Here is a 55,822-nt window from a genome sequence, read left to right on the forward strand (position 1 = left end):
GCGACCTGGGCGGTCCGTCCCCGCAGGAACATGTCCTGGGCGTCGGCGCCCCGGCCGCGGGGACACAGCCGGACGCGGCTGCCGCCGCCGAGGGGCACACCGCCCACCAGTACCGAGTCGGTGGTGGGCGACAGCCCGTCGTCGGCACCCTCCTGCCACCAGGCGGCCCGCGCCGCGAAGCCGTCCGCTCCGGCAGGTCCGGCGGGCGCGGCAGCAGTGGGGAGCCCGGCGGGGGCGGCGGACCCGGCCGGTGCGGCGGGGGCCAGTGAGCGGATGGCGCCGTGCAGCCGGGCGAACACCTCCCGCGGCATGGAGTCGACGCGGTCCAGGATCGCGGCCGCGCGCGGGTCCGTGGCCCGGGCCTCGCGCTTCTCCTCGTCGGTCAGGAGCATCGTGCGCAGGGTGAGGATCTCGTCGATCTCCCCGGCGTCGTGCAGGTCGCCGGGGCTCTCCGGGGCCACCTGCGGCCGGTCGGGGAGGATGATCGGCGAGGACAGCACCGCCGGCGCGGGCGCCGACCCGCCCACGGCGCCGGGCTCAGGGGCATCACCGCCGAGGACGGGGAAGGTGAAGTCGTTGCGGCAGCCGCGGGCGTAGGGCTCGAGGTCCGCCGGCGGGTCGATCAGCGAGACGAACTCGACGCCGTCGCCGCCGACGAGGGTGTGCGTGGCGATCAGGGCGTGCCGCAGTGCCTCGTCCCGGACGGCCCCGCGGCCCGGCGACCGGCCCATGTTCTCGGTGCGCACCCGCAGCCGGCAGACGTCCGCGGTGAGCCGCTCGGCCTCCACGGTGGTGGCCGCCCTGACCTCCTCGCGGCGCCGGGTCAGCCGTCCGACCCCCGAGGGCAGCGGCTCGTCGCGGACCTCCGCGGGCGCTCCCGCCGGGAACGTGCGGGCGCCGCGCAGCAGTTCCTCCAGCGGCACGACCAGGCCGGCCTCCCGGGGCACCGCCTCGTCGAACGTGAGATGCGTGGTGCCGTCGTCCGTCCGCAGCGACTCCACCGCGTGATGGGCGCCGCCCGGTCCGGCCGCCTCCACCTGCTTGTGCTGCATCTGCAGGTAGCGCACCCGGACGTGGACGACCGCGTCCGGCCGCAGGACGCGCAGCAGGCACTCGGTGTGCTGGTACCAGGAGTCGGCGGAACCGGACACGCCGGGGACCACGGGACCGTCCGCCTCCGCCGCGTCCCGGGGCAGCAGCACGCCGAACTGCCAGCGGACACGGTTCTTCGGGGAGGACCGGCGGTAGGGGTAGAGCAGGTACCCCTCGTAGAGGACGGCGTCGGCGACGCCGCTCAACTGCTCGAAGGAACGGGCCGGCAGGCCGGCCGGCGGCCCTTCCGCCACGGCGGCGCACACCGCGCCGCGCTCGTCGCACCCGTCCGACATTCCGCCTCCTCACCGTGGCTGTGCGGGCCATCCCTTCCACCACGCTCACACCCCGTACGCCTCCCGGCCCCCGGAGGCGTACCGGCATTGAGCCGATCGGGCGACGGACAGCGGCGTACAGGGGACGGGCGGCGGCGGACGGAGGGCAGGCACAGGCGTGCGGAGGGCGGCGCGGCGGGCCGTCACGATCCCCCACAGGCCCACAGGCCCACAGGCCCACAGGCCCACAGGCCCACAGGCCCACAGGCCCACAGGCCCACAGGCCCACAGGCCCACAGGCCCACAGGCCCGACAGGCCAGGCACTCGGCGTGCGGGCGCTCGCCCCCGCCGCCCGCGCCTGCGCCGCCGACCGGTCCTCCGGGCCACCCCCGCCCCACCCACCGGCTGACCCGGCCCGTTCGCTACGCTCGGACCCGTGCGGCAGGTGGACATCGTTCAGCTCCTCGTCTCGCCGGTGCACCGCTTCGCGGGCCGCCCCGGCGACGGCGTGCCCGAGCTGCCGGGCGAGGAGTCGGTGACGACGCTCAGCGTGCGCGAGGGCCTGGGCATCGTCGGCGACCGGTACTTCAACCGGCCCGCCCACCGCGAGGCCTCGGTCACCCTGATGGCGGCCGAGCGGCTGCCCGCGGGGGCGGAACCGGACCTGCGGCGCACCCGGCGCAACGTCCTGCTGCGCGGGGTCGACATCGACACCTACATCGGCACGACCGTCTTCCTCGACTCCGGCACCGGACCCGTGCTGCTCGCGGTCCGCCGCGCCGCCCGGCCCTGCGCGTGGATGGACACCACCCTCGGCCCCGGTGCCCAGCGGGCCCTGCGCGCCGGCGGCGGAGTCCGCTGCCGTCCGCTGTCCGACGGCACCCTCACCGTGGGCCCCGCCTGGTTCGGCGAACACGCGGAGTCCGGCCGGGAGTAGCGCGGACGCAAGCACCCTGGCCGGGCGGCGATGCGCCGCCCCGGGATCACGCCGTGCGCGCCGGCCGGTACGTCAGGGACACCAGCCCCGGGTCCCGGCCGGGGCCGGCACTCACCGGCTCCCAGGCCTGGCCGCGCGCGCCGGGCCGGTGGAAGGGGACGCCGTCGGTGAAGACGGGCACCACGGTCAGCGTCAGCTCGTCGACGAGGCCGGCGTCGCACAGGGTCTGCCCGAAGCGGCCGTGCCCGTAGACGATCAGGTCGCGCCCGGGGGTCCGTTTCAGCTCGGCCACGGCCTGGGCGGGGTCCTCCGCGACCACCGTCGTGTTGGTCCACGCCGCCTCGCCGAGGGTGGCGGAGAAGACGTACTTGCGCATCGTGTTGAGGTGGTCCGCGTAGGGGCCGGACGCGGCCGGCCACTGGCGGGAGAAGATCTCGTAGGTCCGCCGGCCCATCAGCAGCGCGTCGCAGCCGCGCAGGACGTCGAGGGAGTGGGCCGCGCTGCCGGCCCCGAAGTAGGGTCCGGCCCAGGCCAGGGGCTCTCCGATGACTCCGTTGAGGGACACCAGGGCGCTCTGCAGAAGACGTCGGGGGCTGTCGTCGATCGGGTTCATGTCCGGTGGACTCCCGCCGGGGCGCAAACGCATCGGTGATCCGGCCGATGCATTCGGCCCGGCCCGCGAGTCAGTACCGGTGACCTCACCACCGGAAAGGACGCCCCCATGACCGCACCCGCCGCCACCGGCACGCCACCCGCCCCCGGCCGGGTCCTGGCACTGACCGCGGTGGCCGGACTCATCGTCGCGCTCGACCAGCTCGTCGTCGCGACGGCCCTGGACACCATCCGGCACGACCTCGGCGCCTCCCTCTCCGACCTGGAGTGGACCGTCAACGCCTTCGGGCTCGCCTTCGCCGCCCTGCTCGTCCCGGCGGCCGAGTTCGGCGACCGCATCGGCCGCAAGCGCGCCTACCTGACGGGCCTGGTGCTGTTCGCCCTCGCGTCGGCCGCCTGCGCGCTCGCCCCGGACGCCGGCCTGCTCGTCACCGCCCGGGCGGTCCAGGGGGCCGCGGCCGCCCTGCTGTCACCCGCCGCGCTGGCACTGCTCACCGAGGCCACCCCGCCCGCGCGCCGCGGCGCCGTCATGGGCGTCTACGCGGCCGTCATGGGGCTCGCCGTGGTCGGCGGCCCGCTGATCGGCGGCGCGGTCGCCCAGGGCATCGCCTGGCAGTGGATCTTCTGGATCAACGTGCCGGTCATCGCCGTCGTCGTGCCCGTCGCCCGGTCCGTGCTCACGGAAACCCGGGGCCGGCCCGCCGCCCCCGACCTGCCCGGCATCCTGCTCTCGGCGGTCGCCATGTCCGCCCTGGTGTGGGCGCTGGTGCGGTCCGGGACCGCCGGCTGGGCGAGTCCCGAGGTGCTGGGCGCCCTGACGGCCGGCGCGCTGGCCCTCGCGGGCTTCGCGGTGCGGCAGGCGACCGCCGCGCACCCCATGCTGCCGACCCGGCTGCTGCGCCGGCCGGCCTTCGCCGCGGGCAACCTGTCGACCCTGATGCTGACGGCCTCCCTGTTCGGCACCGTCTTCTTCCTGGCCCAGTACCTCCAGGTCGCCCTCGGCTTCTCCCCGCTCGGCGCGGGCCTGCGGTTCCTGCCCTGGACGGCGACCCTGTTCTTCGTCGCCCCGGTCGCCGGCCGGCTGCAGAACCGCCTCGGCGCCCGCGCCCTGATCTCCACCGGGCTGCTCCTCCAGGGCGCCGGACTGCTGTGGGTCGGCGTCAACGCCCACCAGCACCAGGGCTACGCCCACTCCGTGGCCGCGCTGGTCCTGGCCGGCGCCGGCACGTCGATGGCCATGCCCGCCCAGCAGACCGCGGTCATGACCGCCGTACCGCCCGCCCTGATGGGCAAGGCGGCGGGCACCTTCAACACCGTCCGCCAGCTCGGCGGGGCCCTCGGCATCGCCGTCATGGCGGCCGTCTTCGGCGCGGCCGGCGGCGACCACACGCCCGCCGGCTTCGCCGACGGCTTCTCGGCCGCCGTCGCCGTCGCCGCCGCGCTGGCCTTCGCCGGCTCCGCCTGCGGGCTGCTCGCCCCGGGCCGCACCCGCCCCGGCGCCGCCGGCACCGCGTCCGACGGCGCCGCCGGGCCCGTACCGGAGGAACTCCGTGCCCACTGACGACTTCGCCGCCCTGGCCGCCGCCCACCGCCAGGAACTGCTCGCCCACTGCTACCGGATGCTCGGCTCGGTCCACGACGCCGAGGACCTGGTCCAGGAGACGCTGCTGCGCGGCTGGCGCGGCTACGACCGCTTCGACGGCCGCTCCTCGCTGCGCACCTGGCTGTACCGGATCGCCACCAACGCCTGCCTGTCCGCGCTCGGCAGCACCCACCGCAGGGTGCTGCCCTCCGGCCTCGGCACGGCCGCCGACGACACCCGCGCCGCGGACCTGCCCCGCACCGACGGCGTCTCCTGGCTCACCCCGCTGCCCACGGCCGGGCCGCCCCGGGACGCCCAGGACCCCTCGGAGATCACCGTGCTGCGCGCCAGCACCCGGCTGGCACTGGTGGCCGCCTTCCAGCGGCTGCCCGCCCGCCAGCGCGCCGCGCTGCTCCTCGTCGACGTGGTCGGCTTCCGCATCGCCGAGGCCGCCGAGTTCCTCGGCGTCTCCGTCGACGCCTGCCGCAGCCTGCTGCAGCGCGCCCGGACCGCGCTGGCCGACGACCCGCCCGCCGAGGACGCCGTCACCCCCGGTCCGGCCCCGGACGAGGAGGTGCTGCGGCGCTACCTGGCCGCCTTCGAGAGCGCCGACACCCGGCGCCTCGCCGAGCTGCTGCGCGACGGCGTCACCTACGAGATGCCGCCCGTCACCGCCTGGTTCCGGGGCCGCGCCGCCGTGCACGACCACTGGACGCGCCGCGTCTTCCGCCGCCCCCTGCGCGCCCTGCCGCTGTGGGCCAACGGCTGCCCGGCGCTGGCCACCTACGTCCAGGGCCCCGAGGGCACCTTCCACGCGCACGCCATCGAGGTCCTGGAGACCGAGGGCGGCCTGATCTCCCGCATCGTCGTCTTCCTGGAACCCGGCCTGTTCCCCCGCTTCGGCGTGCCGCGCGCCCTCCCGGCGGCGGCCGCATGAGCGCGTCCCACCCGCTGCGGCTGCTCGACCGGGCCTGCGACGCGGTGCTCACCAGTCTCGACGGCGCCGCTCTCGCCGACCCGGCCTCGCCCACCCCCTGCACCGCCTGGGACCTCGCCACGCTGGTGCGCCACCTCGCCGACTCCACCGCCGCCACCCGCCAGGCACTCACCGGCACACCCCCGGAACGCCTCCCGGCACCCGGCTGCGCGGCGGCCCGGCACGAACTGGACCGGCTGCGGGCCGCGGCGGCGGGCGCGTCCCCGGGGGCCGCCCGGGTGCACTGGGCGGCCCTTCTGGGAAGCTACGAACTGACCCTGCACGCCTGGGACGTGAACCAGTCCACCGGCTGCCCCGCCCCCCTGCCTCCGACCCTGGTGGAGGCGCTGCTCGCCGCCGCCCCGCTCGTCGTCGACGGCGTGGACCGCACCGGCCTGTTCGCCGCCCCCCTCCCGCCCGCCCGGCCCGACCACCCCACCGACCGGCTCCTCGCCCTCTTCGGCCGGCGGGCCCTCCCCGCCGGGAACGCCCCGCCGCCCACCGGTCCCGGACAGAAAGCCCCGCAGCGATGGACATAGTCACCGAGAGCGAGTGCGAGACGGCCGACGGCCGCCGGCTCCACGTCTACGACACCGGCACCGGCCGCGGGCCGGTCCGCCTCACCGTGATGTGGCACCACGGCACCCCCAACCTGGGCGCCCCGCCCCGGCCCCTGCTGCCCGCCGCCGCCCGGCTCGGCATCCGCTTCGTGTCGTACGACCGCCCCGGCTACGGCGGTTCGACAGCGCTGCCGGGCCGGCGGGTCGGGTCCGCGGCCGCCGACGCGGCCCGGGTCGCGGACGCGCTCGGCGTCGGCCGCTTCGCGGTGCTCGGCCACTCCGGCGGCGGACCGCACGCCCTGGCCTGCGCCGCGCTGCTGCCCGACCGGGTGCCCGGCGCGGTGAGCATGGCCGGACCGGCGCCGTACCGCGCCGACGGGCTCGACTGGTTCGCCGGGATGAACGACTCCGGGCGGGCCTCCCTGGCCGCGGCGGCCGCGGGACGGGAGGCGAAGGCCCGCCACGAGGCCGGGGCGGTCTACGACCCGGAGATGTTCACCGAGGCCGACCACGCCGCCCTCGCCGGGGAGTGGTCCTGGTTCGAGGAGGTCGTCGCCCCCGCGGTGGCGGCCGGTCCCGGCGCACTGATCGACGACGACCTGGCCTACGTGGACGACTGGGACTTCGACCCCGGCACGATCAGCGGCGCGCTGCTGTTCCTGCACGGCGGCCGGGACCGGGTCGTCCCCGCCTCCCACGGCCGCTGGCTCGCCGGCCACTGCCCCGCGTCCCGGCTGTGGCTGCGCCCCGACGACGGCCACCTCTCCGTGCTGAACGGCGCGGCCGCCGCCCTGGAGTGGCTGGCCGAGCGGTGCGGCACGTGAGCGCCGCCGGGCCCGCCGGGGAGGGGCGCGCTCAGCCGGGGAAGCGGCCCGAGGAACGCAGCTGCCAGCGCCGCTCGGCGTAGGCGAGGTCGTCGCGCCACAGACGGCCGGCCGCGGCCCGTACCAGCGGCCGCAGCAGGGGCGCGGCCCGCCGGGCGGCGGCGAAACCCCGGCGGTCCGACGCGGCGACCACGGCCTCGACGACCGCCGTGCGCGGCCGCCCCCGCTCGTCCGGGCCGAGCGGGGTGGCGTGCGTCTCGACGACGGACCCCTGCCCCTCGCCCTCGGTGATCCGCATGACGACCGTACGCGGCCCGGGCGCGGTGAAGACGGCCCGCACCGGCACGACCAGCCGCCCCGCCACCTTGAAGGAGACGTCCACGACGAAGCCGTCCCCGTCCTCACCGGCCTCACCGCCGCCGGGCTCCGCGTCGCCCGGCGGGGTGCCGACGACCGTGAGGTCGACGAACGAGTACGGGTGGAACCAGGCCCCGTGCCAGGGGTCCAGCCGGTTGGCCACCACGTCCTCCGGCTCGCAGGTCCCGGTGCCGACGTACACGGCCGACAGGGCGCCCGCCGCCTCCGGCCGCCGGGGCACCGGGGGCGCCTCGAGCGGTGTCTCGCCGCCGGCGTCGTCGAGCCGCACCCACACCAGCACGCCGTCGTCGTGGACCGGCAGCGGCTGCCAGCCGGCGAACGGGCTGCCGTCCAGGGCCAGTCCGTGCCAGTGGCACACCAGGGTGCCGCAGCGCACCGGGCTGTCCGCCAGCGGCGCGCCCAGGTGCGGGCAGCTGCCGGGCCCGGCCACCGGGCGCCCGTCGGCGCCGCGCCAGACGACCACCTCGCGCCCCGCCACGGTCCGGGCCAGCGGGCGGTCGCCGCGCAGCCCGTGCGAGGCGCCCACGACGTACCAGTTGCCGGTCGGGCGGGCCTGGGCCTGCTTCAGCGCCCCGGCGATCACGGCCGGCCTGGCCTCGCGCCAGGTGGGCCGCTGACGGTCCCAGGCGACGGGGCGCCTGCGCAGGGACAGCGGCAGGCGTCCGCGCCTGCCCGGCGGGGTGGGGTTCACGCGACCTCCTCGTGGACGGTGCGGTCCGCCGTCGCCGCGGCGGCGGACGTGAGCGGGCCGGCGGCCACGGCCCGGCCCCGGCCGTCGGCCCGGGCCCGCAGCCGCGCCGCGACCAGGCGGGCGAGCCCGTCCGCGGCGACCGCGGCACGCCGCCGGCGCGGCACCACCGCCCGGCGGCGCAGCACCGCGTAACCGTCCCGGGCGACGGCGTCCAGGATGCCGCCGTAGAGCACGAACGCGGTACGGATGCACGGCCGCGACACCGGGTCGAGCATGGCCAGACCCGGCGCCGCCTCCCGGTACACCCCGCGGGTCAGCGCCTCGAACGCGCGCAGCGCGGCGGTGATCCGCCGGTCCGGCCGGCCGGTGTCCCGGCTCCAGCGCAGCAGCGCCCGGTCGACGCCGTGCGCGGCGAGCAGGTCGGCGGGCAGGTACACGCGGCCCCGGTCGAGGTCCTCGCCGACGTCCCGCAGGAAGTTGCTGAGCTGGAAGGCCACCCCGAGCGCGGCCGCGTGCGGGGCGGCCTCCTGCCGGGGCACCACGGTCCCCAGCACCGGCAGCATCTGCAACCCGATCACCGCGGCGGAGCCGTGCATGTAGCCGCGCAGGTCCGCGTAGGTGGGGTAGTCCGTGACCACCAGGTCGGCGCTCATCGCCGCCATGAAGTCGTGGAAGTGCTCGTGCGGGATGGCGTAACGGCGCGCGGTGTCGGCGACGGCCCGCACCACCGGCTCGTCGCTGTGCCCGTCGCGCAGGCCGCGCTCCAGGCTCTGCCGCAGCCCGGCCAGCGCCGCGACGCGCCGGCCGGTGCGCACGGCGGGGTCGAGGGAGTCGACGATGTCGTCGGCCCAGCGCGCGAAGCCGTACAGGGCGTGCACCGCGGGCCTGCGGGCGACGGGCAGCAGCCGGGTGGCGAGGAAGTACGTCTTGCCGTGGCGGGCGTTGAGCGTCCGGCAGCGCCGGTAGGCGGCGCGCAGCAGCGGATCGCCGATCCCGGCCGCGTCGAGTTCGCGGTCGGTCATACGGTGCTCTCCTCGGTCCGGGCCGTCCGCACCCGCGAGCGCCCGCGCACGGCGCCGGGGACGCCGGTGACGCGGGCCGCGGCCAGCTTCCCCGACAGCAGCACCGTGGGCACGCCGACGCCCGGGGTGGTGCCGCAGCCGGCGAGTACGGCGTTCTCGGTGCCGCGCACCAGGTTGCGCGGCCGGAACGGGCCGGTCTGGGCGAAGGTGTGCGCCGCCGAGAACGGTGTCCCGGCGGCGTGCCCCTGGGCCTCCCAGCCGGCCGGGGTGACCAGGCACTCCGCGTCGATGGCGTCCTCGATGCCGGTCAGGCCGCGCTGCTCCAGGGTCCGCAGCAGGGCGGCGCGGTAGCCGGGTGCGAGGTCGCCCCATTCGCGCGTGCCGGGGCCGATGTCGGTGTTGGGGCAGGGGGCGAGGATGTAGTGCAGGTGGCGGCCGGGCGGCGCGAGGCCGGGGTCGGTGGCGGTGGGGCGGGTGATGAGCAGCGAGGGGTCCGTCATGAGCTGTCCGGTCCTGGTGAGTTCGTCGAAGGTGCCGTGCCAGGCCGCCCCGAAGGAGATGGTGTGGTGGCCCAGCTGGGGCCAGGTGCGGTCGGTGCCCGCGTGCAGCACGACCGCGGAGGGGGAGTGGCGCAGCCGCAGCGGGCGCCGCGGGGAGCGGCCGAGGAGGCGGTAGGCGGCGGGAAGGTCGGGGGTGAGCACGACGGCGTCGCAGGGGATGCGGTCCCGGTCGGTGACGACCGCGGTGATCCGGTCGCCGGAGCGCTCCAGCCGGGCCACGGTCTGCCCGAACCGCAGGTCGGCGCCCGCGTCGGCGGCGGCGTCGGCCATGGCCCGGGGCAGTGCGTGCATGCCGCCCCGGGGGAAGTACACGCCCGCGACGGTGTCCATGTAGGCGATGACGGCGTACGCGGCCAGCGCCCGGGCCGGGGGCACGCCCGCGTACAGGGCCTGGAAGGAGAAGACGCGGCGCAGCCGTTCGTCGCGCAGGAAGCGGCCGATGCGGGGGTCGAGCCGGCCGAACCCGCCGAGCGCGGCCAGCCGGGCCAGGTCGCCGGTGAGCAGGCCCAGCGGCGAGTCGAAGTTGGCGTCGATGAACCGCCGCAGCTGGACCCGGTAGAGCCGTTCCAGCCAGTCGCGCAGCCGCCGGTAGCCGGCCGCCTCGGCGGCGCCGGCGAACCGCTCCACCTCGGCGGCCATCGCCTCGGCGTCCGTGTGCACGTCGAGGGCGCTGCCGTCGGCGAAGCGGGCGTGGTAGGCCGGATGCAGCCCGATCAGCTCGACGCGCCGGTACAGGCTGTCGCCGACGGCGGCGAAGGCCTCGTCGGCGAGGTCGGGCATGGTCAGCACGGTGGGACCGGTGTCGACGCGGTACCCGCCGAGGTCGAGGCGTCCGGCGCGGCCGCCGGGCAGCGCGTCGCGCTCCACGACGGTGACGCGGCGTCCGGCGCCCAGCAGGTGCAGCGCGGCCGACAGCCCGGACAGCCCCGCCCCCACGACGACGACGTGGTCGGTACGGCCGGGCAGGGTACGGGTCATCGGCGGCTCTCCTGGGCGTGCGGGGGCTGCGGGGCGAGCGGGTCGTCGAGCGGGTCGTCGAGCAGGTCCAGCGGGTCCAGCGGGTCCAGCGCGGACGGTGTCACCGGGATGCCCGGCGCCGCCGCGGTGCCGGCGCGGCCGTCCGGACGCGCCGCCCCCGCCCCGGCCACCGGCCCCGCCGCGCCCGCCACCCGGACCAGCAGCTCGCGCAGCCGGGCCGCGGCCCCGTCGCCGAGCGAGGCGCTGTCGAAGTGGCGCAGGCCCTGGGCCACCAGCCGGCCGATCCGGGCCTCGACCGCGGCCCGGGCGCCGGTGCGCACCAGTACGTCCCGGACCTCGTCCAGGGCCTCGGGCGACAGGCCGACGTCACCGAGCGAGCGATCCAGCACGGCCAGGGCCGCCTGGTCCCCGGCCGCCTCCGCCCGGGTCCGGGCGAGCGTCGTCAGAAAGGTCGGCGTGCCCTCGCGGATGTCGCCGCCGGCGGGCTTGCCCGTCTGCCGGGCGTCGGCGAACACGTCGTTGAGGTCGTCGCGGAGCTGGAAGGCCACGCCGACGCGGCGCCCGGCCGCGCACAGCGCCCGTGTCGTGGCGTCGTCCGCGCCCGCCAGGGCCGCGCCGAGCGCGAGCGGCCGTTCCACGGAGTACAGGGCGCTCTTGAGGCAGGCCGAGCGCAGCGCCCGGGGCAGGGAGCGCGAGGCGGTGAGCTGCCCGTGCAGGTCCAGGTACTGCCCGGCCACCATCTCGGTGCGCATGTCGCTCCACAGGCGCCGCACCACCGGCGCGGTGTGCGCGGGCGGCACGGTCTCGGCCACCAGGTCGTCCGCCCAGGCCAGGGCCAGGTCACCGGCCAGGATCGCCGCCGCGTCCCCGAAGCGCCGGGCCCGTCCGGGCCCGGCGACCGGGGCGTACTGCGCCCGGACGTCCGCGTGCAGGGCGGGCCGTCCGCGGCGCAGCGGGGAGCGGTCCATGACGTCGTCGTGGACGAGGGCGCAGGTCTGCACGAGTTCCAGCGCCGCCGCCATCCGCAGCGCGGGGCCGGCCGCCGCGCCGCCGCCACCGCAGGCGCGCATCGCCCACCACAGCAGCTGCGGCCGTACCCGCTTGCCGCCGTGCTGCGTGCAGCGCGCCACCCGCAGGGCCACGTCCCGGGCGAACAGCGGGTCGGCCGCCCCGGCCCGCTCCAGCCGCTCGGCCAGCACCTCGTCCAGCACCCGGCCCACGGCCGCCGAGACGTCCCGGTCGGCGGCCGCGGTGACGTCCGGGTCGACGGCCCGCTCGCCGCCGGGCGTCTCCGGGGGCGCGCCGCTGTGCACCTCCGGGTGGGCGGCGGCGGGTGGTTCGGCGCGTACGCCGTCCGGACGCAGCCGGACGGGGGATCCTGACAGGCGGACCAGACGCGCGACGGGCGGCGGTCCGGCCGCCTGGTGATCCGTCGCCTGGGTGGGGCGCATCCCGGTTCCTCTCGTCGTGATCGCAGATCGCTCTGTTGACACGGTGCTTCGGCCCGCACGGCGTTCATGGATGCGGCAGTCGCCACGAGCCCGGCGAACGGGGTTGACTGCGCCTCGGTTCCGCAGCCGTCGCACGACCTTCCTTCCACGGCCCCGCACCCGGCGACCGGCGCCCCGGCGCATTCGGGTGACGTGCATCCGATCGGGCACACGGGCGGGAAGATCGGCCGAGTCCACCAGGGTCCGGCCCCGGCACCGGAAGGCCGGGCGAAGACTGGGCGGGAGGAAGGGCGGAGGAAGGGAGTGGTCGTGCGGGAGACGGACGTCGCGGTCCTCGGCGCGGGCGCCGCCGGCCTGTCGCTGGCGCACCGCCTGTCAGGACCCGTGCCCGGCGCGCACACTCCGGCGGTGGTGCTGGTCGACGCGCCGCCGGGCCCGCTGCGGCCGCCGAGCCGCACCTGGTGCTTCTGGGAGGCCGGCCGGGGCCGCTTCGAGGCCGCGGTCACGGCCCGCTGGCGCCACCTGCGGGTACGCCCCCCGGCGGGCGCGCCCGTCCTCGGGGACATTGCCCCCCTGCGGTACAAGATGATCCGGTCGGACGACTTCGAGGACCTCGTCGCCCGGGACCTGGCGCACAGCCCGAACGTGCGCCGCCTGGAGGCCACCGCCGAGACGGTCGAGGACGTGCCCGGCGGCGCCCTGGTCCGGCTGCGCGACCCGGCGGGCGCCACCGGGGTGCTGCGCGCCCGCTGGGTGTTCGACTCCCGTCCGGGCGGTCTGCCGGCCGCCCGCACCACGCTCCTGCAACACTTCCGCGGCTGGTTCGTCCGCACCGACCGGCCCGCCTTCGAACCGGGCACCGCGGAGCTGATGGACTTCCGCACCCCGCAGCCCGCCGACGGGCTCTCCTTCGGCTACGTGCTCCCCACCGGCCCGCGCACCGCCCTGGTGGAGTACACCGAGTTCTCCCTCCGCGTCCTCACCGCGAGCGGCTACGAGGCGGCCCTGCGGCACTACACCGGGGACGTGCTGCGGCTCGGCGCGCTCCGGGTGCTGGCCACCGAGACCGGCGTCATCCCGATGACGGACGCCCCGATGCCCCGGCAGGCCGGGCCGTCCGTGTTCCGCATCGGCGCCGCCGGGGGCGCCACCCGCCCCTCCACCGGCTACACGTTCGCCGGCCTGCAACGCCAGACCGAGGCCGTCGCCGCCGCGCTGCGCGGGGGCCGCCACCCGCTGCCGCCGCCCGCCCACTCGGCCCGCTCACGGGCCATGGACGCCGTACTGCTGCGCGCCCTCGGCAGCGGCCGGGTCGACGGACCCGCGCTGTTCTGCGGGCTGTTCGGCCGGCTGCCGATGAACCAGGTGCTGCGCTTCCTCGACGGCGACACCCGGCTGCACGAGGACCTCGCGATCGGGCTGCGCACGCCGGTCGGACCGATGCTCCGCTCGGCACTGGAACTGCCCGCCCTGCCCCGCCGCCCCTTCGACCACCCCTGACCCGGCCGCCCCTGACCCCGACCGCCCTGCCCGACCGCCCCGCCCCGCCCTGGAGACCGCATGACACTGCTGCGCGACGAGGAACTCGCCGCCGCGTTCGATCACGCCGCCCGCAGCTACGACACGCTCGTGGCCGCCAACCCCGGCTACCACGCCCATCTGCGGCGCTCGGTGCGCCGCCTCGGTCTGCCCGGACACGGCGCCGCGCTGCGCGTGCTGGACCTGGGCTGCGGCACCGGCGCCTCGACCGCCGCCCTGCGCTCGGTGCTGCCCGGCGCGGAGATCACGGCCGTGGACGCCTCCGCCGGGATGCTGCGGCGGGCCGGCGGCAAGCCCTGGGCGGACGGGGTGACCTTCGTGCACGCGCCCGCCGAGGGGCTGCGGGACGCGGGGGTGAGGGGGCCGTTCGACGCGGTGTTCGCCGCCTACCTCTTCCGCAACGTGGCCGACCCCGACGCCGTGCTCGGCGCGGTACGGGAGCTGCTGGCGCCCGGGGGACGGCTCGGCGTGCACGAGTACACCCTCAGCGGCCGGGCCGTCGACCGGGCGGTGTGGACGCTGGTGTGCCGGGGCATCGTCCAGCCCGCCGCCACGGTCGCCGGCGACGCCGGCCTCTACCGCCACCTGTGGCGCAGCGTGCTCGACTTCGACACCGCCGGCCGGTTCGCGGACCGGCTGCGCGCCGCCGGGTTCGACGGCGTCCGGGCGCTGCCGCTGCCCGGCTGGCAGACGGGCATCACGCACACCTTCGTCGCCCGGCGCGGCGCCGCACCGGCGGAGGCCGGGCGATGACCGCCCCCGGACGCCGCCCCGACGCCGGCCGGCACGGCCGGGACCGGCGCGCGCACCGCCTGCCGCCGCCCCCGGGCACCCGGCGGATCGCCGGGCCCCCGCCGACGACGGCGGTCGTCGGCGGCGGCATCGCCGGGCTGGCCGCCGCGACCGCGCTGGCCGAACGGGGCGTGGCCGTGACGCTGTACGAGCGCCTGCCGTTCCTCGGCGGCCGCGTCGGCGGCTGGCCGGTCGGCCTCGCGGACGGCTCCACGGCCACCATGAGCCGCGGCTTCCACGCCTTCTTCCGCCAGTACTACAACCTGCGGGGCCTGCTGCGCCGCACCGATCCGCGCCTGGAGCGCCTGACCGGCCTGCCGGACTACCCGCTCCAGCACAGCGACGGGCTGCGGGACGGCTTCCGCCGCGTGCCGCGCACCCCGCCGTGGAGCGCGCTCGGCTTCGTCGCGCTCAGCCCGTCCTTCGGCCTGCGGGACCTGGCCGCCATGAACCCGCGCGCCGCCCTGCCCCTGCTGGACGTCCGGGTCCCCGACGTCTACGACGCCCTCGACGCGGTCAGCGCCGACGACTTCCTGGACGCCGTGCGCTTCCCGCGCGCCGCCCGCCACCTCGCCTTCGAGGTGTTCTCCCGGAGCTTCTTCGCCGACCCCCGGCAGCTGTCGGCCGCCGAGATGGTGCTGATGTTCCACATCTACTTCCTCGGCTCCGCCGAGGGGCTGCTGTTCGACGTGCCCCGCGGCCCCTTCCCGGCCGCCCTGTGGGACCCGCTGGCCGGGTACCTGCGGCGACACGGCGCCGACCTCCGCACCGGCACGGCCGTCGAGCACGTCGCCCGCACCCCGGACGGCGGCTACGAGGTCGCCGCCGGCGGCCGGGTCAGCCGCCACGACACCGTCGTCCTCGCCCTCGACGCCGGCGGTCTGCGCGCCCTCGCCGGCCGCTGCGACCGGCTCGGCGACACACAATGGCGGGAGCGGCTCGGACGGCTGCGCACCGCCCCGCCCTTCCTGGTCAGCCGCCTGTGGCTGGACCGGCCGGTGGCTCCCGGCCGCCCCGGCTTCCTGGGCACCAGCGGCTACGGCGGCCTGGACAACATCAGCGTCCTGGAGCGCTACGAGGACGAGGCCGCCCGGTGGGCGGCGCGCACCGGCGGGTCCGTCGTCGAACTGCACGCCTACGCGGTGCCCCCGGACGCCTCCCGCGACCTCGAGCAGAAGCGGCTGACCGAGACCTTGGGCCGGGTCTGGCCCGAGACGCGGGACGCGCTGGTCGTGGACGCCCAGCACGTGTGGCGGGAGGACTGCCCGCTGTTCCCGGTGGGCGGCTACGCCGACCGGCCCGCCGTACGCACCCCCGAGCCCGGTCTGGTCGTGGCCGGGGACCACGTGCGCACCGGTCTGCCGGTGGCCCTGATGGAACGCGCGGCGACGAGCGGATTCCTCGCCGCGAACGCCCTGCTGGAACGGTGGGGGGTACGGGGGCAGACGCTGTGGACCGTGCCCGGCCGGGGCCGCACGGCGGCGCTGCGCGCGCTGGCCCGGTGGGGGAGCGCCTGACCCGGGCCCCGGCCCCCGCGGCCGCCGCAGCGCACGGTGCCGGTGGCCGGGCGGGGGAGTCCGGCGTTGGTAGCGTCGAGACGCGACCCCGTGCCCGCTGCCCGCCCGGCACGCCGTGCCGTACGACCGAGGGAGTCTGGATGTCCACGATCCGCCGGGCCGTGATCCCCGCCGCCGGGCTCGGCTCCCGGCTGCTGCCCCTGACGAAGGCGATCCCGAAGGAGATGCTGCCGGTCGGTGACAAGCCGGTCGTCGAGCACACCGTGCGCGAGCTGGTGGACTCCGGCATCACCGACATTACCATCGTCGTCTCCGGCGGCAAGTCCCTCATCCAGGACCACTTCCGCCCCAACCCCGCCCTCGTGGCCCAGCTGCGCGAGGACGGCAAGACCGGCTACGCGGACGCGGTCGAGGAAGTCGCCGAGCTGGCCCGCCGGGGCCACATCACCTACCTCGACCAGCAGGGCCCGTACGGCAACGGCACCCCGGTGCTGAACGCCGCCCGCTCCTTCGGCGACGAACCGGTGCTGGTGCTCTGGCCGGACGACGTCTTCGTCGCCCGCGTGCCCCGCGCCCAGCAGCTGATCCGCGCCTACGAGCAGACCGGCTGCCCGGTGCTGGCCCTGCTGCCGATGGAACCGGCCGACTCCCGGCGCTACGGCGTGCCGGTCGTCCGGGAGGACCTCGGCGAGGGCCTGCTGCGGATCACCGGCCTGGTCGAGAAGCCCGACCCGGCCGACGCCCCCTCCGCCTACGCGGCCATCGGCGGCTACGTCGTCACCCCGGGCATCGTCGGCGAACTGCGCGAGCTGACCCGCCGCTGGTACGAGCACCGGACCGGCGAGATCTACCTGACCGACGCCATCAACGCCTATGCCGCCTCCCGCGCGGTGTACGGGCAGGTCATCCGGGGCCGCTGGTACGACACCGGCAACCCGGCCTCCTACCTCGTCGCCCAGATGGCCTCGGCCCTGGCGCACCCCGAGTACGGCCCCCTGCTGCGCGACCTCGTCGGCGGACTCGGCACCGGCCCGGACGCCGCCTGCGACTCCCCGGCCACGGAAACGAGTTGACTTGGAGTGCGCTCCAGTACGTAGCGTCGTGGACGGACGCGAAACCGAGCACAGGAGGCAGCGGCATGACCGACATCCCCACCCGGCACCTCGGCGCACTGGAGGTCTCGGCACAGGGCCTGGGATGCATGGGCATGAGTCACGGCTACGGCGACTCGGACGACGCGCAGTCCGTCGCGACCCTGCACCACGCCCTCGACCTCGGCGTGACCCTTCTGGACACCTCCGACTTCTACGGCTTCGGCCACAACGAGGAGCTGATCGGCCGGGCCGTCGCCGGACGCCGCGACGAGGTCGTGCTGGCCACGAAGTTCGGCTTCGCCAACCGGCTCGGCGAGCCCACCCTGATCCGCGGCGACGCGGCCTACGTACGGCAGGCGTGCGAGGCGTCGCTGCGCCGGCTCGGGGTCGACCACATCGACCTGTACTACCAGCACCGGGTCGATCCGCGGGTGCCGATCGAGGAGACCGTCGGCGCCATGGCCGAGCTGGTGCGGGCCGGGAAGGTCCGCCACCTGGGCCTGTCCGAGGCCGGGGCGCAGACCATCCGGCGGGCGCACGCCGTGCACCCGATCGCCGCGCTGCAGAGCGAGTGGTCGCTGTGGACCCGTGACCTGGAGGCGGAGATCGCCCCGGTCTGCCGGGAACTCGGGATCGGCCTGGTGCCCTTCTCGCCTCTGGGACGCGGTTTCCTGACCGGCCGTTACAGCTCGGTCGACGGGCTCGCCGAGACCGACCTGCGGCGCAACCAGCCCCGGTTCGCCGACGGCAACCTCGAGCGCAACCTGGCGATCGTCGCCAGGCTGACCGAACTGGCCGAGGCCAAGGGCGTCACCGCCGGGCAGCTCGCCCTGGCCTGGGTGCAGCACCGCGGCGACGACGTCGTGCCGATCCCCGGCACCCGGCGCACGCGGTACCTGGAGGAGAACCTCGCGGCGCTGACCGTGGAGCTGTCCGCCGAGGACCTGGCCGCCATCGAGGCCGCCGCCCCGCCGGAGCGGATCGCGGGCACCCGGTACGACGCGGCCAACCTGGCCTTCGTGGGCCGCTGACCCCGCCGCCGCCGCACAGCCCCGCCGCCACCGCGCGGTCCCGGTGTTCCGGACGGGTCCGGGACACCGGGCGCCGGCGTCACTTCCGGTAGCCGAGGATCGTCATCATGCCGGACTCGGAGTGGTACTGGTTGTGGCAGTGGAGCATCCACAGCCCGGGGTTGTCGGCGTCGAAGTCGATGACGACCTTGCGGTGCGGCAGGACGATGGTCGTGTCCTTGCGGGCCCCCACCGCGTCGAGGCCGGCCAGGGCGAAGGTGTGCCCGTGCAGATGCACCGGATGCCACATCCCGGTCGCGTTGATCAGGGTGATCCGCACCCGTTCGCCCTGGTGGACGGGGTGGCGGCGGGTGACGGAGTACGGCTGGTGGTCGAAGGCCCAGTTGTACTTCCGCATCCCGCCGGTCAGCCTGATCCGCAGTTCGCGGTCGATCTTCCGCTCGCCGAGCGCCACCTCGTCCTTCGGCGGGATGCGCCGGGCCGGGACGACCTTGCCCTCCAGCTCCTCGGGGTGGACGTCCGGCTTCGGCGCCGAACCGCCGCCGGTGCGCAGCAGGGCGAGCGCCCGGCCCTTCTTGCCCTCGGCGTAGGCGACGAACGGGAAGACGCCGTCCTTGGCGGTGACCAGCACGTCGTAGCGCTCGGCCATGCCCAGCAGCAGCGCGTCGGTCTCGGTGTGCTCGACGGGATAGCCGTCGGTGTGCGTCACCGTCATGGTGTGATCGCCCAGGGCCACCCGGAACGCGGTCTCGGACGCCGCGTTGATGATGCGCAGCCGGATGCGGTCGCCGGGGCGGGCCCGGAACACCGACGGGGCGTTCGCCCTGCGGCCGTTGACCAGGTAGTCCGGGTAGTCGACGCTGCCGGCCTCGCCGTGCAGCATCTCGCTGTGCGCGTCGTGCAGCACCCGGGACGGTCCGCGCGGGGTGGCGGCCGGGGAGTGCGAGCCCGTGCCCGGGTGGCCGGTGTGGCCGGTGTGCTTCTCCGGGCCCGCCATCGCCATGGGCATGGCGCCGCCGCGCAGTTCGGAGAGCACCGCGTCCGGGGTGCTGCCGCCGACGCCGTCCAGCCAGTCGTCCAGGACGAGGACCCACTCCTTGTCGTAGGACAGCGGTTCCTTGGGATCCTCGACGATCAGCGGCGCGTACAGGCCGCGGTCGAGCTGCATCCCGAAGTGCGAGTGCAGCAGGTACGTCCCCGGGTGCGCCACGTGGAAGCGGTAGCGGAACTGCTCGCCCGGCTGGACCGGCTTCTGCGTCAGGTCCGGTACGCCGTCCATGTCGCAGCGCATGCGCACGCCGTGCGAGTGCAGCGTGGTGGCCGCCGGCAGGTGGTTGCGCAGCGTGAGGTCGAGGGTGTCCCCGACGCTGACCCGGGCCTCCTTGCCGAGGTGCATCTCGCGGTAGAGCCAGGTCCTGACGGTCCGCCCGCCGAGGTCGAGCCGGGTCTCGGCCGCGGTGAACGTGTACCTGCGCGCAGGTCCCGACCCGCGTTTGCGTTCGGCGGCGAGCACCTCGGGGTCGGAGGGGTTCACATAGCCGCCGGGCCCCTCGGGGACGAAGACCCCACCGCGGCCGACGGCCCCGGAACCCGCGTGCGGGCCCGAGCCCGTGGGCGAACCGGACCCGGAGCAGGCAGCCAGGGCTCCGAGGCCGGCGGCCGCGATCGAGGCGCTGAGCAAGGTGCGCCGCTTAGGTGTGTGCATGATTAGATCACACATGATTTGCGGCGATATATCCGATAACTGACCCGGCGCGTCGGGGATACGGGACCCGCTCCCGGCCCGGCTCAGGCGGCCTGCTGCGAGGCGGCGGCCTCCGGACGCAGGTCGGCCAGGGTCAGCGGGTGCGCGGGGGCTTCGGCGAGGATCACGCGGCGCTCCACGCGCGGACCGGGGCCGACCCGCAGCAGCTCGCCTGGTTGCATCAGCAGCCAGCGCGGGTTGTCGTCCATGCGTTCGCTGGCGACGACCACCGAAGGATGTTCGGCCAGGGCCTCGGAGTGCACGCGCATGCGGCCGTGGCTGCCGCTGTGGTCCAGGTGCCGGGTGCCGTGGTGACCGCCGACCGGACGCTCCAGCACGTACAGCTCGTGCGTCCCCGGATAGCGCAGCGCCCACAGCCCGTCCGGCGTGATCAGCAGCAGGTTGAGCGCGTAGACGGGCAGGTTGCGTGCCACCCAGCGGGCGGCGTGCTCGATACCGGCGGCGAGGTCACCGCCGTGCCGTCGCGTCTCCCGGGTGACGAGGGCGAAGAACCGCTCGGAGTCGGTGTCGCCCCGGACCAGCGACCGGTCCTCGCCGAGGTGGTCCTCCAGGCGCCCGAGGTCCTCGATGACACCGTTGTGCGCGAAGATCCGGCCCTCCTGTTCGAACGGATGGGTGTTGCGGGTCTCCAGGCCGCCCGTGGAGGCGTACCGGATGTGCGCCAGGAAGGTCGCCGACTGCACCCGCCGCGCTTCCTCCGCGAAGGCCCGGTCCTCGTAGGCCGCGATCGGCGCCTTGTGCACCTCGGGCGTGCCGTCGGCACCGAAGTACGCCAGCCCCGTGCCGTCGGGATCACGGTGGCTCTGACTGCTGAGACTGTCCGGCGCGTCCAGCAGCCAGAACGTGGCGTGGGTGCGCTGCGGTGCGCTGATCAGGCCGAAGAGACGACACATCGGCTTCCTCCTGGTGTGCGGCGGCTCGGGTGCGGCGGGGGCGGAACGCCGGACGGGACTGCGGACCCGCTTCCGGGGTACCCAAAAAAGCCAGCCGTGAGACCGGCGGCCATGCCGTTCCGGCACGTCAGAGCGAAGGAGCGGGCCATGGGAGCCGACCGGGCACAGATACGCAGCCGGCGGAGCGAGCAGTTGCGCGCGGCCGCCGCCGAGGTGTTCGGCTGGGACGAGCTGCGCCCCGAGCAGCTCGCCGCCATGGAGTGGGTGCTGGAGGGGCGGGACGCCCTGGTCGTCATGCCCACCGGGTCCGGCAAGTCGGCCGTCTACCAGGTGCCCGGGCTGCTGCTGTCCGGCCCGGTCGTGGTCGTCTCGCCGCTGCTGGCCCTCCAGCGGGACCAGATCGCCGGGCTGCCCGAGGGTGACCGCGCGCCGGGCGCCGTGGCCGTGAACTCCGACCTCACCGCGGCGCAGACGGAGGCCGCCTGGGAGGCGGTGGGCGACGGCAGCGTCCGGTTCGTCTACCTGTCGCCGGAGCAACTGGCCAAGGACGAGGTCGTGCAGCGGCTGAAGGACGCGGGCCCGGCCCTGTTCGTGGTGGACGAGGCGCAGTGCGTGTCCTCCTGGGGCCACGACTTCCGCCCCGACTACCTGCGGCTGGACCAGGCGGCGCGCGCCGTCGGCCGGCCGCCCGTGCTCGCGCTGACGGCGACCGCCGCGCCGCCGGTGCGGCAGGACATCGTCGAGCGGCTCGGCATGGACCGCTCCCGCCAGCTCGTGGCCGGCTTCGACCGGCCCAACATCCGGCTGGAGGTGCGCCGCCACCTGGACGACGCCGAACGGCGGCCCGCCGTGATCGAGCAGGCGGCCGCGGGGCCGAAGCCCGGCATCGTCTACGCGGCGACCCGCAAGGACAGCGAGTACTACGCCGGGGAGCTGGCCGCGCTCGGGCTGACCGCGGAGGCGTACCACGCGGGCCTGCGCGCGGGCGAACGCCGGCGCATCCACGACGCGTTCCTGGCCGGCGAGACGGACGTGGTGGTGGCGACCTCGGCCTTCGGCATGGGCATCGACAAGGAGGACGTGCGGTTCGTCCTGCACGCCGCGATGCCGGGGTCACTGGACGCCTACTACCAGGAGGTCGGCCGCTCGGGCCGGGACGGGCAGCCGGCCCTCGCCGTGCTGCACTACCGGCCGGAGGACACCGGCATGCAGGCCTTCTTCAGCAGCCGCACGCCCAACCGGGAGACCGTCGAGCAGGTGGTCGGGGCCCTGTCCGCCGAGGGCGGCGCTCCGGTCGGTCCGGACGGGCTGCGACGCGCCACCGGGCTGACCCGCAAGCGGATCACGGCGGTGGTGAACCTGCTGGAGGAGGCCGGCGCGGTCGTCACGGACGCCTCCGGCGCGATACGGCCCGAGCCGGGCATCGCCCCCGCGGACGCCCTGGACCGCGCCATGGAGACCGCCGAGGCGCACGAACGCATGGAGCGCTCCCGGATCGACATGGCCAGGGCGTACGCCGAGACGACCGGCTGCCGGCGGCGCTTCCTGCTCGGCTACTTCGGCGAGGAGTACGACGCGCCGTGCGACGGCTGCGACATCTGCGACGCGCGGGAGGGCGAGGACGCCGACCAGGCACCCGGCGCGGAGCGCCCGGTCCATCCCGCGGTCCACGCCTATCCGGTCGGGGCCGGGGTGCGGCACGAACAGTGGGGCGACGGCTCGGTGCTGAGCGAGGACGGCGACCGCATCACGGTCCTGTTCGAGGAGGTCGGCTACCGCACGCTCTCCCTGGAGGCCCTGTCCCGCCACGACGACCTGCTCACCGTGGTCAGCGGGCCGGGAGCCGACCACCGGCCGAGCTGAGCAAAGCTGCGCGGGTGTCCATCCCGCTTGTCAAACTCCACCGCCCTGGGCCCCGCCTCCGTCACGGAAGCGGGGCCCAGTGCCGTCGCGGCCCCGGTCAGGCGCCGACGTAGGCCGCGAGGTGCTGGCCGGTGAGCGTGGAGCGGGCGGCGACGAGGTCGGCCGGGGTGCCTTCGAAGACGATCCGGCCGCCGTCGTGCCCGGCGCCGGGGCCGAGGTCGATGATCCAGTCCGCGTGGGCCATCACGGCCTGGTGGTGTTCGACGACGATCACCGACTTCCCGGCGTCCACGAGGCGGTCGAGCAGCCCGAGCAACTGCTCCACGTCCGCGAGGTGCAGGCCGGCGGTCGGCTCGTCGAGGACGTAGACACCGCCCTTGTCGGCCATGTGGGTGGCCAGCTTCAGCCGCTGCCGCTCACCGCCGGACAGCGTGGTGAGCGGTTGGCCGAGGGTGAGGTAGCCGAGCCCGACGTCGCTGAGCCGGGTGAGGATCCGGTGGGCGGCCGGCGTACGCGCCTCCCCGGAGCCGAAGAACTCCTCGGCCTCGGCGACGGGCATCGCCAGCACCTCGCTGATGTCGCGGCCGCCGAAGCGGTAGCCGAGGACGGAGGAGTCGAACCGCTTGCCGTCGCACTCCTCACAGGTCGTGGCCACCCCGGCCATGATCGCCAGGTCGGTGTAGATGACACCGGCGCCCTTGCAGGTGGGGCAGGCGCCCTCGGAGTTGGCGCTGAACAGCGCCGGCTTCACGCCGTTGGCCTTGGCGAACGCCTTGCGGATCGGGTCCAGCAGCCCGGTGTACGTCGCCGGGTTGCTGCGCCGCGAGCCGCGGATCGGGGTCTGGTCGACCGACACGACGTTCTCACCGGCCGGGATCGACCCGTGCACCAGCGAACTCTTCCCCGAGCCGGCCACACCGGTGACGACGACCAGGACGCCCAGCGGCACGTCCACGTCGACGTCCCGCAGGTTGTGCGCCGCCGCGCCGCGGATCTCCAGGGTGCCGGTGGGCTTGCGGACCTGCTCCTTCACGGCCGCCCGGTCGTCGAGATGGCGGCCCGTGACGGTGCCGCTGGAGCGCAGTTCACCGACGGTGCCCTCGAAGCAGACGGTGCCGCCCGCCGTGCCCGCGCCGGGGCCGAGGTCGACGACGTGGTCGGCGATGGCGATGGCCTCCGGCTTGTGCTCCACGACGAGCACCGTGTTGCCCTTGTCCCGCAGCCGCAGCAGCAGGCCGTTCATCCGCTCGATGTCGTGCGGGTGCAGACCGATGGTGGGCTCGTCGAAGACGTACGTGACGTCCGTCAGCGGGGAGCCGAGGTGACGGATCATCTTGGTGCGCTGCGCCTCGCCGCCGGAGAGCGTGCCCGCGGGCCGGTCGAGCGAGAGGTAGCCGAGGCCGATCTCCACGAAGGAGTCGAGCGTCTGCCGCAGCGCGCCGAGCAGCGGCGCCACCGACGGCTCGGTGAGGCCGCCGACCCACGCGGCGAGGTCGCTGATCTGCATCGCGCACGCGTCCGCGATGCTGATTCCGGCGATCTTGGAGGACCGGGCGGCCTCGCTGAGCCGGGTGCCGTCGCACTCCGGACAGACGGTGAACGTCATCGCCCGCTCCACGAAGGCGCGGACGTGCGGCTGGAGCGCGTCGATGTCCTTCGACAGCATGGACTTCTGGATCTTCGGGATCAGACCTTCGTACGTCAGGTTGACGCCGTCGACCTTGATCTTGGTCGGTGCCTTGTGGAGGAGGTCGTCCAGCTCCCGCTTGGTGTACTTGCTGATCGGCTTGTCCGGGTCGAAGAAACCGCAGCCCATGAAGATACGGCCGTACCAGCCGTCCATGCTGTAACCGGGCACGGTGAGGGCGCCCTCGTTGAGGGACTTGCCGGCGTCGTACAGCTGGGACAGGTCGATGTCGGTGACCGAGCCCCGGCCCTCGCAGCGGGGGCACATGCCGCCGGTGATGCTGAACTCGCGGCGCTCCTTCACGGTCCGTCCGGCCCGCTCCACGGTGACCGCGCCCGCCCCGCTGATGGAGGCCACGTTGAAGGAGAAGGCCTGCGGGGAGCCGATGTGCGGGGTACCGAGCCGGCTGAAGAGGATGCGCAGCAGCGCGTTGGCGTCGGTGGCGGTGCCGACGGTGGAGCGAGGGTCGGTGCCCATCCGCTGCTGGTCGACGGTGATCACGGTCGTCAGCCCGTCCAGCACGTCGACCTCGGGCCGGGCCAGGGTCGGCATGAAGCCCTGCACGAAGGTGCTGTACGTCTCGTTGATCAGCCGCTGCGACTCGGCGGCGATCGTGTCGAACACCAGGGAACTCTTGCCCGAGCCGGAGACCCCGGTGAACACCGTCAGCCGGCGCTTGGGGATCTCGATGCTGACGTCCTTGAGATTGTTCTCGCGGGCGCCGTGCACACGGATCAGATCGTGGCTGTCGGCGGCGTGCGGCGCGGGCGGCTGGGTGTCCGTCCGCGGGGCCATGCTCATCCTGTCTCCATCCGTCGGGCGGGTCCGCGCTTCACCGGTGGTCTCCATGACGGTCACGCTAGCGGGCGGCGGCCCACCGGCGCTTCTCTGATCCTGACCGGTTCCGCGGCCCCGCTCGCGGTCCGCCGGCGGTGTGGGCCGTTGGGCGGGTCCTCGCCGCGGTGGCGTGAGGTGCCGCCGGGCCACGGGTAGGGCCAATGCGGACCGGGGGCCGTCGCCCCCGGCCGAGCGCGCCCCACGTGGAGGAAGCAATGGCACAGAAGGTCCGCGAGGTCATGACGGCCGCACCCCGGTCGGTGGGGCCGCAGACATCGGTGGTGGAAGTGGCCCGGCTGATGCGCGACGAGGGCATCGGCGCGGTGCTGGTGACCGACGACGACCGGCTGCGCGGCCTGGTCACCGACCGCGACCTGGTGGTGCGGGTGCTGTGCGAGGGCGGCGACGCCGACGACCGCAGTGTCTCGCAGGCGTGCAGCAAGGACCTGGTGAGCGTCTCCCCGGACGACGACGTCAGCCGGGCGGTCGGGCTGATGCGGGAGCACGCCGTGCGGCGGCTGCCGGTGGTGGAGGACGGCCGGCCGGTCGGAATCGTCTCGCTCGGGGACCTCGCCGTCGAACGGGACACCGACTCGGCCCTGTCGGAGATCAGCGCCTCCGAGCCGAACGAGTGAACGAGTAGGCGACTGGCACACAGGCCGTAAGGATTGGCAGGCAGGCAGGCAGGCGGACGGACCGGGCGGGACGCGGGGCCGGCAGGGCCGCCCCGCGTCCCGCCCGGTCACGCCTCCTCCGGGTCCTCGCTGTCCGTCTCGTCCTGGGCGGCTTCCGGCCCGGCCTCCTCGCCGGACCGGTCCGCGCCGTGCGGCGCCTTCTCGCCCTGGGTCTGCGACTGCTCCTCGGCGAGGCGCCTTCGCACCTCTTCCGGCTTGTCCCCGATCTGTTCCATGATCGTCGTCCCTCCGCTCGCGGCCGGTCGGCCTCGGTCCACTCGTACCGTCGCCGGGACCGCCCCGCAAACGCGGCCCGGCCGGGCCGCGGGCCGGGTCACGCGGCGTGGGGACCGCCGGCGTCGCGGCGGACGGCGCCGCGCTCGGGGAGCCGGCGGAAGGCCCACTCGGCCCGGGGTTCCAGCGCGAAACGGAAGACCCGGCGCACCGGCGGGGTGCACAGCACGGTGACGACGGCGGCGGCGACGAGGGTGACGGTGACCTCGCCGACGGGCCGGTAGATCCAGGCGGGTTCGTACCAGCCCCACAGCTTGGAGCCCTGGGCGACGAAGCCGTGCAGCAGATAGCCGTACAGCGTGCCGGCGCCCAGCGTGGTGAACCAGGTGCGGCGCCCGGGTACCCAGGACAGGAAGCAGGCGACGAGCACCGTCGAGCAGCAGAACAGGGCCAGCGTCATCACGGGCCCGTACCAGCCCGGCGCGCCCAGCTCGGCGGCGCTGTCGCGGTGGAACAGCCAGGCATGGTTCCACCGCGGTGCCGCCCAGTACAGCAGGACGAGGGCGCAGGCGAGGACCGGGACCGCCGCCAGCCGCACCGACCGGCGCCGCACCAGCCGGAAGTGCTCCGGCCGCAGGCACAGGCCGAGCACGAAGTACGGCAGGAACTGCAGCAGTCGCTGGAGATCGAGGTCCTCACCGATCGACGGCGAGAGCGTGGCCAGCATGGCGACGGTGAGCGCGAGCGGCAGCGGCCACCGCACGAGCCGCCACAGCGGAGTGGTCAGCCGCCAGACGAACAGCGCCGCCAGGAACCACGTCAGGTACAGCGGCTCCAGCAGGCTGATCGGGCGGTCCGGGACGTGGTCGGTCCACCGGGTGTAGAGGGTGAAGGCCACCTCGAAGACGACGTAGGGCACGGCGACGCCCGTGATCAGCCGCTTCAGCCGCGCCGGGGAGGCGTCGAAGTTCCGGGAGAAGTAGCCGGAGATGACGATGAACGCCGGCATGTGGACGGCGTAGACGAGGGTGTAGAGCGCGGTGACGGTCCGGCTGCCGTGGCGCAGCGGCTCCCAGGCGTGCCCGATCGCGACCAGCACGATGGCCAGGTACTTGGCGTTGTCGAAGAAGGCGTCACGGCCCCCCGCCGACGACGCGGACGCGACCGCACGCCCGGTGTCCGCCTCACCGCGTGCGCCGGCCTCGCCCGCACCCGCCCCTCCGGGTGCGCCGCCGGCCGGTCCGCGTGCGGGTGCGCGCTGCTCGCGGACGCTGCGCGCGGGCAGCGTCCGGCTGGCGTTTCCTTCTCCATGGAACCCGGACAGTCCAGACACCTCTTACCCTGACGCGCTGCGGGGACGGGGGGCGCGGCGCCACCCGGGCACCGCGTTCACCGCTCGGCTCACCCGCATCCGGGCGCGTAAACGCGCCGCGGTGCGATCAGGGGTTCGAGGATCAGGGCTCGAGGAACGCGCGGCCCTCACTCGTCCGAGTCGGGCTTGCCGCGCGCCGCCGCGTAGGCCTGGGCCGGCGTCATGGACACCCCCTGGTACGTGACCGTCCGGTAGGGGCTCACCTTGGCGCAGGTCTTGGCCTCGTCGGCGGTGGAGGCGTGGGCGTTGGAGACCGCTGCCCCGGTGTCGGCCGCTGCCGTTGCGGACGCGCCGCCGGGATAGCTGGTGCCGCTGGGCCAGTCCTTGCCGATCACCAGGGTCAGTCCGGTGCCGGTGCCCTTCTCGAGGTGCGAGGTGGGCAGGCCGAGCGCCTTGGCGACCTTCTTGGCCTCGTCCTTCCGGCCGGCGCCGTAGGTCAGGGTCGTGGTGGCGGCGGGGCTCGGGGCGTTCGCCGTGGTGGTGGCGGGGCTGAAGCCCTGCTCGGTGAGGGCGGCGGCGAGGGCGGAGGCGCGGCCGGTGACGGTGGTGCCGTTCTCGACCGTGACGGCGATCCGTGCGGCGGGCACGGCGGAGGCGGTGGCCGAGGCCTTGGCGCCGGCCGCCGTGGACTTCTTGCCCGAACCGGTGGTCAGCGACCGGTCGTCGGCGATGGCCGAGAACAGGGTCTTCGCGCCCGGGCCGACCACCACCCGGTTGTCGTCGCCGGGGTCGGGGGCCGTCTGCATCGTGGTGAAGGTCATCCGCTTGGTGGGCACCTTGTTCACGTCGGTCGCGAGCGCGATCAGCTTCTTCACGGTGCCGAGACCGTCGTCCACGGTGAGCGCCTTGGTGGCGGCGTCGGCGAGGTCGTAGACCGCCGTGGGATCGGTGAGGGTGCCCGCGCTCTTGAACTTGCGGATCATCGCGCTGAGGAAGATGTGCTGCGACACCGTACGGCCCAGGTCGCTGCCGTCGCCGAACCCGTGCCGGGAGCGGACGAACTCCAGGGCCGCGACGCCCTTGAGCGTGTGGCTGCCCTCGGACAGCTTCAGGCGCGAGTAGGTGTCGTAGACGTCGTCGGTGACGCACACGGAGACACCGCCGACCGCGTCGGACATCTTGACCACACCGGAGAAGTCGAGCTTGACGAAGTGGTCGATGGGGATGCCGGTGAGCTTGTGGACCGTGGCCACCTGGCAGGCGGGGCCGTACTGCAGCGCGCTGTTGATCTGCCCGTAGTAACCGGCCGTGGAGCGTTTGGTGGCCTTGTCCTCGCAGGCCGGGACCCTGGTCATGGTGTCCCGGGGGATGCTCATCACCGTGGCGTTGGAGCGGTCGGCGGATATGTGCACCACCATCTGCACGTCCGCGTTGCTGCCGGTCTGCACACCGGTGTGCGAACAGCCGCCGCCCAGCTTGCAGTCGGCCTTGCTGGTCCGGCCGTCCGAGCCCATCACCAGGATGTTGATCGGGGTACGGCCGAACTCGTCCGCCTTCTCCGTGCCGCCCTTGCCGTCCAGCGGCACGCTGCTGAGGTTGCCGTTGAGGTGCTGGTAGAACCACCAGCCGACCCCGGCCGTGCCCAGCACCAGCAGGGACAGGCAGATCGTGGCGACCTTCAGCACGCGTCGCCCGCGCCCCGCCGGCCGGGCGCGCCGCGTCCCGCCGCCAGCGGGGGAAGCCGCCCGGCCGCCGCGCGGGCCACCCTCGCCAGGTCCGCCGCCGCGCCCGCCGGTGCCCTCACCCGCGCGCTGTCCCGGCACCGGGGCGGTGCGGCTGCGCGTGGCCTGGCCGGCGGGGCCGTCCCACGGTTCGCTCATCTCCCACTCCCATGGACGGTCGGGCCCGGTCAGGCCGGACGTCGGGGGGTACGGCCGGGCGTGCGCGGGGGTGTACGGGCAGGTGAAGCGGCACCTCACCTCGGTTGCACAGTTGCGCAATCTAACAAACGCACGGGCCGAGCAGCATAAATCCAGATGCAATTCACAGCTGTGGGTGTTCCGCCGCGTCGAAGGCGTGGGACGCAGGGGCGGGATTCCCGCCGCGACGCACCCGGCGCCGCCGGTCACCGGGCGGTGGCGAAGTCCTGCGTCCAGTAGTCGCCGGGCTGGGCGAGGCCGACGCCGATCTCCGCGAACGCGCAGTTGAGGATGTTGGCCTTGTGGCCGGGGCTGGACATCCAGGCCGCCATGACGTCCTCCGCGGTGGCGTAGCCGTAGGCGACGTTCTCGCCGTAGGCCGACCACTGGTAGCCGGCGGCCGTGATCCGGGTGCCCGGCGACGACCCGTCGGACCCGGTGTGCGACATGTTCTGGTGGGCGGCCATGTCCGCGCTGTGCGCCTGTGCGCTCTTGGAGAGGGTCGCGTTCAGGGTCAGGGCCTGGCAACCGACCTTGGCGCGCTCGGCGTTGACGAGTTCCACCACCCGGGCGACGGCCCCGGACGCGGTGGCGGGGGCAGGGGGCGTGGCGGTGGCCGCGGGCGCCGAGGGCGTCGAGGGCGCCGAAGGGGACGAGGGGCTCGTAGGGGCCGGGGCGGGGGCGGTGGCCCGGGGGGTGCGGACGATCACGGTGTGCCGCGGCCTGGGCGCTGCCGTGTGAGCGCTGCTCGCCGGAGTCTTGGGAGCGGCGGCCGCAGTCGTGGCGGCCGCCGGGGTGGTCGAGGTCTTGGGGGCCGCCGGGGTGCTCGGGGCCGCCGGGGTGGTCGGGGCGAGCGTGCCCGGTGCGGCGGTCGTGGTGCTGCCGGCGGGGTGGCGCCGGTGCTCGTACCGGTCGGCGTTCCAGTCGCTCACGTCGCCCCAGTGCGTGGCCACGATCTGCCGGACGCTGACGGGCCGGGTCTCGTCGCCGTCCTGCCAGGTGCCGCAGGCCATGGCGGCTGAGGGCACGCCCACGGCCGCCACGGCGACCGCGGCGACGACTATGCGCCGGTGGTGACTGCTCTTGCGGTGGGTTCCCATGCGTGACCTCACTAGGTGATCGCGAGCGCCCCCCTGTGCGGCTGGCTCCACACAGACTCGGCCGGTGAACTGCGAAGACGTCCTGCGGATCGCCATTCTTAGGACGCCTTCACAAGGAGCGCAAAGGGCTCCTCGTACTACCGGTCCTCGTAGGCGTGATCGTTCTCGTGGCGTCCGCCGCGCGGCGCCGGGCCGGCTCCCGCCGACGCCGGCCCGATCTGCCGCTCCGTCAGGAACGCTGCCACGGGGGCGTCATGGGTGCACCGGCCGGGCGGCGGAAACGGGGTCGAGTCCGGTACGGCCGACGCTCGGCATCAAGCCGGACAAGTCCCTTATGTCGGCAGAGCGCCTTCTACTATGCGAGGGGGTCATTGGCTCCGCCGGTTGTGACCGATGTCACGGAACTACGCATTCCGCTTGTGGCCACCCTGACGTGGGCACTTCAGTGGCCCGCCGGGCGGGCGCACTACAGTGCGGGCATGACCTCGCGCGCCTACCTCTCGGACCTCTTCTCGCTGGACGACCGGGTGGCCGTGGTCACCGGCGGCAGCTCCGGCATCGGCCGGGCCGTCGCCGGGGCACTCGCCCGGGCGGGGGCGAGCGTGGTGATCGTGGCCCGCAGGGAGGCCGAACTGGCCGCGACGGTCGGTGAACTGGTCGCGGACGGCTGCCGGGCGGCCTGGGTCAGCGCCGACCTCAGCACCCGGGACGGGGTGCGCGCGGCGGCGGATCGGGCGGCCGAGGTGTTCGGCGAGCCCGACATCCTCGTCAACAGCGCCGGCATCAACCTGCGGCCGCCGATGGGGGAGCTGAGCGACGAGGTGTGGGACGCCACCATGGCCGTCAACCTGGAGGCGCCCTACCTGCTGGGCCAGCGGTTCGGGCCCGGCATGGCCGAACGCGGCTTCGGGCGGATCATCCACATCACCTCCCAGCAGGCACACCGGGCGTTCGTGAACAGCGGCGCGTACGGCGTCTCCAAGGGAGCGCTGGAGTCACTGGCCCGCTCCCAGGCCGAGGCCTGGTCCCCCCACGGCGTCACCTGCAACACGCTGGTGCCCGGCTTCGTCATGACCCCGCTCAACGCCAGACTGTCCTCCGACCCCGATCAGGTGGCCGCCCTCGCCGCGCGCACCATGGCCGGCCGCAACGGCCTGGCCGAGGACTTCGCCGGGGCGGCGGTCTTCCTGGCCGGCCGGGCCTCCGCCTACGTCACCGGGCAGGCGATCTTCGTCGACGGCGGACTGTCCGTCCACTGAGGCGACCGCCTGCCCGGCCCGGCGCCTACGACGCGCAGGGCCTAGTCGCCCGCCGGCTCGTCGAGGGCGCACCGGGTGAGCAGGGCCGCCGGGTCGGCGCCGGCCGGCCGGGCGACGGTGTGGTCCGCGGGCGGGCGCTGCCCGGTGCCGAGCCAGCGCTCCAGGGCGGTGAACGCCGAGCGGTGGCAGGGCAGCAGGGGCCGGACCCGGTCGGGGAAGCTGTCGGCGAGCGCGTCGGTGTGCGTGCCGCCCTCGATCCGGTAGTAGCGGTACAGGCCGCCCCGGCCCGCCGCGCGGACCATGCGGGCGTAGACGTCCGAGTCCTGGCTGATCGGCAGCAGTACGTCGAGGGTGCCGTGCACGGTGATGAGCGGCTTGCCGATGCGCCCGGTCAGGGCGACGCGTGCGACGGCCCGGTGGACGGCGTCCGGGCGGGCGGCGTAGTCGTAGTCCGCGTCGCAGCCCGGGGTGCCCGTCGCGCAGTACGGCGTACCCGCTTCCGTGTCACCGTCGTAGGCGGGGTCGAACTCCTCGCGGTACACGCGCTGGGTGAGGTCCCAGTAGACCTGGTGGTGGAACGGCCACAGGAACTCCGAGCCGGCCGGGAAGCCCGCGCGGTGCAGTGCCGTGGCGGCCGCCTCGGCGCCGGGCCCGCCCGCCGCGTAGTCGGGGTAGTGCCGCAGGGCGGCCGGCAGGGACGTGAACAGGTTGGGGCCCTGTGCGCGCCAGAGCGTGCCCTCCCAGTCGACCCCGCCGTCGTACAGCTCGGGATGGTTCTCCAGCTGCCAGCGCACCAGGTAGCCGCCGTTGGACATGCCCGTGGCCAGGGTGCGCGCCGGGGGCCGGTGGTAGCGCTGGGCGACCACCGCGCGGGCGGCGCGGGTGAGCTGGGTGAGGCGGCTGTTCCACTCGGCCACGGCGTCGCCCGGCCGGGAGCCGTCGCGGTAGAAGGCGAGCCCGGTGTTTCCCTTGTCGGTGGCGGCGTAGGCGTAGCCGCGGGCGAGCACCCAGTCGGCGATGGCGCGGTCGTTGGCGTACTGCTCGCGGTTGCCGGGGGTGCCGGCCACCACCAGGCCGCCGTTCCAGCGGTCGGGCAGCCGGAGGACGAACTGGGCGTCGTGGTTCCAGCCGTGGTCGGTGTTGGTGGTGGAGGTGTCGGGGAAGTAGCCGTCGATCTGGATGCCCGGGACCCCGCTGGGCACGGCCAGGTCCTTCGGGGTCAGACCCGCCCAGTCCGCCGGGTCGGTGTGCCCGGAGGCGACCGTGCCCGCGGTGGTCAGCTCGTCCAGGCAGTCGACCTGCTGGCGTTCCGCCCCGGGCACGCGCAGCCCGGAGGCGCGGGCGCAGTGGGCGGCGGCGGGACCGGAGGCCGGTGCGGTACCGGCGGCCGGAGCGGCTCCCGCGGCCGGTACGGGAAGCAGCGCCGCGGCGGCGGCCAGGGCGACGGCGCCGAGACGGACGCGGGTGATCGGGGACGGGACGATGCCGTGCGGCAGGGCCATGGGCTGCTCTCCACTGTGCGGGGGACGGGTGTGCGGTGGGCGTGTGCGGTGGGCGAGGGGGCGGTACCGAGGTGGTCGAAAGGTGAGGCGCGGCCGGTCCCGCCACGTCGGCGGGACCGGCCGGGTGTCAGGGGCAGGCTCCGTCCGCGACCGTGAACCAGCCGGTGGGCGACTCCTTCAAGGTGTGGGTGACGAACACGTTGTACAGACCCATGTCCTGCTGGGAGCCCTTGGCGTAGGCGTGGCCACCACTGGTGGTGGCCCGGCCCGCCTGGACGTGGGCGTAGTTGGTGGCCGTCCAGCAGACCGCCGCGCCGCCGGTGGTCCGCGCGGTGACCGCGGCCGACAGCTGTCCCGCCGTGCCGCCGGCGTCGCGGGCGGCCACCGCGTAGGTGTGCGAGGAGCCCGCGGCCAGTCCGGTGTCGGTGTACGACGTCGTGCTCGTCGTGGCGACCGGGGCGCCGTCGCGGTGCACGGTGTAGCCGGCGGCACCGGCGACCGCGTTCCAGCTCAGGCTGATGCTGCCGGTGGTGGACCCGGTCACGGCCAGACCGCCGGGCGCGGGCAGCGAACCGGGCTGGGGACCGGAACCCGGCCCGTCCAGACCGAAGAACCGGCTGATCCAGTAGCTGGAGCAGATGGAGTCCAGGAAGTACGCGGCACCGGTGCTGCCGCACTGCTCGGTCCCGCTGCCCGGGTCGACCGGGGTGCCGTGCCCGATGCCCGGCACCCGGTCCACCTCGACGGCCACCGAGCCGTCACCCGCGAGGTACTCCTCGTGCCGGGTGGAGTCCGCGCCGATGACGGAGGTGCGGGTGGGCGTCTGGGACAGGCCGTGCAGGGCTGTCCACTGGTCCCGCAGCTCGTCGGCGTTGCGCGGTACGACGGTGGTGTCCTGGTCGCCGTGCCAGATCGCGACCCGGGGCCACGCCCCGGACCACGACGGGAAGGCGTCGCGGACCCGCTGCGCCCACTGGGCCGGGGACAGATCGACTCCCGGGTTCATGCACGTGTAGGGGCTGGTGTCCTTGGTGCAGTCGTACGGCAGCCCGGCGACGACCGCACCGGCGCGGAAGACGTCCGGGTAGGCGGCGAGCATCACCGACGTCATGGCGCCGCCGGCGGACAGACCGGTGACGTAGACCCGCCCGGCGTCGGCGCCGTAGGCGGTGACGGCGTGCGCGGCCATCTGCTGGAGCGAGGCGGCCTCCCCCTGGCCCCTGCGGTTGTCCGTGCTCTGGAACCAGTTGAAGCACTTGCTGGAGTTGTTGGCGGAAGTGGTCTCCGCGAACACCACCAGGAATCCGTAGCGGTCGGCGAGCCGGGGCAGCCCGGAGTTGTCGGCGTAGCCCTGGGCGTCCTGGGTGCAGCCGTGCAGCGCCAGCACCACCGCCGGGCTCGCGGACAGGGACGCGGGCCGGTAGACGTACATGTTCAGCGCGCCGGGGTTGGTGCCGAACCCGGTGACGCGGGTCAGGCCGACCGCCGCGTGGGCGGCCGGTACCGGACCGCTCAGCGCGGCGCCCAGCACCAGGGCCACGACGGCCACCAGCCGGGACAGCGCCCACCGCCACCCGCGCCGCGCCGGACGGGAGGAGTGACCTGCGGGCGGGCTGACCGGCAGCGGAGCGCGGACTCTTCGGTACGGCGACGACAGCATGGCGGCTCCCTCGGCGACATGGGGTGGCACCGGGCCCCGCGCTCGGCGGGAGCGGCCCGGTGCCCGGCACCGTAGGGTCACGCGGCCGGCCGGCGGTATGGCGGCGGGCCCCACAGCACGCGCACCACGTGGCGCATTCCGAGGGGTTGCGCCGCCGGGCGGTGTTCGGTATGGCAGCCCCGGCTGCCGTCCGCCGCGGCCCCGTTCGCACCGTTGTGGCGGACCGGTCGGTCCCTCTACGGTTTACGCGCGTCAACCTCCCCTCCGCGCGAGGGGCCGTACCCCCGCAGCCCAAGCACCGCCGCACCGCCGCATCCCAGCACCCCCGCATCCCGGCGAAGGAGTTCTCCATGGACACGCGAGGAACCACACGACGCACCGGCGCCCCGGGCCCGGACCGCCGTACCCTGCTGCGCGGTGCGGCGGGGATCGCGGCCGCGGCTGGCCTGGTGGCCGCCGACCTCGGGTGGGCGGGCCCGGCCGGGGCCTACGGCTGGTCCCGCACGCTCCAGCAGGGCCTGTCCGGCGCGGACGTGACGGAGCTGCAGATCCGCGTGGGCGGCTGGGCCGCCGCGAGCGCGCAGCAGACGTACCTCTCCTGGGACGGCTCGTTCGGTCCCGCGACGGCCGCCGCGGTCAAGCGCTTCCAGTCCGCCTACGGGCTGACCGCGGACGGCGTCGCCGGCCCGGCCACGCAGAGCGCGCTCAACGGCCTGGAGAGCGGCGACGGTTCGACCGCCCACTTCGAGTTCACCGAGTTCCACTCCTCCGACGGCTCCGGATTCGGCGGCGGCAAGGTGGGCGCGGCCCAGGTCAAGGAGAACGTGCGGCGGCTGATGTACAAGCTGGAGGCGGTGCGCAGGAAGGCGGGCAACAGCGCGATCACCGTCAACTCCGGCTTCCGCAGCATCTCCCACAACGCGGCCGTGGGCGGCGCGTCCAACAGCATGCACCTCTACGGCGTCGCCGCCGACATCGTGGTCTCCGGCCACTCCACCGCGCAGGTCTACCGGATCGCCGAGACCTGCGGGTTCTCCGGCCTCGAGGCCTACACGCACTCCTGGCAGCACGTGGACAGCCGGGTGCAGTACGCCTCCTACGGCTCCGGCTCCTGGTGGTGGGAGAGCGGCGTGGCGTGACGCTCAGGGGGCGTCCGGCAGCGCCAGCTCGGCCCAGATGACCTTGCCCTGCGGCGTGTAGCGGGTGCCCCAGCGCTCAGTCAGCTGGGACACCAGGAACAGGCCGCGGCCGCCCTCGTCGGTCGACGCGGCGTACTGCAGGTGCGGCGACGTGCTGCTGCCGTCCGCCACCTCGCAGATCAGCGTCCGGTCACGGATCAGCCGGACGTGGATCGGCTCGCCGCCGTACCGGATGGCGTTGGTGACCAGCTCGCTGAGCACCAGCTCCATGCCGAAGGCGAGGTCGCCCAGGCCCCACTCGTCGAGGCGGCCGGTCGCCGCGAGCCGCACCCCGGCCACGGCCGCCGGGTCGGGCGGTACGTCCCATTCGGCGAACCGGTCCGCGGGCAGCGCGCGGGTGCGGGCGATGAGCAGGGCGACGTCGTCCTGGGGCCGCTCCGGCAGCAGCTCGTCCAGGACGGCCTGGCAGCTCTCGTCCGGTGGCCGGTCGGGATGGCCCGCCAGCGCGTCGGCCAGCAGATCCATGCCCACGTCCAGGTCGCGGGTGCGGTCCTCGATGAGGCCGTCGGTGTACAGGACGAGCTGGGTGCCCTCGGCGAGGGTCAGCTCGGCCGTCTGGAACGGCATGCCCCCCAGGCCCAGCGGCGGCCCGGCGGGCAGGTCGGGGAAGACGACACCGCCGTCCGGGCCGACCAGCGCGGGCGCCAGGTGGCCCGCGCGGGCCATGGCGCAGCGCCGGGTCAGCGGGTCGTAGATGGCGTACAGGCAGGTCGCGCCGACGACGGCCGCCGCGGACCCGGTGCTCGCCTCGTCCTGGTCGATGCGGCCGACCAGGTCGTCGAGCCGGCTCAGCAGTTCGTCGGGCGGCAGGTCCAGCGTGGAGAAGTTGTGGACCGCCGTCCGCAGCCGGCCCATGGTGGCGGCCGCGTGCAGGCCGTGCCCGACCACGTCCCCGACGACCAGGGCCACCCGGCTGCCGGGCAGCGGGATGACGTCGAACCAGTCGCCGCTGACCCCCGACTGCGCGGGCAGGTAGCGGTAACCGACGTCCAGGGCGCTCTGCGGTGGCAGCGCCCGGGGCAGCAGACTGCGCTGGAGGGTGACTGCCAGGGCGTGCTCGCGGGCGTACCGGCGGGCGTTGTCGATGCTGACGGCGGCGCGTGCCACCAGCTCCTCCGCCAGGGACAGCTCCTCCTCGTCGAACGGGGGGTGCTCCTTGGCCCGCCAGAAATTGGCCAGGCCCAGTACCACGCCCCGGGCCTGGATGGGGGCCGCGATGAGGGAGTGGATGCCGTAGCCGACGATCTCCTCGGTGCGCTGCGGGTCCTGTGCGCGCCAGTCCGCCGCGGTCGACAGGTCGGCCACCAGCTCGGACCGGCCGGTGCCGTAGCCCCGCCCCTGCGGGGTGGACGGCAGGAAGTCGATCAGGCGGTCCTTCTCGTACAGCGGGTGGTCGTCGCGGACGCCGGCCACGGCGACGCGCCGCATCCCGGTCGCCGTGGGGGCGGGTTCCTCGCCGTGCAGCACGGCGTCGGCCAGGTCGACGGTGACGAAGTCGGCGAAGCGCGGGACGGCGACCCGGGCGAGTTCGTCGGCCGTGCGGGTCACCTCGAGGGTGGTCCCGATCCCCAGTCCGGCGTCGTACAGCAGCTTGAGCCGGTCCCGGGCGACCTGGGCGGTGCCGGATACGGCCTGCAGCTCGGTGGAGTCGCGCAGGGTGATCACCGTGCCCTTGGGGCCGCCGCCGCGGTCCGTGGGCCGCTGGTTGACCGCCAGCAGCCGGGGCCCGGCGAAGTGCACCTCGTCGGTGGCCTCCCGGCCGGAGGTGAGCAGGGCGACCATCTCCGGTTCCAGGGCCGTCAGCTCCGACACGTGCCTGCCCTCGACGTCCGGGGGCAGCTCCAGCAGCCTGCGCGCCTCGTCGTTGGCGAGCAGCAGCACCCCGTCGTCGCCCAGGATGAGCACCCCTTCGCGCACGGAGTGCAGCACCGCGTCGTGGTGCTCGTACATGCGGGTCATCTCGTCGGGGGCCAGGCTGTGCGTCTGCCGCCGCAGCCGCCGTCCCACCAGGGCCGTGACGCCGGTGGCCAGCACGAGCGCGCCCGCCCCGGCCGACACGATGATCGGCAGCTGGCGGTCCACCTGGTTGGTGACGTTCTTGACCTTCAGCCCGGCGGAGACGAGGGCCACGACCTTGCCGTGCGTGTCCTTGACGGGAACGGTGGCCTGCACCTCCTGGCCGAGCGGTCCGCGCACGCTCTCGGTGTAGACCCGTCCGGCCAGCGACGGGCCGATGGTGCCCACGAACCGCTTGCCGATCCGGTCGGGCAGGGGATGGGTGTAGCGGATGCCGTGGGTGTCCATGACGACGATGAAGTCGACACCCGCGAGCTTGCGCCCCGCCTCGGTCCGCGGCTGGAGCGCCTTGGTGGGATCGGGGGAGTCCAGCGCGGCCAGGAGGCCCGGGGAGTGGGCGAAGGTCTCCGCGACGGCCACCGAACGGCGCCTGGCCTCGGCGCCGGTGTCCCGCCGGGACTGAAGGACGAGGGCGAGCACGGCGAAGCCCACCAGCAGCACCACCAGCGCCACTTGCAGGAGGAACATCTGCCCGGCGACGCTGCGCGGGCTCTTCGCCGCCAGGGGCCGCCACGATATACCGCGAAGCCGGGCAAATCGGGTCCTCATCGGGCCTTTCTAGCACTGCTGGTCCCGAGTCGTCATCACCCCGACCCGACACCGCAGCTCAACGGTACCGTTCAGCCCCGCACGCCCCCCGTCACAGGCCCCACGTCATGACCCTCCATGACCGTTCCGCACCGGCGCGGGACCGGCCATTACCCGAAAGGTCATCGCCCCGGCGGCAGCCCTCGTGCCAGGATCACCGGCGTAGGCAGAACGACCACCGGAAGACCGGACGACCGAACCACCGGAAGGACGCCGTGCCATGCCCGCATACGCGATAGCCCACCTGCAGGAGGCCGCTCCGCACCCGGACATCGCCGAGTACATCGAGCGCATCCCCGCCACCTTCGAGCCCTACGGCGGCCGCTTCCTCGTCCACGCCGCCGCGCACGAGGTGGTGGAGGGCGGCTGGCCCGGGCACGTCGTCGTGATCGGCTTCCCCGGCATGGAGCAGGCCCGCGCCTGGTGGGACTCACCGGCGTACCAGGAGATCGCGCCCCTGCGCTCGCGGCACATCGAGGGCGACATCATCCTGGTCCCGGGCGTACCCGAGGACTACGACCCGGCCGGCACCGCCGCGGCGATGCGCGAGAGCCTGCCCGCCCGGTGACCCGCGGGGGCCGGCCGGAAGGCGAGGAGGGCCGATGACGGCACAGCGGGACGGCGGCGGCGCGTCGAGACCGCCGGCGGCGGCGGAACTGGCCCTGGAACCCCACCCCGAGGGCGGCTGGTACCGGCGGCTGTGGGAGGCGGGCGAGTCGGTCACCACAGCACGGGGCGAGCGGGCGGCGGGCACGGCCGTGCACTACCTCCTCGCGCCGGGCGAGTCCTCGCGCTGGCACACCGTGGCAGCGGAGGAACTCTGGCTGTGGCAGGCCGGCGGCCCCCTCTCCCTGACCCGGGCGCCGCAGCCCGACGACGACGCGGCCGCCGTCACGGTGACGCTGGGCCCCGACGCCGCCGCCGGCCAGGTGCTGTTCGCCGCCGTGCCCGGCGGCGACTGGCAGACCGCCCGCCCCGCGGGGGACGAGCCGGCGCTGGTGGTGTGCGTCGTCGCGCCGGGCTTCACCTGGGAGGACTTCGCGATGCGCTGACGCCCGTGTCCGGGCCCGTGTCCGGGCCCGCACCCCGGCGCCGAGGTGTCCGGCGCATCGCCCGGCCGACGCGCCGGTACGGTCATTGCGCCCGCGGCCGGTGGCCGTGAACCTGGGCGGATGCTCCTCGTCCCGGGCTGGGTCTGGCAAGGGGGGCCGGTGCGCAGGGCCCTGAGCACCGGCCTCGCCACCGGTGCCTCCTCCGGCGCCCTCGTGCTCGTGGAGTCGGGATCGTGGGCGGGCGCCGCCGTCGTCCTGGTCGTGCTCGGCGTGTTCTCCGGCATCCGGGTGCCGCGCCGGATGAGCCGGCTCTGGCCGGAGGCCCGGACCCTGGACACCGCCGCCCGGGCGGCGGTGGTGCGCGCCACCCGCGGGGGCGAGGACGTCCCGGACTCCCGGCTGGCGCCCGCGGTCGCCCGGTACGCCGACGCCCTGCGCCGGGCCGCGGCGGAGGACCGGCTGCGCCGGTGGGTGATCCTGCCGATCACCGCGCTCGCGGTCGCCCTCGCCGGGCACGACACCCTCAGCGGCCCGGCCGGCGAGGCGGTCGTGTCCTGGCTGGTGGTCGCGCTGCTCCTCGGTGACCTGTTCTGGTGGCCGCGCGTCCGGGCCCGCCTGCTGGCCCGGGCCGAGCGTGCCGAGCGGTCGGCCGACCGGGCCGCCCCCGCTCCTCCGGAAGCCCCGGAAGCCCCGGTCTGACCGAGCCGCGCGGCCGGGCCGGGCGCGCGGCGGCCGCCTCAGCCCTCTCAGTCCTCGTCGTCGCCCCACTCGAAGGCGAGGGCCCGCCGCCATGCGGCGATCATCTCCTTCAGGATGCCGTCCACCTCGGCCAGATAGGTCCGTCCCGCCTCGTTGCGGGCATGGCGCAGGCCGTCCGTGGCGAACTGCCGGCGCATCGTCTCCAGCACCGCCGGGACCTTCTCGGCCGGATGGCCCAGCTCCCGCACCTTGCTCGCGGTGTCCGCGCCCACCGTGTACGCGCCGAAGCGCGCCTTGTCGCTCACCGGCATCGCGTCGTCCGCGCGCAGCGTCGCGTCGGCCACCTCGTACTCCACCAGGGCCCGCCCGCTCCACAGCGACAGCAGCTGGCCGGGGGAGAGGACGGGCACGCCGTTCACGCGCAGGATGCCGGCGAACTCCACGGTGGTGCTCCCGTCGGCGTTGGGCCGCAGGACCTTCCGCGTGCCGTCGACGGACACCGCGGAAGCCGGCACATCGGCGGGCAGCCGGACCGTACGCAACCGAGTCATGTCCGGACGCTACACCGCCTCCCCGGGCCTCCCCGGGCCGGCCCGGGCCGCGGAAGGCCCCGGCGGGCATCGTCGCCGGGGCCTTCCGCCGCGCCGTCGGCCGCTGCCGGCGTCAGCCGGACTTCCGGGTGCGCGCCTGCCGGTACAGGGCCACGCCGCCCAGCAGGAGCACCCCGCCGGCGACACCGGCGGACAGCGTGCCCTCCGCGCCCGTGTGGGCGAGCGAGGACGAGGTCCGCGGCGCCTGCGGCGTCGCGGTGTGGACCTCGGGCGCCGCGGGGACGTGCTCCTCCGGCGGAGCCTGCGGCGTCCGGGGCACGGCGGGCCGCTCGGGGGTGGCACGGACCGGCTCGTCGGGCCCCCCGTTGACCGACTGGTTGCCGAACACCGGGTTGGCGATGCCGACCACGTTCACCGTGTTGCCGCTGACGTTGACCGGGAGGTCGACGGGCAGCTGGATCCCGTTGCCGGAGACCACACCGGCGGACCCCGCCACCGCGGCGCCGGCCGAGGCCCCGCCCGTGTGCTGTCCGGAGGCCTGCTGTCCCGCCGTCTGCTGCCCGGACGTCTGCTGTCCGGCCGGTTCCGCGTGGTCCCGCACGGCGTCCTTGTTGGCGCAGCTGTTGCCCGCGGCCGGGTTGAGCAGCCCCACCACGTTCACCGTGTTGCCGCAGACGTTGACCGGGACGTGCACGGGCAGCTGGATCCCGTTGCCGGACACCACACCCGGCGAGTTGTCCGCGGAGGCGTCGGCCGCCGAGCCCGCGTACGCGGGTGCTGTCACGGTCAGCGCGCCCGAGGCGGCGACGACGGCGATCACACTGTTCCGGGTGACCCGTTTCATAGGCTCCCTGCCCTCCACTCCATGTGCGGGCGGGCGCCCGCAGTAGGGCAAACGCGAATGGATCGTTCGGGTTATGGCGTGTCAGCCTTTCGCCGCAGCGCTCGCCGCGTTCCGGACACGTCCCGCGCGCCGCCGGACGGCCCGCCGCCCCGCCCGGCGGACCCCCCTGTGCCGCGAGCCCCGGCCGACTGGGAAGATGGTCGGCATGGACATCCAGCGCAGGAACAACGTGACGGTCATCGGTCCCGAGGGCCGCCCGGTGGTGGTGCTTGCGCATGGGTTCGGCTGTGACCAGAACATGTGGCGGCTGATCGTGCCGGCGCTGGCCGAGCGCTACCGGGTGGTGCTGTTCGACTACGTCGGCTCCGGCGGCTCGGACCTGGCGTCGTGGAACGAGGAGCGGTACTCCTCCCTGGAGGGGTACGCCCGGGACGTGGTCGAGGTCTGCGAGGCGTTGAAACTGGAGCGCGCGGTGTTCGTGGGGCACTCGGTCAGTGCCATGGTGGGGGTGCTGGCGGCGCGGGCGGTGCCGGAGCGGATCGGGGCGCTGGTGATGGTGGCGCCCTCGCCCTGCTACATCGACGGTGACGGCTACCGCGGCGGGTTCAGCGCGGAGGACATCGACGAGCTGCTGGCGTCCCTGGAGTCGAACTACCTGGGCTGGTCCTCGGCGATGGCCCCGGTGATCATGGGCAACCCCGACCGCCCGGAGCTGGGCCAGGAGCTGACCAACAGCTTCTGCGCCACCGACCCCGACATCGCCCGGGTCTTCGCCCGCACCACGTTCCTGACCGACAGCCGCGGCGACCTGGCGGGCGTGCGCGTGCCGACCCTGGTACTGGAGTGCGCCCAGGACGCCATCGCACCTCGGGAGGTCGGCGCCTACGTGCACGCCGCGATTCCCGCCTCCCGCCTGGTCACCCTGCCCGCCACCGGCCACTGCCCCCAGCTCAGCGCCCCGGAGGCCACCGCGCAGGCCGTCCTCGACTTCCTGGCGGACCTGCCGTGATGTGCCGTACGGGCGGAGTGCCCGAGCCGTCGGAGACGGGTGAGGAGACGGCCACCGACGCGGTCTTCACCGCACTGCTGGAGGACAGCGCCGAGGAACTGTACGAGGCGGCGCCCTGCGGTTACCTGTCCACGCTGATGGACGGCACCATCGCCAAGATCAACACCACCCTGCTGGACTGGCTGGGGCTGGAACGCGCGGACGTCGTGGGGCGCACGCGCTTCGCCGATCTGCTGACCGTCGGCGGCAGGCTCTACCACGAGACGCACTTCGCCCCGTTGCTGCGCATGCAGGGCGAGCTGCGCGGCATCGCCCTGGAGCTGAAGAAACGGGACGGCGGCCGGCTGCCCGTGCTGGTGTCCTCCGCGGTCAAGCACGGCAGCGAGGGCGAGCCCCTGCTGATCCGCACGACCGTCTTCGACGCCTCCGACCGGCGCGCCTACGAAGAGGAACTGCTGCGCCGCCGCCAGGACGCCGAACGCGCCCGCGCCGAGGCGGAACGCGCCCGCGCCGAGGCGGAACGCGCCCGGGCCGAGGCGGAGGAGGCCCGCCGGCAGGCCGAGGCCGACCGCCGGCGGCTGGCCGACGCCCTCGCCGTGCTCCAGAAGTCCCTGCTGCCCGACACGCTGCCCTCGGTGCCCGGACTGGAGACGGCCGTCTACTACCACACCGCCTCCTCCGACCAGCTCGGCGGCGACTTCTACGACCTGTTCCCCATCGGCGGCGGCCGGTGGGCGTTCTTCCTCGGCGACGTGTGCGGCAAGGGGCCCCAGGCCGCCTCCCTCACCTCGCTGACCCGCTACACCCTGCGCGCCGCCGCCCTGCACGACCCCGAGCCCCACTCCGCGCTGACCACGCTCAACGCCGTCCTGCACGAGCGGTACACGGCCGGCGGCGACCCCCGCTACTGCACCTGCCTGTTCGGCATCCTGGAACCCGGCGGGGACGACGGGCACACCGTCGTACGCCTGGGCTCCGGCGGCCACCCGCCGGCGCTCGTCCTGCGGGCCGACGGCCGGGCGGAGTATCTGCCCACGCCCGGCGGACTGCTCGTCGGCGCCCTGCCCAGGGCCCCCTTCACCACCGCGACGACCACCCTGGCCCCCGGCGACACCCTCCTGCTCTACACCGACGGCCTCACCGAGGCCCGTACCGGCCCCACCCGCGACGGCCTGTACGGCGAGGAGGCGCTGCTCGCCTTCGCCGCGGCGCACGCGCCCGCCGCTCCGCACGCGGTCATCGGCGCGCTGACCGGCCTGCTGGACGGGTTCGGGGACGGCCTCGACGACGACACCGCCCTCCTCGCGCTCGGCGTCCCCGCACACCCGTCCGACACCCTCACGGCTACGAATCACCCACGATGACCCCGCTGCACATCACCCACCACGACGCCGCCGCCGGACCCGTCCTCGGCGTGCGCGGCGAACTCGACTACGCCCAGGCCGCCGACCTCAGGCGCCGGGTCGGCAACCTCGTCCTGAGGCCGGGCCAGTGCCTGGTCCTCGACCTGTCCGGCCTGGAGTTCTGCGACTCCACGGGCATCACCGCCCTGCTCGCCGCACGCCAGCACGCCCAGGCCGCCGACGCCGACATCGTCCTGGCCGCCGTACCGCCCGCCCTGCTGCGCGTCCTCAACCTCGTCGGCCTCGACCAGGTCTTCACGCTCCGCCCCGCCGCCTGACCCGCCCCGCCGCCTGACCCGCTCCGCCGGCCCCGGGCCGCGGCGTCCGCACCAGCACGCGGGACTACTCCGTCCGTGTGTGAGCGTCACGCGTTCGGCCCAGTATCGGCCGCTCAGGGCGTCCGCCCCGCTGCCGTACCGCGAGGATGGCGGGTGACCGACCGGGCGAACGGCGAGTATCGGGAGACACAGGGCTCGTGAGTATCCTCAACCAACCCCAGGGACCCGCGGAAGCGGGGTCCTACTACCAGGACGAGCTGCCGCTACGGCGCCAGCGCCGCGGCGAGGTCGTCGTCAAGTGGCTGACGACCACGGACCACAAGACGATCGGCACGCTGTACCTGTCGACGTCGTTCGGTTTCTTCCTGATCGCCGGCGTCATGGCGCTGCTCATCCGCGCCGAACTGGCCCGGCCGGGCCTGCAGATCCTCTCGAGCGAGCAGTACAACCAGGCGTTCACGATGCACGGCACCGTGATGCTGCTGATGTTCGCGACGCCGCTGTTCGCGGGCTTCACCAACTGGATCATGCCGCTGCAGATCGGCGCGCCCGACGTCGCCTTCCCGCGGCTGAACATGTTCGCCTACTGGCTGTACCTGTTCGGCTCGCTCATCGCGGTCGGCGGCTTCCTCACCCCGCAGGGCGCCGCCGACTTCGGCTGGTTCGCCTACCCGCCCCTGTCGGACGCGATCCGCACCCCCGGCATCGGCGCGAACGTGTGGATCATGGGCCTGGCCTTCTCCGGCTTCGGCACGATCCTCGGCGCGGTCAACTTCATCACGACCATCATCTGCATGCGCGCGCCGGGCATGACGATGTTCCGCATGCCGATCTTCACCTGGAACGTGCTGCTGACCGCCGTGCTCGTCCTGCTGGCCTTCCCGGTGCTGGCGGCTGCCCTGTTCGCCCTGGAGGCGGACCGGCAGTTCGGTGCCCACGTCTACGACGCCGCCAACGGAGGGCCGCTGCTGTGGCAGCACCTCTTCTGGTTCTTCGGGCATCCGGAGGTGTACATCATCGCGCTGCCGTTCTTCGGCATCATCACCGAGGTCATCCCGGTGTTCTCCCGCAAGCCGGTCTTCGGCTACATGGGCCTGGTGGCCGCGACCATCTCCATCGCCGGTCTGTCCGTGACGGTGTGGGCGCACCACATGTTCGTCACGGGTGCCGTGCTGCTGCCGTTCTTCTCCTTCATGACGTTCCTGATCGCCGTCCCGACCGGGGTGAAGTTCTTCAACTGGATCGGCACCATGTGGAAGGGCAGCGTCTCCTTCGAGACCCCGATGCTCTGGGCGACGGGCTTCCTCGTCACCTTCCTCTTCGGCGGCCTGACCGGCGTCATCCTCGCCTCGCCCCCGATGGACTTCCACGTCTCCGACTCGTACTTCGTGGTGGCGCACTTCCACTACGTGGTGTTCGGCACCGTGGTGTTCGCGATGTTCTCCGGCTTCCACTTCTGGTGGCCGAAGTTCACCGGCAAGATGCTCGACGAGCGCCTCGGCAAGATCACCTTCTGGACCCTGTTCGTCGGCTTCCACACCACCTTCCTCGTGCAGCACTGGCTGGGCGCCGAGGGCATGCCGCGCCGGTACGCCGACTACCTGGCGGCCGACGGCTTCACCGCGCTGAACACGGTGTCGACCATCGGCTCGTTCGTGCTGGGCCTGTCGATCCTGCCGTTCCTCTACAACGTGTGGAAGACGGCCAAGTACGGCAAGCCGGTCGGCGTCGACGACCCGTGGGGCTACGGCCGTTCGCTGGAGTGGGCGACCTCCTGCCCGCCGCCGCGGCACAACTTCCTCACCCTGCCACGCATCCGCAGCGAATCCCCGGCGTTCGACCTGCACCACCCCGAGATCGCCCAGCACGAGTACGAGACGAACGTCGGCAAGCGCGACGCCGTGGAGCCGACGGGCAGCGAAGGCGACCGGGCGTGACGTCGCCGAACCACCCCGGCGGCCCACCGGAGCAGCAGTCCGGCCGGCTCGCCAACGAGGTCGAGGGCTATCTCCTGCTCCAGGCCGAGCTGGACCAGGCACAGCGTGAGGCGGCGGCCCTGTGCGCCCGGCTGTCCTGGCTGACCACCGGGCAGGCCGAAGACCTCACCCGGCACTACACCGAGCAGCGCCTCGGGCTGACCCGGCAGGCGCTTCAGGTCACCGCCGACCGGGCCAAGCGCCTGCGCGGCGAGTACGAGGCCCGCTACACGGCCCTGCGGCGCACCCTGCTCAGACGCCACGCCGTCTGCGCGTGCGTGCTGTTCACCTGCTCCACCGCCGCCGGCGCGGCGGTCAGCGTGGCCGGCCGCTGACGCCCCGCGGCGAGCGCGCACGGCACCAGGACGTCACCCGCCGCGGGGCTGCGGGCCGCGGCGGCCGGCGTCCGCTCTCCCGCCGGCCCGGGCCTCGTGCCCGCCGCCCGTCGCCCGCCGCCCCGTCAGCGGTCGGCGGGCGGCACCGGCGGCTCACTCTCCGTCAGGCACGCGACCAGGGCGGCGGTGTCGTCGTCGAGGCGGTGGTGGCTGTAGTCCAGCAGGTCGTGGTGGAGACGGTCGAGCAGCTCCCGGGGCGCCAGCACCTCCCACGAACGCAGGCGCTCCAGCAGGGGATAGAACGAGCCGTTCTCGTCCCGTGTCTCCGTGATGCCGTCCGTGTACAGCAGGAGCTGGTCGCCGGGACGCAAGGGGTAGACGTCCACGTGGTACGGCTCCCCGAGCAGCATGCCCAGGTTCAGCGGGGGCGCCGAGTGACCCGAGTCCAGCTCGCGCAGCTCGCCCGGCCGGATGAGCAGCGGGGGCGGATGGCCGCAGTTGACGACGCGTACGACGCGGCCGTCCGCCGGGATCTCCGCGAAGACGGCGGTGACGAACCGTTCCACGGCCTCGTTGCCCCCCAGCAGCATCGCCCTGCGGTCCATGCTCGTCTCCACGTGGCCCGCCAGGGCCGGGAGATCGGGCTCGTCGTGCGCCGCCTCGCGGAACGCGCCGAGCAGGGCGGCCGCGGTCTCGACGGCCGGCAGGCCCTTGCCGCGGACGTCACCGATGAGCAGCCGGACCCCGTAGCGGGTGGGCACGGCCTCGTAGAGGTCACCGCCGATGCGCGCCTCGGCGGCGGCGGACAGGTACAGGCTCTCCAGCAGGAGGTTGCCGATCCGGTGCGGTACCGGCCGGAGCAGGACCCGCTGGGCGATCTCCGCCACGAAGCGCACATCGGCCAGGGTGCGCTCGCGGCGGACGCGGTGGGCGGCCAGGAGCGTGGCGAGGGTGCCGACCAGGACGGTGCAGACGTAGGCGGCCACGTAGTGGCGGTCCCACAGGTAGCCGACCTCCCGGCCCGCGCAGCACGGCGTGCCGGCCAGCACCCCTTCCAGCAGGAGGGCGAAGACCGTGGTGGCGGCTACGACGAGGGTGCCGTGGGCGAAGGCCGCCACCAGAGGCAGCGCGACCAGCACGAAGCTCACCGGCCACTCCACGGGCGTGAGCGGTTCCAGCAGCAGCAGGGCCACCACGTACAGGACCGGGAGCCATCGCAGCCACAGCGGCGGCGCCGACAGCTGGCGTCCCGTGGAGGTGCCGCCCGCCGGCCACCGGCCGCCACGCTCGTGCCTCACCCGCCACCGCCGGGCGTGGACGCACCGCACGCGGCGGCCGCGGGGCGGGCGCTGCGTGCGGGCGGACGGCATGCCGGACCGTTCGGCCTGTGCGGGCTTGGCACCTGGGACTCCTGTCACACGACCTGGACAGCGTCCCAGCCTGCTGTGCCGCGGCACGGCACACCGGTCATTGCTCCACTTCACGGCATGTTCCGGCGGCCGCCGGGCGAGGGTCAGCCGAGCGCGGGCGGCCCGTCCTGGGCGCCCGTCCCCCAGGGGGACGGTTCGGCGCCGACCGTGAACGCGAGCGACCGCATGCCCCGCAGGTCCCGCGTCGTCAGATACGTCCGGCCGTAGGGGGAGCCGTCGACGCGGGCCGAGCGGATGTAGCGGCTGGAGTCCGACGTGCCCGGAGCCGTCACCGTGAGGGAACCGTGCGGGTAGTAGCGGCGGTCGAGGGTGAGGTCGACCCGGTCGAAGACGGGCGTGGACAGGCCCCAGGTGTCGTAGCCGGGCTGGACCGGGAAGAGGCCGATGGACGACAGCACGTTCCAGGCGGACATGGTCCCGAGGTCGTCGTTGCCGGTCATCCCGGTCGGGGCGTCGGTGAAGAGGGTCAGCGCGGCGTGCACCACGTCGGTGGTCTTCCAGGGCTGCCCGGTGGAGAGGTAGGTGTACGGGGCGATCAGGTCGGGCTCGTTCTGCGGGTTGTACTTGTCCGCGTTGTAGTAGTCGTACGGGCCGTTGACCCAGACCTCGCGGGCGGTCTTCGCGGGGTCCTGCCGCACCTGCTCATACGCGAAGAAGGAGTCCAGCCGGTCGTTGGCCGCCCGGGTGCCGCCGATGAGGCCGACCATGCCGGGCAGGTCCTGCGGCACGAGCCACTGGTACTGCCATGCGGTGCCCTCGTGGAAACCCTCGCCGCGGGCCGGGTCCGCGGGCCCGGTGAAGGCGCCGGAGGTGTCCCGGGCGCGGAAGAAGCCGGTCGAGGCGTCGAAGATCCGGCGGTAGTTCTGGGCGCGCGCGGCGTAGCGGGCGGCGTCCGCGGCATGGCCGAGGTCGCGGGCCATCGCGCCGAGCATCGCGTCCGACAGGGCGTACTCCAGGGTGGCGGAGGCGCCGTGGTCGTAGTCCGAGTCACCGGGCTTGGCGTGCGGGCGGTCCGGTACGTAGGGCGCGAAACCGCCGGCCAGGTATTCCTTGTTGGCCTCGCGGCCCACGGCCGGGGAAGCGGCGGGCGGCACACCGTCGGCGTTCTCGCGCAGCACGCGGTAGGCGCGCTCCTCGTAGCCCGTGAGCAGGCCCTGCTGGTAGGCGTTGGTGAGGAACGGCGTGACCGGGTCGCCGGTCATGATGTTCGTCTCGACCGTGCCGTAACCCCACTTGGGCAGCCAGCCGCTCTCCTCGCCGATGGTGACGACGGAGACGGCCATGTCCCGCGCCTCGCGCGGCGCCAGCAGCGACAGCAGCTGGGACTGGGTGCGGTAGGTGTCCCACAGCGACCAGTTCTGGTAGTAGGTGAAGCCCCGCGCACGGTGGACCCTCTGGTCCCAGCCGGTGTAGCGGCCGTCGACGTCGCTGCCGACGTTGGGCGCGAGGAACGAGCGGTACAGCGACGAGTAGAACGTACGGCGCAGGGTGTCGCTGCCGCCCCGGGCGCGTACGTCGTCCAGCCGGTCCTCCCAGGCCCGCCGGGCGGCGCCCCGGACCTGGTCGAAGGAACGGCCGCCCTCGGCGCGCAGGTTGCGGGCGGCGCCCCGCGCGTCGACGTAGGACAGCGCGGTCGTGGCCTCGACGGTCCGGTCCCTGGTGGTGTCGAAGCGGACGTAGGCGCCGCCGTGCCCGGTGCGGGAACCGGCGGTGACCGCGGCGCCGTCCCAGGTGCCGAACGCGGTGAACGGGCGGTCGAAGCGGGTGATCGTGTAGACGGTGTAGGGCTCGGTGTCCTGGCAGAACCCGCGGCCGGTGATCGCGGTGCGCACGGTCCGTTCGTCGAGCACCTCGACCTCGGTGGACACCGTGCGGTGCAGCGACTGTCCCGCGTCGAGCAGGACGTTGGCCTTGTCGGTGGCGGGGAAGGTGTAGCGCTGCACCCCGGTGCGCGCGGTCGCCGTCAGCTCGGCGCCGATGCCGGTCCTCAGTCCGACCTTGTAGTAGCCGGGGCTCGCCTGCTCCGTGTCGTGGGTGAACTCGGCCTGGTACTTGGCGTTGTCCGTCTCGGTGACGTCCCCGGTGGTCGGCAGCACCGGCAGGTCGCCGCCCAGGCCGCAGCCCACGCCGGAGAGATGGACCAGCGAGAAGCCCCGGATGTGGTTCTGGGCGTAGTCGTAGCCGGTGTTGTGCCCGGTGTCCGGCGAGAACTGCACCATCCCGAAGGGCACGGCCGCGCCCGGATAGGTGTTGCCCTCGTTCTGGGTCCCGATGAACGGGTTGACGAGGTCGGTGAGCCGGCCGTCCGGTCCGGCGGCCTGGGCGGTGGGGGCGGCCAGGGCGGCGCCGAGGAGGGCGGCGGCCGCGACCACCGTCCCGGCCCGGCGTACGCGTCGGGTCCACCGTAGGGGCGGATGGGTCCATCTCATGGGCGGAAGCGCCTCCCCGGAACTTGGACAACGTTGTCAAAACGGGTCCGCCCATTCTTTGCGTTGTCTGTGTACCCGTCAAGAGTCGGGGCGCGTCGCGGAGTTGGCCCGGCCCGCGCGGATAGACTCCGGTGCCCGTTGATCACCGGAGGGGACAGGAGGGCGGGACATGCCGCGAACTCGCACGGAGGCCCGGACCAGGCATCCCCGGCACCAGCGGCGCGGGGAGGCCCGGCTGCCCGCGGTGATCGCCACGCTCCTCGCGATCCTGCTGTACCTGGCCCTGCCGCAGCGGCTGCTGATCGCGCCCCGCTATGTGCTGCCCGCGCTCGAAGTCCTGCTGCTGGTCCCGCTGGTGGCGATCAATCCCCGGCGGCTGACCCGCCAGACCAAGGTGTTCCGCGTCCTGTCGCTCACCCTCGTGGCCCTGATCGCGGCGAGCAACCTGGTGGCGCTGGGCATCCTGATCCACGAGCTGGTGTACGCCGGGGTGAAGGACGGCCGTTCGCTGCTGGTGGCCGCGTTGCAGGTGTGGCTCACCAACATCATCGTCTTCGGCCTCGCGTACTGGGAACTGGACCGGGGTGGCCCCGTCAGCCGCACCCAGGCGCCGCGCGAGGCCCTGCCCCTGGCGGACTTCCGCTTCTCGCAGGACGAGAACGACGACGCCGTCCAGGAGGTCGCCGACGGCGCCAGCGGCGCGTCCGACTGGGTGCCCACGCTGGTGGACTACGTCTACGTGTCCGTCACCAACTCCACGGCGTTCAGCCCGACCGACACCATGCCGTTGTCGACCCGCGCCAAGCTCATGATGAGCGTCCAGAGCGTCTCCGCCCTCCTCACCTCGCTGCTGGTGATCGCACGGGCCGTCAGCATCCTGCACTGAGGCGGGCGCCGGAAGCCGCGGAGCCTCGACGGGCCCCGCGGGCAACACCGTCGCCGTGCCTACCGGGGTCCGTCGGGGCCGGGTCCGGGGCGGTAGCTGAGCAGGTCCCCAGGCTGGCACCGGAGCACCTCGCAGATCCGGGTGAGGGTGGTGAACCGGATGGCCTTGGCGCGCCCGTTCTTGAGCACGGACAGATTGACGTTGGTGACTCCGACGCGGGCGGCGAGTTCGGTGACGGTCATGCCGCGTTCGCTGAGCAGCCGGTCCAGGTGAACCTCGATGTGATGGCCCTCGTGGTCGTCGGCGTTCATCAGACGACTCCTTCGAGGTCTTCGCGCATGGCCGTGCCCACCCGGGTGATCCGCGCGAAGGTGAGCAGGCCGAGGCCGGTCAGCACGGCCAGGTAGGGCGGTGTCCACAGCCCCAGCCAGGCCCCGGCCGTGAAGTCCGAGTCGTCGGTGAGGGCCGCGAGCAGCGCCGCCCGGGCGTTGGCCTCGGCGATCTCGGCGACCAGGCTCCCGGCCAGCAGCCACCAGCCCAGCAGCCGGAGCCGGGAGGCCGTCCGCGCGGTGTGCACGCCCTCCCGCACCGCGCCCTGCAACAGCCGGTGCAGCAGGAAGAGGCCGCTGATGAGCAGCAACGTCGACGGCAGCGAGCCGAGTTGGTGCAGCAGGCTCAGACCCGCGCCGGGCGACTCGGCGCAGTAGCGGGGCACCGCGTCGACCTGGGTGCCGCCGGCGGGGGCGAGGGCGAGGTCGGTGGCGATCCGGGTGCCCGTGGTGGAGACGGTGGTCGAGGAGTCGGTGACGCAGACGACGGCGTCCCCCCAACTGCCCCGGACGACCCGGAGGACGAGCCCTGCCACCAGCAGCGCCGACAGGACGCGCAGCACGGTGGACACGACGGTGGCCATGGGTTCGAGCAGCTTGCGGTCTTCGGACATGACGACCCGCCTTATCGTTTTTCGATGTTATCGAGAAACGATAAGGCGGACGGGCCGTGGAGGCAACTCCGTGACGTGCAGGGGCGGCCCGGCGGAGCCGAGGGGGCCCCGCCGGGCTCGAGGGGGCGGTCGTGGCGGGCTCCGAGGGGCGGTCGCGGCGGGCGTGCGGGCTTTTCGGGCATGTCGTCGCGTGATCCTCAATTGAAGCTCAAATGAATCTCGAATGCTCGCTCGGCGCCCGCCCGCATGGAAGGATCATGGTTGCGCGGGGCCGCCCGAGAGAGAAGGCGGGGCCGCTTGTAGGGGGGCGCGGGCAGAGCTGGATGCAATGCCTTCATTTCACGCATGGGCGCTTTCCCTGCTGTCTTGGTTCGGTTCGTGTTCTTATCCACGCAGCGGAGGCAGTAGATATGCGTACGGCACGGCTTCTGAGCACCGACGTCGGCTGATTTCCGGCAGGACCTTAATTGTCCGCTCTTGACGGACCGAATTCACCATTTCATACGCATGCGGAATCAGTCATGCCTGTCGACCTTTTGAGAGTGACATGAAGAGACGGATATGGACGACGGTCGTCACCACGGTGATGACCGTGACTCTCGGCGCGATCCCGGCCCATGCCGCCGCGTCGGCGAGCACCTCGGCGGCGTCCGGCACCGCCGGGACGGCCACGGCGGACGGTGACCCGGTGGACCCGCCGCTGTACGACGAGACGGCCGAGGGCGACACCGTCCGGGTCATCGTCGTCACCGACAGCCGCGACGACCTCTCCAGCGCCGCGTCCGCCGGTCAGACGGTGATGTCGTACGCGACCCTGCCGATGGTCACCCTCAGGGTCGACAGGAACGGTCTCGACGAACTGGCCGCCCAGGACGGCGTCGTCAGCGTCACCGAGGACGAACTGTCCGCACCGACCCTGGACGAGAGCATTCCGCTCATCGGGGCCGACGACGCCCACAAGGCCGGCAAGACCGGCCGGGGCAGCGCGATCGCGGTCATCGACACCGGTGTCGCCACCAGCCATCCGTTCCTGAAGGACCGGATCGTCGCCGAGGCCTGCTTCTCGCCCATCGACACCGCGTACGGCGCCACCAGCCTCTGCGGCAACGGCGCGGCCACCCAGGAGGGCACCGGCGCCGCCAACTCCGCCGCCGGGGGGTGCGCCACCCTCGAGGGCTGCGACCACGGCACCCACGTCGCCGGTATCGCCGCCGGTGACGGCACCGGGATCAGCGGGGCGCCCGCCACCGGAGTCGCGCCCGGCGCCGGGATCGTCGCCATGCAGGTCTTCAGCAAGCTCAACTCCGCGCAGTACTGCGGCTCCGCCGCCGCCACCCCGTGCGTGCGCAGCTTCACCAGCGCCCAGATCGCGGCCCTGGAGAAGGTGTGGCAGCTCCGGCAGGCCGGCACCCCGATCGTCGCCGCCAACCTCAGCCTCGGGTCGGCGAGCTACACCTCCGCGTGCACGAAGGACGCCCGCAAGGCGGTCATCGACAAGCTCTACGACGCGGGCGTCGCCACCGTGGTCGCCGCCGGGAACAACGGCCTGAGCACCGCCGTCAACGCCCCCGCCTGCGTCCCCAACGCCGTCTCCGTCGGCGCCACCACGGACGACGACGAGATCGCCTCCTTCTCCAACCACGGCCCGCTGCTGGACCTGTTCGCCCCCGGCAACGGCATCGTCTCCTCCGTGCCCGGTGGCGGTTACGACTCCAAGAGCGGCACCTCCATGGCCGCTCCGCACGTCACCGGCGCCCTCGCCGTCCTCCGCCAGGCCTACCCCACCGAGGGTCTGCCCGGCCTGGTGTCCCTGCTGGCCACCACCGGAAAGGCCGTCACCGACGAGGCGGGCGTCAGCATCCCCCGGATCAACGTCGGCAAGGCCGCAGCGGCGGTCGACGAGAAGCCCGAGGGCGACAAGAAGCCCCGCGCCTTCCAGGTCGACAACGACAAGGACGTGGCCATCCCCGACGCGCCGGCAGGCTCATCGGCCGGCACTCCGGTCACCTCCTCGGTGACCGTGAGCGGATACCCGGGCAACGCGCCGAAGAATCTGAAGGCGTACGTCAACATCACCCACCCCTACCGCGGCGACGTCAAGCTGGACCTCGTCTCGCCCACCGGTTCGACCTACCCGCTCAAGAGCGCCGGCGCCACCGACGGCGCCGACGACATCGTCGAGACGTACACGGTCGACGCCTCCGCCGCACCGGCGGACGGCGAGTGGAAACTGCGGATGACGGACACCGACGACGGGGACGCGGGCACGCTGACCACGTGGTCGCTGATCTTCCCGACCCCGTTCGAGTCGACGGCGAACCAGGTCATCCCCGACACCGGCACCCTGAACTCCACCATCGCCGTCTCGGGGATCGACGGCAACGCCGCCGGTCCGCTCCAGGTGTACGCCGACCTCACGCACACCCGGATCGGTGACCTCCGGCTCACCCTGACCAGCCCGAACGGCACGTCGTACCCGCTCAAGCCGTACGGTTCCGAGGCGGGCGGCATCCTCCGCACGACGTACGGGGTGGACGCCACCGATTCGGTCGCCAACGGCACGTGGACGCTGAAGGTCACCGACTCGGCCGGCGGCTCCACGGGTTCGCTCGCGGGCTGGTCGCTGGGGTTCCCGTCGTACGAGAACCAGACCGTGAAGGCCATCCCGGACAAGGACTACGTGGAGATCTGGACCAAGACCGCCGGGCTGTCCGGCGTCGGCTCCGCCAAGCTCCAGGTGTACGTGCACGTCGAGCACGAGTACCTGGGTGACCTCAAGATCGACCTGATCGCGCCCGACGGTTCCATGCACCCCCTGCGGGACAACGGCGAGGAGCCCGGCGGCACCCTCAAGGAGGTGTACACGGTCGACGCGACCGACCTGCCGGTCAACGGCTGGTGGAAGCTGCGCGTCGACGACGTGGGCGCCGGCGACACCGGCACGGTCGACAACTTCGTCGTTCGGTTCTGACCCGCACGACGGCTCGCAGAAGCCCCCGCACCCGACCAGGTGCGGGGGTTTGCCGCATTTACGCGCCTGCCGCCACGAGTCACCTGCCCGGGTCGCCCCTCCCGAGTCAAGCCGAATTAAAGCTCAATTAAAGCTCAAATATAGCGGGAGGGTCTCCTCGGGCGCGTGTCTTTATGGAAAGATCATGGGTGAGCGGGAAAGCCGGGGAGGAAATGGCGTAACCGCTTGTAGGGGGGCGCAGACATTGCCTGAAAGTAATGTCTCCACTTATTGATCGCGCGCTTTCCCTGCTGCTCTGTCGATTCGTGTTTTCTCATAACGGAGGCAGTAGATATGCGTAAGACCGTGAAGCTGACCAGCAGGAGACTCGCCGGAATGGCCGCCGTCACCGCCGCGGCCCTCACCATGGCCGCCCTGCCGGCGACCGCGTTCGCCGAGGACGGGGCCGGTACCACCCCGGCGTCGTACGAGGCCTACCTCGTGGAGCAGGTCGAGCTGGGCGACTCGGACGCCCAGCGGACGCTGGACGAGTTCCA

General features: G+C 74.1%; 47 protein-coding genes (2 of these 47 only partly in view). 25 read left to right on the forward strand and 22 right to left on the reverse strand.

The annotated features are described in order from the left end of the window. Positions 1-1,388 carry the 5' portion of a hypothetical protein gene (locus tag ACZ6CZ_RS05480; protein ID WP_469015108.1) on the reverse strand. It extends 208 nt beyond the left edge of the window, so 1,388 of the gene's 1,596 nt are visible here — the first part of the coding sequence; it begins with the start codon at positions 1,386-1,388; its stop codon lies beyond the left edge, outside the window. A gap of 416 nt (positions 1,389-1,804) precedes the next feature. Between ACZ6CZ_RS05480 and ACZ6CZ_RS05485 the strand changes: the two genes are divergently transcribed. Further along, positions 1,805-2,305: a molybdenum cofactor biosysynthesis protein gene (locus ACZ6CZ_RS05485; RefSeq protein ID WP_469015110.1), complete on the forward strand. Its 501-nt coding sequence runs from the start codon at positions 1,805-1,807 to the stop codon at positions 2,303-2,305. Between the two features lie 46 nt (positions 2,306-2,351). Here the strand turns inward: ACZ6CZ_RS05485 and ACZ6CZ_RS05490 are convergent, their stop codons facing one another. Then, positions 2,352-2,918, reverse strand: coding sequence for a dihydrofolate reductase family protein (locus ACZ6CZ_RS05490; protein ID WP_469015112.1), 567 nt, complete (start codon positions 2,916-2,918; stop codon positions 2,352-2,354). Positions 2,919-3,026: 108 nt separating this feature from the next. Here ACZ6CZ_RS05490 and ACZ6CZ_RS05495 point away from each other — a divergent pair, with 108 nt between their 5' ends. The 4 genes from ACZ6CZ_RS05495 to ACZ6CZ_RS05510 are packed head-to-tail and all read left to right on the forward strand — an operon-like array spanning position 3,027 to position 6,859. Beyond that, entirely contained in the window at positions 3,027-4,478 is a 1,452-nt protein-coding gene (locus ACZ6CZ_RS05495) for an MFS transporter (protein ID WP_469015114.1), read from the forward strand. Then, entirely contained in the window at positions 4,468-5,436 is a 969-nt protein-coding gene (locus tag ACZ6CZ_RS05500) for an RNA polymerase subunit sigma-70 (protein ID WP_469015117.1), read from the forward strand. The genes ACZ6CZ_RS05495 and ACZ6CZ_RS05500 overlap by 11 nt, the downstream gene beginning before the upstream one ends. After that, complete coding sequence (locus ACZ6CZ_RS05505) at positions 5,433-6,014, forward strand: DinB family protein (RefSeq protein WP_469015119.1); 582 nt, start codon at positions 5,433-5,435, stop codon at positions 6,012-6,014. Before ACZ6CZ_RS05500 ends, ACZ6CZ_RS05505 begins: the two co-directional genes overlap by 4 nt. Then, positions 6,005-6,859: an alpha/beta fold hydrolase gene (locus ACZ6CZ_RS05510; protein ID WP_469015122.1), complete on the forward strand. Its 855-nt coding sequence runs from the start codon at positions 6,005-6,007 to the stop codon at positions 6,857-6,859. Before ACZ6CZ_RS05505 ends, ACZ6CZ_RS05510 begins: the two co-directional genes overlap by 10 nt. Positions 6,860-6,890: 31 nt before the next feature. Here the strand turns inward: ACZ6CZ_RS05510 and ACZ6CZ_RS05515 are convergent, their stop codons facing one another. Genes ACZ6CZ_RS05515 through ACZ6CZ_RS05530 form a run of 4 tightly spaced genes read right to left on the reverse strand, consistent with a single transcriptional unit; the run spans position 6,891 to position 11,939 of the window. Beyond that, a complete protein-coding gene (locus ACZ6CZ_RS05515) occupies positions 6,891-7,928 on the reverse strand; it encodes a DUF5914 domain-containing protein (protein ID WP_469015127.1) in 1,038 nt (345 codons plus the stop codon). Continuing rightward, positions 7,925-8,950 carry a phytoene/squalene synthase family protein gene (locus ACZ6CZ_RS05520; RefSeq protein WP_469015130.1) on the reverse strand — a complete coding sequence of 342 codons (1,026 nt, stop codon included), beginning with the start codon at positions 8,948-8,950 and terminating at the stop codon, positions 7,925-7,927. Before ACZ6CZ_RS05520 ends, ACZ6CZ_RS05515 begins: the two co-directional genes overlap by 4 nt. Then, a complete protein-coding gene (gene crtI, locus ACZ6CZ_RS05525) occupies positions 8,947-10,488 on the reverse strand; it encodes a phytoene desaturase family protein (RefSeq protein WP_469015133.1) in 1,542 nt (513 codons plus the stop codon). Before crtI ends, ACZ6CZ_RS05520 begins: the two co-directional genes overlap by 4 nt. After that, the gene (locus ACZ6CZ_RS05530) at positions 10,485-11,939 is read right to left on the reverse strand and encodes a polyprenyl synthetase family protein (RefSeq protein ID WP_469015137.1); all 1,455 of its coding nucleotides are present in this window, start codon (positions 11,937-11,939) and stop codon (positions 10,485-10,487) included. The genes crtI and ACZ6CZ_RS05530 overlap by 4 nt, the downstream gene beginning before the upstream one ends. A 309-nt stretch (positions 11,940-12,248) precedes the next feature. On the opposite strand from ACZ6CZ_RS05530, the gene ACZ6CZ_RS05535 reads away from it, so the two are divergent. The 5 genes from ACZ6CZ_RS05535 to ACZ6CZ_RS05555 all read left to right on the forward strand — a co-directional run bounded on the left by ACZ6CZ_RS05535 (position 12,249) and on the right by ACZ6CZ_RS05555 (position 17,912). Next, positions 12,249-13,439 carry a lycopene cyclase family protein gene (locus ACZ6CZ_RS05535; RefSeq protein ID WP_469015140.1) on the forward strand — a complete coding sequence of 397 codons (1,191 nt, stop codon included), beginning with the start codon at positions 12,249-12,251 and terminating at the stop codon, positions 13,437-13,439. Positions 13,440-13,499: 60 nt separating this feature from the next. Continuing rightward, positions 13,500-14,231, forward strand: a complete 732-nt coding sequence (locus tag ACZ6CZ_RS05540; protein ID WP_469015142.1) for a class I SAM-dependent methyltransferase — start codon at positions 13,500-13,502, stop codon at positions 14,229-14,231. Then, a complete protein-coding gene (locus tag ACZ6CZ_RS05545; protein WP_469015146.1) occupies positions 14,228-15,787 on the forward strand; it encodes an FAD-dependent oxidoreductase in 1,560 nt (519 codons plus the stop codon). Before ACZ6CZ_RS05540 ends, ACZ6CZ_RS05545 begins: the two co-directional genes overlap by 4 nt. Positions 15,788-15,927: 140 nt before the next feature. Continuing rightward, positions 15,928-16,860 (forward strand): UTP--glucose-1-phosphate uridylyltransferase, encoded by a 933-nt coding sequence (locus tag ACZ6CZ_RS05550; protein ID WP_469015149.1) that lies wholly within the window; start codon positions 15,928-15,930, stop codon positions 16,858-16,860. Between the two features lie 65 nt (positions 16,861-16,925). Then, complete coding sequence (locus ACZ6CZ_RS05555; protein WP_469015152.1) at positions 16,926-17,912, forward strand: aldo/keto reductase; 987 nt, start codon at positions 16,926-16,928, stop codon at positions 17,910-17,912. Between the two features lie 79 nt (positions 17,913-17,991). Here the strand turns inward: ACZ6CZ_RS05555 and ACZ6CZ_RS05560 are convergent, their stop codons facing one another. Together ACZ6CZ_RS05560 and ACZ6CZ_RS05565 are read right to left on the reverse strand one after the other, a co-directional pair. Next, positions 17,992-19,617: a multicopper oxidase family protein gene (locus ACZ6CZ_RS05560; protein WP_469015154.1), complete on the reverse strand. Its 1,626-nt coding sequence runs from the start codon at positions 19,615-19,617 to the stop codon at positions 17,992-17,994. 83 nt (positions 19,618-19,700) lie between these two features. Beyond that, positions 19,701-20,570 carry a class II glutamine amidotransferase gene (locus ACZ6CZ_RS05565; protein WP_469015157.1) on the reverse strand — a complete coding sequence of 290 codons (870 nt, stop codon included), beginning with the start codon at positions 20,568-20,570 and terminating at the stop codon, positions 19,701-19,703. Positions 20,571-20,717: 147 nt separating this feature from the next. On the opposite strand from ACZ6CZ_RS05565, the gene ACZ6CZ_RS05570 reads away from it, so the two are divergent. Continuing rightward, the gene (locus ACZ6CZ_RS05570) at positions 20,718-22,433 is read left to right on the forward strand and encodes a RecQ family ATP-dependent DNA helicase (RefSeq protein WP_469015159.1); all 1,716 of its coding nucleotides are present in this window, start codon (positions 20,718-20,720) and stop codon (positions 22,431-22,433) included. Between the two features lie 97 nt (positions 22,434-22,530). Here the strand turns inward: ACZ6CZ_RS05570 and ACZ6CZ_RS05575 are convergent, their stop codons facing one another. Beyond that, positions 22,531-24,921 carry an ATP-binding cassette domain-containing protein gene (locus tag ACZ6CZ_RS05575; RefSeq protein WP_469015163.1) on the reverse strand — a complete coding sequence of 797 codons (2,391 nt, stop codon included), beginning with the start codon at positions 24,919-24,921 and terminating at the stop codon, positions 22,531-22,533. A gap of 251 nt (positions 24,922-25,172) precedes the next feature. On the opposite strand from ACZ6CZ_RS05575, the gene ACZ6CZ_RS05580 reads away from it, so the two are divergent. Further along, the gene (locus ACZ6CZ_RS05580; RefSeq protein WP_469015166.1) at positions 25,173-25,592 is read left to right on the forward strand and encodes a CBS domain-containing protein; all 420 of its coding nucleotides are present in this window, start codon (positions 25,173-25,175) and stop codon (positions 25,590-25,592) included. A 107-nt stretch (positions 25,593-25,699) separates the two neighbouring features. Here the strand turns inward: ACZ6CZ_RS05580 and ACZ6CZ_RS05585 are convergent, their stop codons facing one another. The 4 genes from ACZ6CZ_RS05585 to ACZ6CZ_RS05600 form a co-directional block, all read right to left on the reverse strand. After that, complete coding sequence (locus tag ACZ6CZ_RS05585) at positions 25,700-25,867, reverse strand: hypothetical protein (protein WP_469015169.1); 168 nt, start codon at positions 25,865-25,867, stop codon at positions 25,700-25,702. Positions 25,868-25,965: 98 nt separating this feature from the next. Then, positions 25,966-27,198 carry an acyltransferase family protein gene (locus tag ACZ6CZ_RS05590; protein ID WP_469015172.1) on the reverse strand — a complete coding sequence of 411 codons (1,233 nt, stop codon included), beginning with the start codon at positions 27,196-27,198 and terminating at the stop codon, positions 25,966-25,968. Positions 27,199-27,344: 146 nt separating this feature from the next. Then, on the reverse strand, positions 27,345-29,057 hold the full coding sequence (locus tag ACZ6CZ_RS05595) for an LCP family protein (protein ID WP_469015175.1): 1,713 nt from the start codon (positions 29,055-29,057) through the stop codon (positions 27,345-27,347). 245 nt (positions 29,058-29,302) lie between these two features. Continuing rightward, positions 29,303-30,196: a CAP domain-containing protein gene (locus ACZ6CZ_RS05600; RefSeq protein ID WP_469015178.1), complete on the reverse strand. Its 894-nt coding sequence runs from the start codon at positions 30,194-30,196 to the stop codon at positions 29,303-29,305. A gap of 479 nt (positions 30,197-30,675) precedes the next feature. Here ACZ6CZ_RS05600 and ACZ6CZ_RS05605 point away from each other — a divergent pair, with 479 nt between their 5' ends. Continuing rightward, positions 30,676-31,455: an SDR family NAD(P)-dependent oxidoreductase gene (locus ACZ6CZ_RS05605; protein ID WP_469015183.1), complete on the forward strand. Its 780-nt coding sequence runs from the start codon at positions 30,676-30,678 to the stop codon at positions 31,453-31,455. Positions 31,456-31,496: 41 nt separating this feature from the next. Here ACZ6CZ_RS05605 and ACZ6CZ_RS05610 read toward each other — a convergent pair whose 3' ends face one another. Both ACZ6CZ_RS05610 and ACZ6CZ_RS05615 read right to left on the reverse strand, forming a co-directional pair. After that, positions 31,497-32,957 carry a tannase/feruloyl esterase family alpha/beta hydrolase gene (locus tag ACZ6CZ_RS05610; protein ID WP_469015186.1) on the reverse strand — a complete coding sequence of 487 codons (1,461 nt, stop codon included), beginning with the start codon at positions 32,955-32,957 and terminating at the stop codon, positions 31,497-31,499. Positions 32,958-33,084: 127 nt separating this feature from the next. Continuing rightward, the gene (locus ACZ6CZ_RS05615; RefSeq protein WP_469015189.1) at positions 33,085-34,617 is read right to left on the reverse strand and encodes an extracellular catalytic domain type 1 short-chain-length polyhydroxyalkanoate depolymerase; all 1,533 of its coding nucleotides are present in this window, start codon (positions 34,615-34,617) and stop codon (positions 33,085-33,087) included. A gap of 350 nt (positions 34,618-34,967) precedes the next feature. Between ACZ6CZ_RS05615 and ACZ6CZ_RS05620 the strand changes: the two genes are divergently transcribed. Continuing rightward, positions 34,968-35,756, forward strand: a complete 789-nt coding sequence (locus ACZ6CZ_RS05620; protein ID WP_469015191.1) for a D-Ala-D-Ala carboxypeptidase family metallohydrolase — start codon at positions 34,968-34,970, stop codon at positions 35,754-35,756. A gap of 3 nt (positions 35,757-35,759) precedes the next feature. Here ACZ6CZ_RS05620 and ACZ6CZ_RS05625 read toward each other — a convergent pair whose 3' ends face one another. Then, complete coding sequence (locus tag ACZ6CZ_RS05625) at positions 35,760-38,360, reverse strand: SpoIIE family protein phosphatase (RefSeq protein ID WP_469015195.1); 2,601 nt, start codon at positions 38,358-38,360, stop codon at positions 35,760-35,762. 340 nt (positions 38,361-38,700) lie between these two features. Between ACZ6CZ_RS05625 and ACZ6CZ_RS05630 the strand changes: the two genes are divergently transcribed. The 3 genes from ACZ6CZ_RS05630 (at position 38,701) to ACZ6CZ_RS05640 (ending at position 40,231) form a co-directional block, all read left to right on the forward strand. Beyond that, on the forward strand, positions 38,701-39,048 hold the full coding sequence (locus ACZ6CZ_RS05630; RefSeq protein WP_469015198.1) for a DUF1330 domain-containing protein: 348 nt from the start codon (positions 38,701-38,703) through the stop codon (positions 39,046-39,048). A gap of 34 nt (positions 39,049-39,082) precedes the next feature. Then, positions 39,083-39,532 (forward strand): cupin domain-containing protein, encoded by a 450-nt coding sequence (locus ACZ6CZ_RS05635; RefSeq protein WP_469015201.1) that lies wholly within the window; start codon positions 39,083-39,085, stop codon positions 39,530-39,532. A gap of 159 nt (positions 39,533-39,691) precedes the next feature. After that, positions 39,692-40,231: a hypothetical protein gene (locus tag ACZ6CZ_RS05640; RefSeq protein ID WP_469015203.1), complete on the forward strand. Its 540-nt coding sequence runs from the start codon at positions 39,692-39,694 to the stop codon at positions 40,229-40,231. Between the two features lie 47 nt (positions 40,232-40,278). Here ACZ6CZ_RS05640 and ACZ6CZ_RS05645 read toward each other — a convergent pair whose 3' ends face one another. Together ACZ6CZ_RS05645 and ACZ6CZ_RS05650 are read right to left on the reverse strand one after the other, a co-directional pair. Further along, positions 40,279-40,782: a hypothetical protein gene (locus tag ACZ6CZ_RS05645; RefSeq protein ID WP_469015206.1), complete on the reverse strand. Its 504-nt coding sequence runs from the start codon at positions 40,780-40,782 to the stop codon at positions 40,279-40,281. Positions 40,783-40,894: 112 nt separating this feature from the next. Continuing rightward, positions 40,895-41,626 (reverse strand): chaplin, encoded by a 732-nt coding sequence (locus ACZ6CZ_RS05650; protein WP_469015209.1) that lies wholly within the window; start codon positions 41,624-41,626, stop codon positions 40,895-40,897. A 205-nt stretch (positions 41,627-41,831) separates the two neighbouring features. Here ACZ6CZ_RS05650 and ACZ6CZ_RS05655 point away from each other — a divergent pair, with 205 nt between their 5' ends. The 5 genes from ACZ6CZ_RS05655 to ACZ6CZ_RS05675 all read left to right on the forward strand — a co-directional run bounded on the left by ACZ6CZ_RS05655 (position 41,832) and on the right by ACZ6CZ_RS05675 (position 46,627). Further along, the gene (locus tag ACZ6CZ_RS05655) at positions 41,832-42,635 is read left to right on the forward strand and encodes an alpha/beta fold hydrolase (protein WP_469015213.1); all 804 of its coding nucleotides are present in this window, start codon (positions 41,832-41,834) and stop codon (positions 42,633-42,635) included. Beyond that, on the forward strand, positions 42,635-43,999 hold the full coding sequence (locus tag ACZ6CZ_RS05660) for a PP2C family protein-serine/threonine phosphatase (protein WP_469015215.1): 1,365 nt from the start codon (positions 42,635-42,637) through the stop codon (positions 43,997-43,999). Before ACZ6CZ_RS05655 ends, ACZ6CZ_RS05660 begins: the two co-directional genes overlap by 1 nt. Next, entirely contained in the window at positions 43,996-44,316 is a 321-nt protein-coding gene (locus tag ACZ6CZ_RS05665; protein ID WP_469015218.1) for an STAS domain-containing protein, read from the forward strand. The genes ACZ6CZ_RS05660 and ACZ6CZ_RS05665 overlap by 4 nt, the downstream gene beginning before the upstream one ends. 197 nt (positions 44,317-44,513) lie before the next feature. After that, positions 44,514-46,253, forward strand: coding sequence for an aa3-type cytochrome oxidase subunit I (ctaD, locus tag ACZ6CZ_RS05670; RefSeq protein ID WP_469015221.1), 1,740 nt, complete (start codon positions 44,514-44,516; stop codon positions 46,251-46,253). Beyond that, complete coding sequence (locus ACZ6CZ_RS05675) at positions 46,250-46,627, forward strand: hypothetical protein (protein ID WP_469015224.1); 378 nt, start codon at positions 46,250-46,252, stop codon at positions 46,625-46,627. The genes ctaD and ACZ6CZ_RS05675 overlap by 4 nt, the downstream gene beginning before the upstream one ends. Positions 46,628-46,752: 125 nt before the next feature. On the opposite strand, the gene ACZ6CZ_RS05680 is transcribed toward ACZ6CZ_RS05675, so the two are convergent. Together ACZ6CZ_RS05680 and ACZ6CZ_RS05685 are read right to left on the reverse strand one after the other, a co-directional pair. Then, entirely contained in the window at positions 46,753-47,847 is a 1,095-nt protein-coding gene (locus tag ACZ6CZ_RS05680; protein WP_469016552.1) for a PP2C family protein-serine/threonine phosphatase, read from the reverse strand. A gap of 293 nt (positions 47,848-48,140) precedes the next feature. After that, positions 48,141-50,486 (reverse strand): GH92 family glycosyl hydrolase, encoded by a 2,346-nt coding sequence (locus ACZ6CZ_RS05685; RefSeq protein ID WP_469015227.1) that lies wholly within the window; start codon positions 50,484-50,486, stop codon positions 48,141-48,143. A 169-nt stretch (positions 50,487-50,655) separates the two neighbouring features. On the opposite strand from ACZ6CZ_RS05685, the gene ACZ6CZ_RS05690 reads away from it, so the two are divergent. Then, a complete protein-coding gene (locus tag ACZ6CZ_RS05690; protein ID WP_469015230.1) occupies positions 50,656-51,372 on the forward strand; it encodes a hypothetical protein in 717 nt (238 codons plus the stop codon). Positions 51,373-51,431: 59 nt separating this feature from the next. Here ACZ6CZ_RS05690 and ACZ6CZ_RS05695 read toward each other — a convergent pair whose 3' ends face one another. Both ACZ6CZ_RS05695 and ACZ6CZ_RS05700 read right to left on the reverse strand, forming a co-directional pair. Continuing rightward, the gene (locus tag ACZ6CZ_RS05695) at positions 51,432-51,683 is read right to left on the reverse strand and encodes a helix-turn-helix domain-containing protein (protein ID WP_469015233.1); all 252 of its coding nucleotides are present in this window, start codon (positions 51,681-51,683) and stop codon (positions 51,432-51,434) included. Then, entirely contained in the window at positions 51,683-52,315 is a 633-nt protein-coding gene (locus ACZ6CZ_RS05700; RefSeq protein ID WP_469015235.1) for a hypothetical protein, read from the reverse strand. Before ACZ6CZ_RS05700 ends, ACZ6CZ_RS05695 begins: the two co-directional genes overlap by 1 nt. Before the next feature lie 547 nt (positions 52,316-52,862). On the opposite strand from ACZ6CZ_RS05700, the gene ACZ6CZ_RS05705 reads away from it, so the two are divergent. Together ACZ6CZ_RS05705 and ACZ6CZ_RS05710 are read left to right on the forward strand one after the other, a co-directional pair. Next, positions 52,863-55,286, forward strand: a complete 2,424-nt coding sequence (locus ACZ6CZ_RS05705) for a proprotein convertase P-domain-containing protein (RefSeq protein WP_469015238.1) — start codon at positions 52,863-52,865, stop codon at positions 55,284-55,286. Between the two features lie 333 nt (positions 55,287-55,619). Continuing rightward, a protein-coding gene (locus ACZ6CZ_RS05710; protein ID WP_469015241.1) for a hypothetical protein crosses the window boundary here: on the forward strand, positions 55,620-55,822 show its 5' end (the start). Its footprint extends 562 nt past the window's final position; the window shows 203 of its 765 coding nt (coding positions 1-203); it begins with the start codon at positions 55,620-55,622; the stop codon falls past the right edge of the window.

Source organism: Streptomyces sp. NPDC041135, from assembly GCF_055592085.1.

Bases quoted from the DNA above. Each gene is read 5' to 3' on its own strand.
- ACZ6CZ_RS05570 (WP_469015159.1), top strand. From the start codon at position 20,718: ATGGGAGCCGACCGGGCACAGATACGCAGCCGGCGGAGCGAGCAGTTG.
- ACZ6CZ_RS05565 (WP_469015157.1), bottom strand. From the start codon at position 20,570: ATGTGTCGTCTCTTCGGCCTGATCAGCGCACCGCAGCGCACCCACGCC.
- ACZ6CZ_RS05560 (WP_469015154.1), bottom strand. From the start codon at position 19,617: ATGCACACACCTAAGCGGCGCACCTTGCTCAGCGCCTCGATCGCGGCC.
- ACZ6CZ_RS05585 (WP_469015169.1), bottom strand. From the start codon at position 25,867: ATGGAACAGATCGGGGACAAGCCGGAAGAGGTGCGAAGGCGCCTCGCC.
- ACZ6CZ_RS05530 (WP_469015137.1), bottom strand. From the start codon at position 11,939: ATGCGCCCCACCCAGGCGACGGATCACCAGGCGGCCGGACCGCCGCCC.
- ACZ6CZ_RS05660 (WP_469015215.1), top strand. From the start codon at position 42,635: ATGTGCCGTACGGGCGGAGTGCCCGAGCCGTCGGAGACGGGTGAGGAG.
- ACZ6CZ_RS05695 (WP_469015233.1), bottom strand. From the start codon at position 51,683: ATGAACGCCGACGACCACGAGGGCCATCACATCGAGGTTCACCTGGAC.
- ACZ6CZ_RS05595 (WP_469015175.1), bottom strand. From the start codon at position 29,057: ATGAGCGAACCGTGGGACGGCCCCGCCGGCCAGGCCACGCGCAGCCGC.
- ACZ6CZ_RS05650 (WP_469015209.1), bottom strand. From the start codon at position 41,626: ATGAAACGGGTCACCCGGAACAGTGTGATCGCCGTCGTCGCCGCCTCG.
- ACZ6CZ_RS05685 (WP_469015227.1), bottom strand. From the start codon at position 50,486: ATGAGATGGACCCATCCGCCCCTACGGTGGACCCGACGCGTACGCCGG.
- ACZ6CZ_RS05555 (WP_469015152.1), top strand. From the start codon at position 16,926: ATGACCGACATCCCCACCCGGCACCTCGGCGCACTGGAGGTCTCGGCA.
- ACZ6CZ_RS05490 (WP_469015112.1), bottom strand. From the start codon at position 2,918: ATGAACCCGATCGACGACAGCCCCCGACGTCTTCTGCAGAGCGCCCTG.
- ACZ6CZ_RS05635 (WP_469015201.1), top strand. From the start codon at position 39,083: ATGACGGCACAGCGGGACGGCGGCGGCGCGTCGAGACCGCCGGCGGCG.
- ACZ6CZ_RS05605 (WP_469015183.1), top strand. From the start codon at position 30,676: ATGACCTCGCGCGCCTACCTCTCGGACCTCTTCTCGCTGGACGACCGG.
- ACZ6CZ_RS05705 (WP_469015238.1), top strand. From the start codon at position 52,863: ATGAAGAGACGGATATGGACGACGGTCGTCACCACGGTGATGACCGTG.
- ACZ6CZ_RS05610 (WP_469015186.1), bottom strand. From the start codon at position 32,957: ATGGCCCTGCCGCACGGCATCGTCCCGTCCCCGATCACCCGCGTCCGT.
- ACZ6CZ_RS05620 (WP_469015191.1), top strand. From the start codon at position 34,968: ATGGACACGCGAGGAACCACACGACGCACCGGCGCCCCGGGCCCGGAC.
- ACZ6CZ_RS05700 (WP_469015235.1), bottom strand. From the start codon at position 52,315: ATGTCCGAAGACCGCAAGCTGCTCGAACCCATGGCCACCGTCGTGTCC.
- ACZ6CZ_RS05600 (WP_469015178.1), bottom strand. From the start codon at position 30,196: ATGGGAACCCACCGCAAGAGCAGTCACCACCGGCGCATAGTCGTCGCC.
- ACZ6CZ_RS05625 (WP_469015195.1), bottom strand. From the start codon at position 38,360: ATGTTCCTCCTGCAAGTGGCGCTGGTGGTGCTGCTGGTGGGCTTCGCC.
- ACZ6CZ_RS05645 (WP_469015206.1), bottom strand. From the start codon at position 40,782: ATGACTCGGTTGCGTACGGTCCGGCTGCCCGCCGATGTGCCGGCTTCC.
- ACZ6CZ_RS05520 (WP_469015130.1), bottom strand. From the start codon at position 8,950: ATGACCGACCGCGAACTCGACGCGGCCGGGATCGGCGATCCGCTGCTG.
- ACZ6CZ_RS05575 (WP_469015163.1), bottom strand. From the start codon at position 24,921: ATGAGCATGGCCCCGCGGACGGACACCCAGCCGCCCGCGCCGCACGCC.
- ACZ6CZ_RS05550 (WP_469015149.1), top strand. From the start codon at position 15,928: ATGTCCACGATCCGCCGGGCCGTGATCCCCGCCGCCGGGCTCGGCTCC.
- ACZ6CZ_RS05580 (WP_469015166.1), top strand. From the start codon at position 25,173: ATGGCACAGAAGGTCCGCGAGGTCATGACGGCCGCACCCCGGTCGGTG.
- ACZ6CZ_RS05510 (WP_469015122.1), top strand. From the start codon at position 6,005: ATGGACATAGTCACCGAGAGCGAGTGCGAGACGGCCGACGGCCGCCGG.
- ACZ6CZ_RS05630 (WP_469015198.1), top strand. From the start codon at position 38,701: ATGCCCGCATACGCGATAGCCCACCTGCAGGAGGCCGCTCCGCACCCG.
- ACZ6CZ_RS05665 (WP_469015218.1), top strand. From the start codon at position 43,996: ATGACCCCGCTGCACATCACCCACCACGACGCCGCCGCCGGACCCGTC.
- ACZ6CZ_RS05615 (WP_469015189.1), bottom strand. From the start codon at position 34,617: ATGCTGTCGTCGCCGTACCGAAGAGTCCGCGCTCCGCTGCCGGTCAGC.
- ACZ6CZ_RS05655 (WP_469015213.1), top strand. From the start codon at position 41,832: ATGGACATCCAGCGCAGGAACAACGTGACGGTCATCGGTCCCGAGGGC.
- ACZ6CZ_RS05545 (WP_469015146.1), top strand. From the start codon at position 14,228: ATGACCGCCCCCGGACGCCGCCCCGACGCCGGCCGGCACGGCCGGGAC.
- crtI (WP_469015133.1), bottom strand. From the start codon at position 10,488: ATGACCCGTACCCTGCCCGGCCGTACCGACCACGTCGTCGTCGTGGGG.
- ACZ6CZ_RS05505 (WP_469015119.1), top strand. From the start codon at position 5,433: ATGAGCGCGTCCCACCCGCTGCGGCTGCTCGACCGGGCCTGCGACGCG.
- ACZ6CZ_RS05540 (WP_469015142.1), top strand. From the start codon at position 13,500: ATGACACTGCTGCGCGACGAGGAACTCGCCGCCGCGTTCGATCACGCC.
- ACZ6CZ_RS05495 (WP_469015114.1), top strand. From the start codon at position 3,027: ATGACCGCACCCGCCGCCACCGGCACGCCACCCGCCCCCGGCCGGGTC.
- ACZ6CZ_RS05690 (WP_469015230.1), top strand. From the start codon at position 50,656: ATGCCGCGAACTCGCACGGAGGCCCGGACCAGGCATCCCCGGCACCAG.